This window comes from Paenibacillus pini JCM 16418 (genome assembly GCF_000576305.1).
Classification (GTDB): domain Bacteria; phylum Bacillota; class Bacilli; order Paenibacillales; family Paenibacillaceae; genus Paenibacillus_AQ; species Paenibacillus_AQ pini.
The window spans coordinates 1-50,579 of the sequence record NZ_BAVZ01000023.1 but is presented as its reverse complement, the minus strand read 5'-3'; the positions used below and the strand labels follow the sequence as shown (position 1 = coordinate 50,579).

Sequence of the window (50,579 nt, the reverse complement as noted above, 5' to 3'; positions counted from 1 at the left end):
ATGTCTCCACACCTTTTATTTATAATAAGCATCTTTATGGTTAGGTCAGTAATTTCTCAGGACATATTCATTTTGCTAATTGATCTACAATTTTCTCTGCTGTCTTCTCGCCACTAGCGATGCAGTCTGGTATACCTACACCATAATACGAACAACCGGCAAGTAACACATTCGGATAATGAACAGCCATGTTCTGCTCAAGTGACTCGACAATCTGGTGATGTGTTTTATGATAATTCGGCATCGTTTCATGCCACTTCGTCACATCGTATGTTAGAGGCTTCCCTGTTATTCCAAGGCTCTTTTCTACGTCCTGAAGCGCAACTTCAAGCAGTTCTTCCTCAGAAAGTTTAATCAGCTTATTATAATGTGAACCTGAACTTTTATAGAAAAGTCTTACGAGAAGACGCTTATGTTCCGAAGTATGCTCCCATTTACGGCTTGTCCAAGTACAGGCGTTACACATCAAGTCACTATTGTCAGCTGTAATATAACCCGTTCCATCAGCAGGTAGTTCATGATCTGGAGTATCGAATCCAAGATAGACACTGATAAGTGAGCTATTTCTAAGTTTACTAAAGTCTTCATCCAGCTCCTGATCCTTTAGTAGTGACTGTGCAACAGAGTGCATCGTCCCCAGCACAACGAAGCTCGTTTCAAGCATTCGACCGTTTGCAAGAGTTACATGATACAGTTCTCCATGCTTATCAATCTTCTCTGCTTGCACACCCTTAATAATCTCAGTTTCTTGAAGATGCTCCTCTAAGCTATCAATTAGAGCAGAAACACCCGTTTGGAACGACATAAATTTCTTATCTCCACTCCCTTGAAACTTCGCTTTATTCTCAGATAGCCCTTTGATAATGCTGCCATATTCATTTTTATAATCAATCAGGTAAGGAAGCGTCGATGCAATCGTAAGATCACTTAATTTACCTGAGTATACACCGGACAGAACGGGTGAAATCTGCTTCTCAACAAGCTCTTTTCCAAGAAAGGTCTCAAGAAACGCTCCAACCGAATCATTTTTAGTAAAAGTCTCATTGGGTGTGTAAAGATCCTTCAAAGCCTCGACCTTTCCTTCAGCAGAAATAAGTTCTGTCTTAGCAAGTGATTCAATACTCAGCGGTATGCCGAATACGGCATCCTTTGGAATTTGCTTGAGCTCACCTTCCGTATATATAAAGGAAACACCCGTACCGTTGTATACAACCTGATCCTGCAAGCTAAGCTCTTCGATCAGGGGAGCAACGTTGGTTTTACGTGTCACAATAGAGTCTGCCCCTGTCTCCATAATAAACTCTCCAGCGCTTACGGTTCTAATCTTACCGCCCAACATATCATTCGCTTCAACGAGTACAATATTTGCTTCTAGGTTGCGATTCTTTAATTTTTTCTCTAAATAGTATGCAGTGGATAATCCGGTAATCCCTCCACCTATAACCACAATTGTCTCCAAATTAGCCACACCTGCCTTCACCATTGGTATCTGCTCTAATGCTTGTAATCAGTAAATTATAACATACTGATTTACTTGAATTTACAGTTCTAACGTGACATTAATCTGACAAAAAAACCGTGATATCATCACGGTCTACTTCTGCTTTCTTTTTCTAAAACGTGATTGTAAGCTCGACTCAGTCTCTTCCTCTTTCTCATTGCTCTTAATAATTGCATAAGCAATATAGCCCATGAGACCAAGGAAAAGACCCGTGCCTACAATAATGTAGACCATCGTGAAGATTTTCCCGAGATTGGTTTGTGGTTCAAAACTTGGATGTCCTACCGTGCTTAGCGTTGCTATACAGAAATATAAAGCATCAATGATGGACAATCCTTCTTCCTTCGTATAGAAGAGGACACCAGAAACAAGCATCAATATGATCAGGACAAATAAGACCTGAAAATTCTTCAATTTAAAAGCGTGAAATAATCCGGAGAGCAGACGTTTTAGTGTAAGTAGAAACGAAATCAACTATGTACACTCCATTCTATGTAAGTAATTTAATCATGTCTATGTGATTGGAATGTAGTTCGATATTTATGAAAGGGCAAACGTGAGATAACCATAGGCTTTCTCTAGCTCAGTGAAAGATATATCCAAAATATCTGCTTGTTGCGCATACGAAAGATTCGGCTGTTTTTTGATTAAATAAGCTAGATCGTATAGAACAAATATAGGAGTATGAGACAAATCCGTACTTCTTAATGTGTAGACATCAAGATCCTTTATTCGCTCAATACAACCCAATTCAATTAAATTTTTAATAATGTTTGAAATCTCTGCTTGTGACACATCTATATGAGAAGCCATCTGTTTATGAGTCGATCTGCATATTCCATCTTCATCCAAATGAGAATTCATCCATTCGAGTATCGCCTGATACTGCTGAATAAGGTATTTCATATTGTTTAGAACTTTGTCATTATTGTCTTCCATAATCCATCACCCTAATCCAATCCTCGTGAAATGATAAACATACAATATATAAATCATAACATAATGTCTGAGTAAACATATAATTTGAATGCATTACAATCGACGCCTCAAGAAGTAAAAATCGTCATCAAGCGTTCACGACGCTTCTTCATAACAATAAGTTTTGCTCCTTTAGCAACAACATACATGCCGAGGCCTATTTTCTTATACAAAACGCCTTCGTTGACCAATAAAGCAATCCCTTTTACAGCGGTAGCCGGATTAATCTGAAATGTAATGGCAAATTGCGTTGTAGATATGACTTCTTCCTCTTCGTTATATACACCTGTTAGAATATCATCTTCAAACATTTCGGCAATTTGCTGAAATATCGGCAATCCGTCATCAAAGTTTGTTCTCATCACCATCACCTTAAAGGTTAATTAGTTATCTAATCAACATTATGGTGTTTATATGTATTTGTCAATCTTCTTAAGCGAATTTATGTCATAGATATTCGTTCTCACATAGCACTTGAATAATACTCATAAAGAAATTATGATACTCTCATACCCTATAAGGAGTGAAATCAAATGAGTAAAACTAAACTTCATCAAATTCAGAGCCACAATAAAGATATTCAACATCAAAGTAAACCAGTGCACGGAGGACGGATCGCTTGGAGCCGCAAACCGATGACGCAAATTGTAAGTAATCAGAAAGCTAAACAAAGCCGAACGTGGTGCCGCAAAGGCAATAACGACGGCTTTTTTTTATTGCGATATTCCTATTTTTTATCCTTTTATGAAGTGAAGCAGCTTACTTAGCCTACATACTCCATCCTCAATCTCCGATTCATTACTTGATGCATAGGATAACCTCAGCTTCCCATCTCCGTCCCCATAGATACTACTAGGATAAAATACAATTCCATGCTTAATAGCTTGTTCCATTAATAATTTATCAGGAATTTGATGTTTAAGCTTCAACCAAAGATAGTATCCACCCGCCGGAGCTTCCGGAGCTAATATATGGGCTAGTCCCTTCAGTTCTTGCTCTACACAAGACAACATCCGCCTTCTGCGGCTACATAATGAATGCTTAACTTGCAGTAGATGATCTGAAAAGTCTGAAGAATTCAGTAAATCACCGGCGATACGCTCGCCTAAATGACTGGTGCTATAACCTGTGCGCACTTTTGACATAGCTAACTTCTCTATAACTTGCTCAGGTGCAATGATCCATCCGAAGCGCATACCCGGCGTAGCAATCTTGGACATGGTACCCGTATAAATAACAAATCGTTCTCCACCACTCAGCGATTTCAAACTGGGAATTGCTTGAGTATCACCCAATGTAAGTAAACTATACGGATCATCCTCAACAATGGGCAAGCTTAACTGCTCACATATATCAAGTAATTGTTTGCGCCTCGTTAAGGATAAGCTAGTGCCCGTTGGATTTTGAAAGGTAGGATTCGTAAATACCATTCGTATACGAAATCTACGTACAAGCTCTGGCAGAGCGCTCGGAATGAGTCCATGTTCATCCATGGGTAATTTAACCATGCGTATCCCCGCTTCTGCAAATACCTGCATTGCATAAAGATACGAAGGACCTTCTACAGCCACCGCTTCTCCCGGCGCAAGTAAGGTCCTAGCAATTAGGGAAAGAGAGTGTTTAACCCCTGAGGTAATGAGTATATTCTCTGGGTCAGATTGAATCTGATTGGCTTCAGATAGGAATTCTGAAACTTGAATACGGGTCTGTATATCTCTACCAGATCCAGCAAAATAACTGAAGGGATCGTCGAAATCTAATTGATGTGCTGACTGCTTTAACAGACGCAGTGGCATTAGATCTGCTGACAATTCGCCGCGAGTGAAATTAATCATATGAGGACGATGAAATGAATTTAGAATCGTAGAATGTAATTTTGACGTGGGATCATAGACGCCCTGTGGATTATAATGCTGCCAATTGGGTCGACGGGAATTCGCATTCTCCCACATATTATCGCTGACCCTGGTACCGCTCCCCTGCTGCGATTCAATGAGACCCATGGATCGCAGTTCATCGTAAGCCGTAGAAACGGTGCTTCGATTAACAGATAAATGTTTGGCCAAATCACGTTCCGTAGGCATTTTCGATCCTGATGGAAGCTCGCCACTGCGTATTTTCTCCTCAAAGTAATAATAAATCTGCTTATAGATCGAAATTGAATGCTCCGTTTGTGGTTTCCAGTTCATACCATCCCTCCATACATTCATTATATATGGCTTATCAATTGGCTGGGGTATAATTCCTCCAATTGGCTGGATAAATTTAACTTTTATACATTTATACTGGCGGTTATAGAGATATCAGCATAAAGGAGGTCTACCGTCATTCTATTTCAAGAAAGAAAATATGCATGGTTCTTGCTATCGTTTCTGTGGTGTTTCGGATTTGCTGGTTCATTGGGAAGGTTCGTTATCGCTTTCTACCAATCGGAAATAACCACAAGCCTAGGAGTGGGTAGGGATTTTTTGGGTATAACGTGGTCAACCACCATGTTTATCAGTGCGATCTGCGCTCCAATAGGAGGATTTCTAGTCGATCGTTATGGGGTCAAAAAAGTGATGTTATTCGTAAGCTTAAGTAACTTCTTGTCCATTTTGACCGTATTAATATTGCATAATCCGTTGGGATACTTTATTGGAAATGGTCTACTGGGGGGCTTAGTTGGCCTTGGAGCATCCACAACCTACGTACTTATATCCGACTGGTTTAAGCATCATCGGGCTAAAGCAATGGCTATTAATGGAAGCTCAGCCTCGCTTGGACTTGCTGTCCTGACACCGATTCTAGTCAGTCTTACTTGGCTGAATTGGATCAAAGTGTATGTGATTCTGCTGATTATAAACGTGTTGTTTATCCCACTGATTGCTTGGTTCATCCGATCCAATAAAGTGGATGACCTTTCAATCATTACAGAAGAAGTCTTCATTGATTCCAGAAGCATGCTATCCAAATGGACCGATGGACTTCGTTTCTTGTCTCAAATCATCCGGCGTCCCATCTTTATCGTAGTGATTTTCGCCATCTTAACATGTGGAATAAGCATGGGAACCGTAGAAATGAATCTGGTAGCCATCCATCAACAAGCGCAAGTTCCAGGCATGATGATTGCTTCATCCCTTAGTATTCTCGGATTGCTTGAGGTGTTTGGCGGGATCATTTTTTCTATTCTGCTTGACCATAAATCCCGTACAAAAGCGTTAGCTGTCCTCTACTTACTACGAACCGCTGCATTTACATTACTGATATTTCATTTCCCAGTAACTCCCATTCTGTTCTCCCTTATTTTCGGAGCAACTTATGTTGGCGCTGTACCTGGGGCCATTCTAGTTGCAAATGAGGCACTTGGAAGCGGAAGTGGACAAAAGAAACTTGGTATGCAGACAGGTATGCTACTGTTTGTACATCATATTGGCGGGGTGTTAGCCTCACTTAGCAGCGGTTTTATTTTTGATTATACACATCATTATCAAGCTTTGATCGCAGTTAATCTAATTTTATGCCTCATGGTCACCGCGGGTTACGCTTGGATAAGCAAGTCTCGTCCTGCTTCAACCAAAGTTACACATTCTGACGCTTTGACAAGCAATATAGAGTGACAAGATACAAAAAAAGAGCAGCCATTTGTCAATGGGATGCTCTTTTATATTCTTTTTGAAAATAGTTGAAGGGATTATCCTTTTTATATCGTCTAACTTAATAGTAGGAATAAAAAGCACCCCCGACTTTAGTCTAGTACCAAACAGGTCTTCGGTCTGTTTTATGCCTTACAGGGCTAGCATACACTATAATTAAGAGTAAACATTTCTATACATAGCCAATGTTCAACACCCATTTATCCTGTACTTAATAGAACCATCCTATATAAGTTTCAAATGAATATGGTTAACCCTGGCATGAACAGTCAGGTGTAAAAAATAGTTAAGAGGTGCTTCTTATGCAAAAGAAGAGAGTATTAATATTGTCTGAAGGTTTTGGCAGCGGACATACCCAAGCTGGATATGCCCTTGCTGAAGGTATGAAGAAAATTAATCCACAAATTCACACAAAAGTAATCGAACTTGGTACCTTTCTAAATCCTACAGTAGCACCGATGATATTGTCAGCTTATCGTTTAACACTGAGCACACAACCCGGTCTTGTTGGAATGATCTACCGTAAACAGCATGCTAAACCTTTAAATCGATTGACTGGGCTAGCATTGCATCGTATCTTTTACCATCATGCGGCTGAAGTAATCCGGCACTTGAAACCGGATATGATTGTCTGTACACATCCAATTCCAAATACGATTATTTCACGTTTAAAAGCTGCTGGTCTCAATATACCACTATATACAGTGATCACAGATTACGATGCTCATGGAGCATGGATAAATCCGGCTGTAGATCGTTATCTTGTGTCTACTCAATCCGTACGTAATTTACTACTTGAACATGGTGTGCGGACTCCCAAAATTCAGGTTACAGGTATTCCTGTTCATCCCAAATTTTGGACTATAGAAGATAAAGCAGCATGCCGAGAAGAAATGAACTTAAAGCCTCTCCCTACAGTTCTTATTATGGGCGGTGGTTGGGGACTCATGTCGAATAAGTCATTATTTCAACATCTACATAGATGGAAAGATCGGGTTCAACTCGTATTCTGTACGGGAAATAATCAGAAACTTATGTCCAAGCTAGCAAATGATCCTGCCTATGATCATCCTAACATTACCATTGTAGGACAAACGAAAGAAATAAATCGCTGGATGGATGCGGCAGACCTTCTCATCACGAAACCCGGTGGAATGACATGTACCGAAGGTCTTTCTAAAGGCTTGCCTATGCTGTTCTGTAAATCCATACCTGGCCAAGAAGAGAAAAACTGCGAATATTTCGTAAATCATGGATATGCTGAGGAGCTAACCTCTTCTCTAATTCTTGATAAATGGTTAACGAAAATCGTAGCTAAAGATGCAATGGATACATCTGAGTTAAAAAGACATATATCCGATGCTTCAATTCGGAACCTGTTTACAGAATCGTACAGTCCCAACCGCTGTGCTAAAGAGCTTGTTGAGCTTCTGGTATCCGATCAGAAACGAGATGTCGCTTTTTCAGCGGAGTACATACCCGTCAGTTTATAACTTAAAAAGAAGCCAATCCGATTGCGACGGATTGGCTTCTTTTTAATGAATTGCTATTGTGTTGCGCAATTCAGGTTGCTTCTCTAAGATAGCATTCTCTAATATGGAGACGGCCTGATCAAGTTCACTAGCGTGAATCAGCGGCTCCTTACGAAGCTCATCACCATAGGCATTAGAAGTATGTGAGTACCTCGGATCATAATAATATTCAAGCAGCAGTTCAACGGCTCGATCATAAACCCCTGCCTTCAGGCTACTCTCGATCTCAGCAGCTATAGGCGTATGCAATCGTGATTTAATTTGTTGAAAAGCATGCATACTTGCTTCAGCATGCTTCCAAGGACGGTAATCATTTAAAATATTCTGCACTCGAAGTTTCATCGGTACTTCAATCATAAAATGCACACCCTGCTGTTTCTTATTCATCAGAAATTCAGGTACAATGACTTTACCGATCCGCTTACTCTCTGCTTCAATTAACACGAATGGAGCATCCTTGTAGTGAATCAGCTCTTCGAGCAGCAAAGCATCAAATGTCTTCTGATTATGACTCCGAAGTCCAATCTCCCCAAAGATAGAACCTCTATGGCCTGCTAGACCTTCCAGATCAAGCACAGGATACCCTCGATCTTTAAGCGTTTTGAGTATGTCTGTTTTACCTGTTCCCGTATTTCCATGAAGAACGTAAATATCAGGCGTAAAATCCATTTGTTCTAAGGAATCTAGAACCCACTTACGATAAGCCCGATACCCTCCTTCTAAGCGATAAACATGGACATCCATGAGAGACAGAACCGTCGCCGTAGTCCGGCTACGCATTCCACCACGCCAGCAGAATACGACTTTACGTCCAGGTATGGCCGCGAAGCTCTTCACAAAAGAAGGCAACTTTGCAGACATGATTTCAAGTCCCCGTTCTTTTGCTGCTTGTGCACTCACTTGTTTATATAAGGTACCAATTTCCGCACGTTCCGCATCATCAAAGAATGGAATATTCAAGCTACCTGGTATAGACGAATCTTCAAACTCTGACGGGGATCTAACATCAATTAAAGTAATTTCTTTATTTTGTCGTTGCTCTATAAGTTGTTCTATTGAGATGTCTTGAAACATGGTTGTTCGTTCTCCTTAATCAATCACAATTTGTCCACTATGGCTGCCTCTGACTTCACCAATAATGCTAGCCTCTACACCAGCATCGACGAGCTCTTGATGAAGCTTCTCTGCATGCTCACCTGGAACGGAGATCAGCAAACCGCCTGATGTGACCGCGTCACATAAAATCCAACGGTCAATTTGATCCATGTTTTCTGGAAAAACAATATCATCCTGAACATGAGTAAAGTTGTTTTTTGTTCCACCAGGAACGAATCCTTGTTCAGCCAGCTCACGAACTCTTGGTAGAACAGGTACGTCTTGCTTATGGATGAGAATTTCAACACCACTTCCCTTAGCCATTTCTAAGGAATGGCCCATTAGACCAAAACCCGTTACATCTGTACAAGCATGTACATCGTATGGTTCCATAACTTCTGCTGCTGTTTTATTTAAAGTTGACATTACTTTAGTTACCCGTTCAACTTCTTCCGCACTGAGTTTGCCGTTCTTAATCGATGTTGTCATAATACCTACACCTATTGGCTTGGTAAGTATTATTTTATCTCCAGGCTTAGCTCCTGCATTACTGCGTACTTTATCAGGATGGACAATGCCCGTAACGGATAAACCAAATTTAGGTTCCTTATCATCAATGGAATGCCCACCTACAAGTGTAGCTCCTGCTTCTTTTACCTTATCGGCTGCTCCGCGCAAAATATCAGATAATATGCTCTTGTCCAACGTAGAGATAGGAAAAGCTACAATATTTAGTACTGTTAATGGTTTAGCACCCATAGCATATATATCACTAATCGCATTTGCTGCTGCAATTTGACCAAATGCATATGGATCATCAACAATTGGTGTGAAGAAATCTAAGGTCTGAACGATAGCAAGTTCGTCATTAAGCTTATATACACCCGCATCATCGCTGGTATCAAGTCCAACCAATAAGTTAGGGTTAGGTTCAACTGGTGGCAAATTACGAAGCACCTGCATTAAATCAGCCGGACCGATTTTACAGCCGCACCCTCCTTTGCTCGATAAAGATGTTAATTTAACCGTTGTTTCTGATCCCATGAATCGCACGACCTTTCTGTCTTAATACTTTTAGCGTACACGAATGATGTAAACAAACGCAAATCATGAGGCTTATCGGCTAACTTCTACCGTATTTCCAAAATACTGCTCGAGTGTAATTTGTTTGGTTGTAACAGTTTTAGCAATTTCATTACCAACATAGCGTAAATGCCATGGTTCATATTTATATCCCGTAATGGCATCCTTGCCACTTGGATAACGGATGATAAAACCATATTCATGAGCATGCTTACTCAGCCATTTGGCTTCTTTAGTACCAGCAAAACAACTCTCTGCTGCACATTTACCATTACTACCCGCTACATCAATTGTGAGACCAGTCTGGTGTTCGCTATGGCCTGGACGTGCACTGTAGGTATCGGCTGCCTTAACGCCGTCACGCTTAACGTAATTATTATATAGAGTTGTCTGCCGAGATTCTGAACGGTAGCCAGACACCCCAGCAAGCATAACTCCGTCTCGCTTTGCGCCTGCAAATAGCTTCTCTAATGCTCCTGCTGCAACTTTACGCATTTTACGTTTGTCCACTTTTTCTACGAACGTAAAAGGGACATTCGGATACACAAGATCTGGTGGTACATAACCCTCAGGTAATCGATATGTCTTATTGACAAGAACCGTATGACTTTTCGGCTCCGCTACAACATGTTCTACCTTATATGAGTTCACAAATGATGTTGTTTTACCAGGACTTGCAGGTGTAGTGACTTTATTATTCGACGTGTCTTTACTCTTTGAAGGGTTATTACTCTTCGATGTGTCCTTACTCTTAGATGTGTCTTTATTATTCGATGTGTCTTTATTATTCGATGTATCATTAGTATTTGAGGGTTTTGTGGTCTGGCTTGATTGATTCTGATTCACAGGTGTTCCCTGCTTATCCTCCGGCTTTGATAATGCGGATTTGTTCTTAATCAGCGTTTGCTGCTCCTGCTGCTCAGCCTGATGGTTACCTTGATTTCCAGCGTAGAGAGCACCGCCTATCAATAAAATAGCTACAAAACTAATGATATATTTACGTTTATGCATCAACGTCTCACATCTCCCTAATCTCTTAATCTATCATTCTCTAAAACTATTATAACGCATATTGGGACAAAAAAAGACCTCATCCGACATTGGATGAGATTCTACATTTTGACAAGTGCATTCTTCTTGTTATACATTTGACAATTCAAGTGATGAGGAAGTTATTCGGACTTCAAACGTGTTTGCATAAAAACAAGCTCATGAGCCAATTTTTCGATTCTTTCCAGTACGTCCGGGTCTCTAAGTTCTTTCAAATCATTGAAATGATCGTCATGAACGTATACATAGCTCGGTGCTACGAAAGATCTGAAAAAACCAGCGATAGGTTTCAATTGATTTTCCACAACTAGATAATGCTGATAGGTACCTCCAGTAGCGATAAAACCGACCACTTTTTGCTGAAAGGCAGTTATAGGTACTAGATCAAATAAATTCTTAAGTACTCCACTCATGGAAGCTTGATAAATAGGTGTTCCAATGAGAAGAAAGTCAGCTGATTCCACAATATCAATTACTTTTCTCGTATCATCTGTGTATGCTGAAGGATCACGTCCATCGCAGAACTGAACATTATAATCTTTCATATCCAGTAATTCTGTTTCGACTTCCGGGTGATTGCGTTTAACTTCTTCCAATACTTTGTCTACTACAATTTTCGTTTTTGTTCCAATAATAGCACCCGATATACCAACCAGTTTCATGAAGGTAAACTCCTTTTCCAGTGTAATTTATGGGGTCTTCGCATTGTCGGTAATTTGAGTCAATACCTTCATGATGCTTAGATCCTGGCTGTTAATTCCTTGAACCGATTATTCAATGGTTACCTGGTGACTTTCTCTCATGAATAATGCCGTGTATTTGAGTATCGTTAGGCATCTTTATTCACAACCGTTTCCACCATTTTCACACCTCATCATTTATTACTTGTCTACGCAACTACTTCACTAAAAAATATATGATCTAAACCACTTTCGACTTATATCGAAGCGATTTACTGAAGTTATATGACCTAGACTTAATTAATAAACATAAATGTATACTAATTATATAATAACTTTTTGCGAAATTGTCAACCTTTTGTCAAAAGAATATGAGTACTTTATATACCTATATGTTGACTATATCTAAGACGTGTTCTACAATTACCCTGATATATTTTATTTTTCAGATCCTTTTTGACCATACTGTAATTATGGAGAAACAGAAATGATGGTGATTAAAAAACATGACTAAAGAAGATCTCATTGAAGCCATCAAGCACATTAAGGATGACGAGCATGGACTTCCGCTTACGGATCTTGGATTAATCCGGGATATTACGGCACGTCCAGAACATGTTGCCCTAACCGTATTGTTAAGTCCAGAGTTGGTTCAAAAACGTGATTGGATCGAAGCTCAAATTATTGAATCCATCACTAAAATTGGAGCTTCTAATGTTCACGTGAGGCTTAAAGAAATTTCGACAGATGAGAAGAATGATATTATAGCGATTAAGCTAAACAAATCCGTGAGGCGTGCACCAGCACTTATGAACTCTCCTCTCGTTACGCCTGAATCAGGTGTTACCTTTATTGCTATTGCCAGTGGCAAAGGTGGAGTTGGTAAATCTACGGTTACGGTCAATCTCGCTGCCGCTCTTTCTCATCTTGGGAAACGTGTAGGTATTATGGATGCAGATATTTACGGATACAGCATTCCAGAGATGATGGGCATAACGGAGTTGCCACAAAAGCATAATAACCGCATTGTTCCAGTAGAACGTTATGGAATTAAAGTGATCTCGACTGGTTTTTTTGTACAAGGTAATAAACCCGTCGTGTGGCGAGGCCCTATGCTCGGCAAAATGTTTACTACCTTTTTAAACGAAGTCGAATGGGGCTCACTGGATTACATTATCATTGACCTTCCACCTGGCACGGGAGACATTGCTCTTGATGTGCATAATAAGATTCCGCAGTGCTCAGAGATTCTGGTTACGACACCGCATCCTACTGCCAACCATGTAGCTGCTAGAGCAGGTGAAATGGCGATCCAAACCAATCACCCTATTTTAGGTGTCATTGAGAATATGTCGTACTTTACAGACCCTTCAGGAGCGCGTCATGATCTTTTTGGTCGCGGTGGCGGCGCTAAGCTCGCTGAACAACTACAAACCGAACTGCTCGCTGAGATTCCAATTCATCCTTCAGATACAGGTGAGCATACGAATCAAACATCTGCCTCAACCTTTGGTGAGAACAGCGAGCAATGGCATATTTTCAAACAACTTGCAGAAAAAATTATTGATCAAAATGGTTAAATAGAATGAAAAAAAAGTCTAATAAGCTTTTGTTTCAATCTATGGAAATAGAATGAAAAAAAGTCTGTAATGCTTTTGGTTCATTTTATATATTTGAAAGGTGGAAAAATAGAATGTCTTATATTATTGCCTCAGCTTGTATTGATGAAAAAGCAGCCGACTGCGTTGACGTATGTCCAGTTGATTGTATTGCCGAAGGTCCAGATCAATATTTTATTGATACAGATATCTGTATTGAATGCGGAGCTTGCGAAGTCGCTTGCCCTGTTGGCGCTGTTTACTATGATACTGACCTGCCAGAAGATGAGAAACCATATATCGCTAAGGCTGAGAATTTCTACAAATCTCGTTAAGACAGTTAACAACGTACTCATGGCCTGTTGATCTCAACATCGACAGGCTATATTTTTTTCCGATGATCAATGATTTCGGATCTATGAACAGGTGGTGTTATCCATGGAACAACAGCTCGATATCTCTACGAGAGACAAGATATTACAAATGTTAAAAACCAAAGGTGAGCTCAGCGCTAAAGATATTACGGAGCAAATTGGAATCACCAGCATGGCCATACGCCGTCATATTAATACACTTGAAAAAGAAGGACTTATTGAATCGAAAACAATTAGACAGCCTATGGGGCGCCCTACTGCTATTTACCGTTTAACGGAGCAGGCCGAAGGCTTCTTTCCTAATAAATATTTTGCGCTTACCCTTGATCTACTTGGTGAATTAGAAGAAGATGCAGGTAAGGAAATGGTACATCATCTTTTTGATCGTCGTGGACAATCTCTACTTCGTAAACATGGCGATAAAATGCATGGTAAACCTTTTGCTGAAAAGGTTGAGATGCTTGCCGAGATCCAAAATGAAAGTGGCTACATGGTTCATCTAGAGAAGAAGACCGAAGATGAATATACCTTATTAGAACATAATTGTCCTATTTCGCAGATTGCTAAGAAATATAATCATGCATGCGCATGTGAAATGAAGTTGTTTGAGTCTCTGCTTGGAGCGGAAGTCAGTCGATCCGAATGCCTAGCTAAAGGTGATAATAAATGTGTCTATACCATTCGCAAACAACATAATACCCTTCATTAATGAGCTCAAATGAGCTCAGCCCACTTTTGCAGCAACCTTCACTTGGACTGTGGATTGACCGAGAGTGTTATCCAAATACGATATTAGAAATATTCTCGGCTATCCTCCTCACCTTATATTGATCCTTTTATCTTGTTTCTCTAGCTCCCCTTCCTTCGAGCATCATTTATTTTTTGAAAAATAATACGAGCTATTCTAAATTTGTCAGTGTTCTCATACTAAATTACACATTATTATCATACGATTTGTAGGAGCATTTGTTTTTAGAAGAAGTCAGTTTATCCGCCGATCTCATGCTATTCAACGTCAAGGAGGTGAAATCATTCCTCTTATCGTCAGAGCTACTATTAATGCGACGGGAGCCATTACTTTTACAGGTAATACCTTAGGTCTAAGTCGTTCCGATGTCGCGGGAGTTCCAGGGATTTTAGATAGTATAGGTGCCTTTACAAGTACGAGCGCTACACAATATGGTACTTATCCAGTAGGGACAACAAATTCCTATGCAAGTAACAGCTCTTCCGCAAATCTTGTGCTTCCTTCAGGAAGTACGGTTCTGTATGCTGAATTAATTTGGGGAGGATCTTATATTGTTGCTGGCAGTATCGACTTAAGTGCTTTTATTAACAATCCGATAACCTTCGTAACACCTGCAGGTACCAACAGCATTACACCTGATTCATCGACAAGCAATTCGATTAATTTTGGCAACGGTATTACTGCCTATGTTCGTTCAGCTAATGTAACAACATTAGTTCAGGCGGGAGGCGCTGGAAGCTATGTTGCTGGCAATATCGTAGGAACTATCGTTATTCCAGGTGATTCGACAGGTAACCATGCAGGATGGACACTTGGCGTTATTTATCAGAATCCATCCCTCCCCTTTAGAAATATGTCCATACGTGCTGGTGCCATACTTGTTCAAGCGGACTCAGGACCTGTCTCTACGACTTTAACCGGTTTTGCTACTCCAATATCGGGTGCATTAGGAGGTAGAGCTTTATTTAGCGCACAGGAGGGCGATGCAAACCGAAATGGAGATCAAGCATTGTTTGGGGCGACGGCAGCTACAGCGACGGCTTTGTCAGGCCCTAATAATTTTGCGACTAACTTCTTCGCCTCTCAAATTAATAATGATGCTGGTCTAGTAGATACTTCAGGAACCTTTGGATCGAGAAATCAGACGAATGGATCCCCTGGTGTAAATATTGTTGGTGGACGACAGGGATGGGATATTACGAATGTTGATATTTCTTCAAAGTTAGTTAATAACCAATCCTCTGCCGTTCTTACGCTTACGACTTCGGGAGATGCCTATGCGGTTAATGCCAATGCAATTCAAGTCGATATTAATGCCCCTAAAATTAATGTCGTCAAATCTGCAAATGTAACTGGAGCCATTACTGGTGACACTATAACGTATACGGTTACCGTAACGAATACTGGAACGGCCAATGCAGCCAGTGTCGTGCTTTCTGATGCCCTTCCGAGTGGATCAACACTTGTATCTGGAAGTGTGACAGTCGCAGGGACTGCAAAGACTACGTTTGATATCGTGGCGGGAGTTCCACTAGGTTCGTTGAATATTAACAGTTCAATAGTCGTGACTTACCGAGTAACGATAACGACTTACCCGGTTTCAGGTCAGCTAGCAAATACGGCTAAAGCCGCTTTTACTTTCCAGAGTGTTGCTGGCGGCTCTACGATTACTGGGGTTATTCCATCCAATACGCTGACTGTTCCCGTTTATGCCCCCATACTAACGATCACGAAAACGGCTAATCGTAATAACGCCACAGTTGGTAGTTCAATACTTTATACCTTACTTGTTACAAACACTGGTAATATTGGAGCTACTGTAACTTTGACTGATAACATTCCTGCAGGTAGTAGCTATCTTTCTGGAACTTTCAAAGTGAATGGAAATGTCATTTCCGGCGCTAATCCCGCAAATGGTGTTGCTATCGGAATTGTCGCTGCAGGAGCCACCTCCACCGTTACTTTTCAAGTTCAAATTAATTCGCTTCCTACACCACCACAACTGGTAGATCAAGCAACCACCACTTACAACTTTCAACCCCCTGATGGCAGAACAATCTCGGGCAATGCATCTTCTAATTCACTCACCATACCAGTGACTCTTCCTAACATTTCAATAACTAAAACTTCAAGCGCCTCGGTTTCTGCCGTTGGAGATACACTTACATACACTTCTAACATCTCTAATAATGGAGCTGAATTAATCTCAAATGCCATTCTAACGGATATTCTACCAACAGGAATTACATTTGTTGCTGGAAGTGTGGCATTGGTGGAGTGTCTATTCCAACTGCCAATCCAACAAGTGGAATATCCATTGGAACGATTGCAGCAGGTGGAACGGCTACAGTTAGCTTTCAGGGATTAATTACTTCTTTACCAGCTTCAGGACAAATTTTCAATCAAGCATCGGTTTCATACAGCTCAGGAATATACTCTGGTAACTTACTTTCCAACATCACAAATACCTTAGTTTATCAATCGATTGTGGGATTGGTTAAAAGCGCGAATATTTCTTCGGTTACAGTCGGAAATGTCATAACGTATAATGTCGCTGTGCAAAATACGGGCAATATCGCCGCCCAGGTAACACTGATGGACAACGTGCCATCAGGAACGTCTTTTGTTCCAAACAGTGTAACCGTAGCAGGAATATCGGTAACGGGTCAAAGTCCTATTACTGGCATTGCAGTGGGTTCAATTCCTGCTGGTGGATTAGTGAACGTCACTTTTCAATTTCTACTTAACACGCTCCCCTCCCCTGCTTCTGTTGTCAATCAGGCTACTGCAAGTTATACGTATTTGCTATCTACGGGACGAACCATTTCGAGCTCATCCACTTCAAATACACTCAGTATTCCTGCATCCTTGCCGAGTGTTACGGTAACTAAAAGTGTAAATTCATTGGAAGCTACCATTAATGATGTTTTAACCTACACTTTAATTGTAAAAAATAACGGCACCTCCTCAGTAACCAACGTAATCGTTTCCGATCTGATTCCTTCAGCAGCCAGCTTTGTCACTGGCAGTGTCATCTTAAATGGTAGTGTCTTGGTCAATGCAGTTCCCGCTAACGGGATCACCATTGGTACATTAACTTCTCAAGCCTCTGCTACATTGACATTTCAAGTAAAAGTTGTCTCTATTCCTGATGCCTCCACACTAAATAATAGAGCAAGTGTAGCATTTACTTCCGGATCATTTACCGGCTCAGCAATCTCAAACAACGTAACAACGAATGTCTATCAAGCGATTATAGGCATTGTGAAAAGTGCAAGTACTATACAAGCAACGCTCGGAGATACATTTACGTACATGTTTCAAATGAGTAATACAGGTAATACATCAGCTTTAGTTACTTTAACGGATCAAATACCTGCAGGTTGTACTTTCGTTGCAAATAGCGTTCTTGTCGCTGGGTCTCCAAATCCTGGTGTTAGCCCTATAACAGGCATAAACTTAGGCACATTGAATGCTGGAAGTAGCATTTCTGTAAGCTATGTAGTTACTATAACTTCATTTCCGCTCTCCAAACAGTTAGTTAATCAAGCGTCTACATCGTATACGTACAGTTTGCCTTCGGGTAGACAGGTATCTGGTACTTCTGCTTCTAATACCGTTACCATACCTGTAGCCATCCCATCTGTTGGTATAGTGAAAAGCACGACTCGGTCAGTAGTGGTTACGGGTGATGTAATCACCTACGCATTTGTAGTGACAAACAGTGGTATTACAGCCGTCAATAACGTTATTGTGCAAGATTCATTGGCAAGTAATACGGCCTTTATACTTGGCAGCGTTATCGTCAATGGGGCATCAAAGCCTGGGGCAAATCCATCTGACGGCATTCCAGTAGGTACCTTAGCCCCCGGTACTGCTGCTACCCTAACATTTGAGGTGAGGATAACAATGCCCATTCCTTCACAGATCACTAATCAATCTACTGCAAGTTTTACATCCGGAGTATTCTCTGGTTCTGCATCATCTAACATCATTACCACCCCCGTTGTACAGCCACAAATATCTTTGGTAAAAAGTGCTAATACTGTAAACGCAACGATTGGTGATGCCATTATATATACGATAACCGTAAACAATACTGGCAATCTTCCAGCAAATGTGACATTGACTGACATTATTCCACAGGGAACGACATTTACGGTAAACAGCGTCATCGTAGATGGATTTCCACAACCAGGTATATCTCCGGCTACAGGGATTAATCTTGGAAGCATTTCGCCATCCGGAGCGGTCATCGTTACTTTTGGAGTCGTGGCGACGCTGCTGCCAACGCCTCAATTTTATAGTAACCAAGCTACAGTGAGCTACACCTATACGCCACCTGATGGTAGAACCCTTACTGGAAATTCATCTTCTAATATCGTTACATTTCCTGTATCTGCTCCGAATGTGAACGTAACGAAGACCACGGTCTCTTCAGCTGCTACTGTTGGTGACACACTTATTTACGCTATCGCCATTACAAACAATGGTATTGAAACAGTTAATAGCGTGCAGTTTAGCGATCCACCACCAGCTGGAACATCCTTTGTAGCCGGAAGTGTGTCGATTAATGGAGTAACGGTCCCCTCAGCGAACCCTACATCTGGTTTTAATGTTGGGAGTATTGCCCCGGGCGTAACAACATCTGTTGTATTTAATGCCATAGTCAATTCGGTTCCATCCCCTGCAACACTGGATAACCGAGCAACGGTTACATTTACGTCAGGTGCATTCTCGGGCTCGACTTATTCCAATACAGTTACGACGCCGGTATATCAACCACTAGTCACAGTCTCGAAAAGCGCAAATACAGCAAACGCAACGGTTGGAGATACCGTGAGTTATACCTTTATCATTAATAATTCAGGTAACTATGGTTCTTTGGTTACTTTGACGGACAATATTCCTTCAGGAACATCATTTGTAGTTAATAGCGTACTTATCAATGGAGTACTACTACCGGGTGCAGATCCGATCGCCGGTATTAATGCTGGAATTATCGGAGCTGGTCAGACAACAACAGTCGTGTTATCCGTTCTAATTGATTCGCTCCCCTCTCCACAGCAATTGGTGAATCAGGGCACTGTATCTTCTGCATTTACACTACCTGATGGACGCACGTTAACCCGAACAGCAAAATCAAATACCGTCACGATACCTGTTTCAGCACCTAACGTTACAGTTGTGAAAAGTACGGCTTCAACATCTGTTACAGCCGGAGACGTAGTAACTTACGTAACGACAATCACAAATAAAGGTATTGCTTCGGTAAACAATGTGCTTTTTACAGATACAATCCCTGTTGGAGCGGCTCTTGTACCAGGCTCTGTTAGTGTAGATGGAACGATAAGACCAACAGCCAATCCTTCTACGGGCATCATTCTTGGTTCTATTGCTCCCAGCGCATCCGTTGCAGTTGCCTTTAATATCATTGTGAATTCCTTGCCTGCATCCGCATTGTTAACAAATCAATCTTCAGTTAGTTTCACATCAGGTGTTTTCTCAGGAGTAACGTTCTCAAATACCGTAACAACTCCCGTATACCTTCCTCTCTTCAAGGCTTTAAAATCAGCTAATACGACAAATGCTACAGTGGGAGATACGGTTGTATACACCATAAATGTTAATAATACGGGAAATTTCGGTGCGCAGGTAATTCTAACGGATTCCATACCGGCCGGTACAACTTTTTCTCCTAATAGCGTTATCGTAAATGGTCAGTCACTTGCAGGCGCAGATCCGTCAACGGGTATTCCGCTAGGAATCATAGCCACAAATGCAATCATTACGTTCTCAGTCATTGTCAATGCAGTACCCACAGGACAGCAGCTAATCAATCAAGCTTCAGCAACCTATTCGTTTGCACTCCCGGATGGACGTATTGTTAATAATTCATTTACTTCAAATACTGTAACTATTCCAGTTTCCTCTCCTAATGTCACGGTCTCCAAAACAACAACATCCCCCGATGCATCTTTTGGGGATACGGTAACTTATACCGTCACCATTACAAATAACGGAATAGAGAATGTTAACAATGTTGTATTTACAGATGCCATACCTTCATCAACCACTTTTATTCCAGGTAGTGTAACGGTCAATGGAGTCTCTCGGCCATCCGCTAGTCCAACGGCTAGTATTTCACTCGGAACCATAGCCCCAGGCGCAACAGACACAGTCACTTTCAGTGTAACAGTTGTCTCCATTCCTCCATCCGGACAGCTTGCAAATCAATCGGCTGTAAGCTTTACTTCAGGAGCATTTTCAGGATCAGCAGTATCTAATACAAATGTAATCCCAATCTATCAGGCTATCGTTAAGGCTGCAAAAACTGCAAATACGATTAATGCGACTGTAGGCGACACGGTTAACTATTCCGTAGCTCTAACCAACATAGGTAACTTACCTGCACAAGCTACTCTTACCGATCCTATACCTACTGGTGCTGTATTCGTTCCCAATAGTATTTTAGTTAACGGTGTTCCTCAGCCAGGCGCGGATCCTAATTTAGGAGTCAATGTCGGAACCATAGCACCGGGTGCAACGGTCAATGTAACGGTAACTTTAGAAGTAACTATTGATACACTTCCACAACAATCGCAGTTGTCGAATCAGGCGTTTATAGATTATGTATTTACGCATCCTGATGGACGCGTTCTGACTGGATCTGCCGCAAGTAATATTCTGATCATTCCAGTCTCTTCTCCAAATTTATCGGTAGTAAAAAGCACCACAGCCATTGATGCTGTCGTTGGAGATGTTATTACCTATACTATTGTGGTAACAAATAATGGTATTGAAGCAGTAAACAATGTGGTACTGGTTGACCCGATACCAACAGGAACTACCTTCGTCGTAGGCAGTGTTACGGTAGATGGCATTCCAAAAGCAACAGCAAATCCAAGCACCGGTATTCCAATTGGCATCATTGCACCAGCAAGTTCATCCGTCGTTGCATTTAGAGTTCAAGTAGTCACATTATGATTAACGAACCCTTATCCAATTTTATGCTTCGAAATCAGACACGTGTGCTATTCAATTCAGGAGAAGTGAGTGCAGTCGCTTACTCAAATACTGTAAATACACCGCTTGTAGGTCCTTCTATAAAACTAATAAAACAATCGAGTGAATTAACAGCCTCCCTCCATCAGACATTAACGTTTGAGATATCTGTTTTCAACGAAGGTAACAAGGACGCAAATGTCATATTCTACGACAATCTACCAGAGGGTATGTCCTTTATTATGAATAGCGTGTTACGTGACGGCTCCCCCTTCCGGGTGCAAATCCAAACCTAGGCATTGATATTGGAACGGTTCATATGGGAACCGTAGTTAAAGTCTTTTTCCAAACCATTATTACTAGCATTCCAGATGATTTGAAATATACAAATCAAGGATCTGCCGTCTATTCTTTTAAGACCACAGAGGGAAGGACGATAACGGGTTCAGTGGAAAGCAATCCCGTCGATATTCGTGTGATCCCTTTCCAATTATCCATGATTGCAACGATAAGCACAGATCAAACCTTCACTGGCGATGTAATCACGTATCAGGTGACCATTACCAATCAAGGAAATATTCCCTTACAGTTGCTCATCTTATCTATTCCTTTGCCAGCAGGTGTTGTCTTTGTACCTGGAAGTGTCACCATCAACGATATGTATATTCCTGCAGTAAATCCCGATGATGGGATACCATTAGGTTCACTTTTACCTGGAGCTTCAGTTCAATTAAGGGTGTCCCTTAGAATTGCAGGCGTACCGGAGACCAATCCATTCTTCATTCAAAGCGTTCTATATTACACCGCTAACGATACCGAATATTCGGCTTTGGCGAACTTATTACAAATTACCTATGTTCAACCCCTTATTACGATCACCAACGATTTGAATATAACAAAAGCTTTAGTAGGAGAAATACTGACATACACAACGATCATTTCAAACGAAGGGAATTTTGCAGTCGAAGCTAATCTTAAAAATACCGTTCCTCAAGGACTTTTATTTGTCCCTAATAGTCTAGAAATCGACGATTCCATGATTACTGGGTCCTCGCTTCCAGATAGCGTGCCTCTAGGAACGCTTAGACCCGGCCAATTCATTACCATTCGATATCAGGAAATCACTACGCAACCTTCCCTTCAAATCAATGATGGTAAGATTAGTCAGCGAAGTACCCTTTTGTGTAATTTTCGATTATCGGACGGTAGAGTTGTACAAAATACGTTTTATTCCAATTACGTAAACGTAGATGTTTTTGCATCTATTATCGAAATATCAGCTTCTCCTAAAACACAAATATGGGATGTAGGAGAGACAATTTCCTTTCAGCTTCTGATTACCAATCTGGGTAACTTGACCGCTAATGTAACCCTCTTAAAATGGATTCAAAGTAGGACTGCTTTAATCCATGGAATCGTATTAAAAAATGGAGAACCCTTACCATGGAGGATGGGTTTTATATAGGGGCGGTTCTACCTGGTAACTCACAAGCATTGACATATATAGGGCATATCCAATCAGATTTAGAAGAGGATATTGAAGAAATTCAAGTATACTTCAAATGCAAATATGAATATCATTTAGACGAGAATACAAATACAGGCGAGGCAAAATCGAATATATGTAGTGTGATTATTGAAACGAATAGTGAATAAAAATAGCAACATGAAAGGCTCAGCCGCTAAATGGCCGGGCCTTTTCCTATTACACCTTCATATTTCACTTTGAAGAAAAAGGAATTTAAAAATGCCAAATAGCGAATGCTGATAAAGAACGAATAAAATATTGCATTCGAAAGGGACAACCATAGCCATGTCGATATTTAGTTGGCTAAAAAAAAGGAATCACAATACGAATATCCGTCACTCGATGAAAGCCCTACCCACAGTAAACGTCAAGAAGTCTCTGCCTATTGATCACAGCAATGATTCACCTAACTCCAACAGCAGTATTGATGAACGATTACAATGGTTTAATCATCACCTAGGCAATTGCACCGATTTGGTGACACATATATTTAATCCCAATCCAAGTCAGACATGTGCGTTGCTTTATTTCCGCGGCATGATCGATCAAAGCACGATTCAGGAGGAAGTACTGAAAGATATACTGTCCTTAGGTAAAACGAATGCATCTGATTTCAAAGAATGTCTTTTTGATCTGAAACAACTATCCGTCTCAGACCTTAAAGAGATTACGGACATGCAAAAAGGATTATCCGCAATCTTAGGTGGTCATATTGTGCTACTTGTTGACGGAGATCAGAGAATGATTGAATTCCCTTTCTCATCATATGAGACAAGAGCCATCCAAGAAGCGCCAAATGAATCGGTCATTCGGGGACCGCGGGAAGCTTTTATTGAAAATTTAGATATCAACTTAACCTTAATTCGTAGAAGAATGAAAACCGCTGCTTTTAAGACAGAGATGATGCAGATCGGTAAAGAGACTCAAACCAATGTAGTTATTGCGTATGTACAAGGAAATTGTAAGCCTGAGCTATTGGACGAAGTGAAAAAAAGATTATCCCAAATCAAGATTGATGGCATTCTCGGAAGTGGTTATTTAGAGGAATTTATTGAGGATAATCCTTATTCACCATTTCCTCAGTTGCAATATACGGAACGTCCGGATGTGGTTACCGCATCGATATTGGAGGGACGTGTAGCTATATTTATGGATGGTACGCCAATGGTCCTCATTGCACCCGTTACATTATTTATGTTGCTGCAATCGGCGGAAGATTACTACCAGCGTTTTATCGCTGCTACGTGGATACGCTGGATAAGATACATCTTTCTCGTTGTATCTTTATTATTACCATCCACATATATTGCGATCACTACGTTTCATCCCGAGATGATACCCAGTCAACTACTGATTTCGATAGCATCTTCGCGGGAAGTGATTCCCTTTCCTGCCCTCATTGAAGCCTTCTTGATGGAAATTGCTTTCGAGGCTTTACGAGAAGCGGCAGTACGGATACCTAAAGCAATTGGTCAGGCAGTTTCGATTATTGGTGCGTTAATTATTGGTACCGCTGCTGTTCAAGCCGGAGTTGTATCTGCGTTTATGGTTATTATCGTTTCTCTGACAGGTATAGCATCCTTTATTAGTCCCCACTTTGATCTTGGATTATCTTTTCGAATATTGAGATTCCCCATTATGATTCTGGCGGGAGGATTCGGCTTATTCGGAATTGCTTGTGGTTTAATCGTAATATATCTACATCTTCTAAATTTAAGATCCTTTGGAACCCCTTATCTAACCCCACTCGCTCCGCTGGTATTTAATGAACTGAAGGATACCCTTTTTAGAGCTCCATGGTGGTTAATGAATAAGCGCCCTTCCTTATCGGGATCAAATAAATCGAGACAACCAAAGCATTACCGAAATTGGACACAGACGCAGGAGGACGAGGAAGATTGAAAACTTTCGACACATTATACAAAGCTCTACTTCTCTTGCTAAGTATAAGCATCATACTTCCTCTCTCTGGCTGCTGGTCGTCTGTTGAATTAAATGAACGTGCTTTCGTGAAAATGATCATTATAGATAAAACAAAAGATGGAATTGAACTTTCATTTGCATTCCCTTTACCTAACCGAACAATTCCCGGAACCGCAGGAGGCTCAGGTACATCATCTGGAGCACCGTACACCTTCATTACACAGCAGGAGAAAAATATCGGCAAAGCTTATCGTAAAATCCAATCCGATCTATCAAGAGAAATCACCTTTGGACAAACTCGTGTAGTAGTAATCGGTAAAGAAATGGCAGAATCCGGGGTTGGACCACTCCTCGATTTTCTAGGACGTGAACCAAAATTCCACATTAATGCCACCCTATTTGTTACATCTGGTAAAGCAAATGTCATTACAACAATACCTAGTGTATTCGAAAGGTTCCCCTCAGATATATTAGTCGCATATGGACAGCACAACGTGATTTTTAATACGACAATAAAGGATTTTCTTGTGGAAAACCACAGTGGAGGGGATATTATTGCCCCAATGTTGGCCTTCAGCCAGAAAAATCTTATAAGTGAAAAGAATAAGGAACAGACCTGGCTTGGCACTGAGGGAGCAGCAATATTCTCTAAAGGTAAAATGGTAGGTAAGTTGGATACCAAAGAAATGAGAGGTGGATTATGGATTTCCGGGAAATTAATAGATGCCGAAATATCCATTCCATCCCCTACAGACGGTAAAAACATAAGTTTTATGATTCATCATAAACGCACTAGAATTAGACCACAAGTTCACGATGAACAAATTAAATTACAAATAAACAGCGAAGCCAATGTGGATGTACTAAATTCCACTTCGAATATTGATTTAAATAATTTAGACCAACTAAATAACCTTGAACAAGCGCTGGGAAAAGAGATCAGCAGACGAATGATTACATCCATTGATAGAACGAGGAAAGTAAAATCAGACGCTTTTCACTTTGGTAATTTTATTGATTGGCACTACCCTAAAAAGTGGAAGGAAATCCGTTCCAATTGGCGAGATCTCTATGTAAATCATGTGGATTTCGACATCAAATTAAAGATCACTATTAATCGCTTGGGCACGATACAGGAGACGGAAAAAGTCAACAATTATAAGGAGATAAGAGAATGATTGTCATTGCACTCCTGTTCGGATGTATCCTCTGGTTAGAATGGAGATATATGCATCTTAGACAACGCAAGAAACGTACTTTTGTAATCGTCATAGCTATGGGTATTGCTGTCTGTATTTGTTTGGAAGCATTACACTATTTCAATGGACAGTGGGCAATGGCTCAAGTCATAGAAATGGTATTCGATCCCGTTGAAAAATTCATGCACATCGGAAATTAATGAAAATGAGGTTACTTGTATGGCGAAAATCAACCAACTCCAGATTTATATGCTCTATAGTCTATATTTATTTACATCAACTATCGGCTTTTTAATTGGGCCTATTATTAAAAAGAGTCATTATTCCTCTTGGGTTTCGATCTTCATAGGGGCGATATTAGGACTTATACTGACATATGGATCCTTTCTTTTAGCGATGAGAAGACCCACCCAATTTTTCTCTTCTTACGGTAAAAAGATTATGGGGAGATGGATTCATTACCCGCTAATGGTATTTATGATTTTCGCAATATTATGCATTGCTGCCTTTATACTAAGAGAATTACAGGATCTTGTTATTCAGGTCTATCTTCCCGATACGCCGCAGTGGGCTGTTTCTAGTCTCTTTGGTATTTGTATTGCCTATGCTGTCCGTTCCGGAATTGAAAGTATTTTTAGAGCTGCTCAAGGTATTTTCTTTTTTACCATCGCAGGAATATTGTTTATTCCCTTCATCGTAAGTAAAGAAATTAATTATGACATGGCCATAGCATTTTTAAATCATATGGAACTTGCCGGGATTACAAACGGTAGTTTTCTTATCGCTTCACTCTTTGGTGAGATGGCTTTTATAGTATTTGTAATGCCCTATATTATTAGTAACGAAAAAACAATGAAATCTCTGACCTGGGCAACAATTACGTCCATTTTCATTATCTTAGCTAACCTTCTTCCAGTAATTTTGGTTTTTGGCCCCGAGCTGCCTTCTAACCTTACATATCCGGAGTTTGAGCTCCTACGTTTCGCGAAGACATCTACGTTCCTAGAAAACTTAGATCCTCTACTCATTGCCATCTGGCTATCAAGTTTGTTTATCAAAATCAGCTTACTTATATTTGCAGCCACAGCAGGGTTAACTCATATCTTTTCTTTAAAAGATCACAAGCCCTTTTCATTCGTCATAACAGCTCTAGTGGTAGGCTTGTCTCTAACCATTGTCAGAACACAGACAGAACTCAATCATTTATTAGAGCATGGATGGATTCCTTTTGTCCTTATATCCGAAACGATCCCTCTATTCTATTTATTAGTCGATTGGCTCCGCTCATTACTTGTGAAAAGAAGTTAACAACTGATCACAAAAAAGCAGCGGCTACTCCCCGTTAAAGCAACAGGAACAACCGCCACTATATTGTATGTTGAATGAATATATTTATACTCTATACTGCTTCAAGAACTGAACCGCCTTAGAAATATCTGCAGCTGGATCATCTCCAACTTCACGCTCAATCGTCAAGTACCCTTGGTAGCCTATATCTGTCAGCGCTTTCAGATAGTTCTGCCAATTCACGCTTCCTTCACCTAGTGGTACTTCGCTGAAATATTGACCTTCACCTGGAACAAATGTATTGTTCTCATTCGATGGTGCTTCGTAACCTAGGGATTCATAAATATAATGTGCAGGAACTTCTTGCAGACGAATACCGTCCTTCGCATGTGTGTGTACGATATAATCTCTAAGATTGTATACACCTTCAACTGGATCATCACCAGTCACCATGACCATATTCGCAGGGTCAAAATTCACGGACACACCTTTGGAGCTAAGTCCATCAAGGAACTGCTTTAATCTCGCAGAAGGTTCTGGACCTGTCTCAATCGCAAAATATGCATTCATGCTTGTTGCATATGCAGCGAGTTCTTCGCAGGCTGTATGCATGTTGTGATAGATTTCGCTATTTGTATCTTCAGGAACGATTCCAATATGTGTAGTTACGACAGATGTACCCATCTCAACTGCTAAATCTAGAATGCGCTTGGATTTCTCGATTTTCTCAGCATTGACTTGTTTATCTTGGAATCCGTAACCTCCAAGATCTCCAACCAATGCAGAAATTTCTAAACCTAGAGATGCAATATATGACTTAAGTTCTGTACGTTGTGCTGTAGACAGATTAGCAGGGTCCATCTCGCCGCTTACGGCATAGATTTGAACGCCATCTGCCCCTACACTCTTCGCTTTCTGCAAGCCTTCTCTAACGCCTACACAGAAGCTATCTACGATTACGCCAATCTTGTTATTCATCCTCAAGCACCTCTTCTCATATACTAAATTTCATTCCAAAGTCTTCTTACATTATCTAGACCGATTTGAGTGCCTACATAGGAATCTTCCATTCCTTCAAATTCGATAGATAGATACCCGTCAAAACCAGATTCCTTCACTATACGCAGAGATTCTCGCAGGTTAAGATCACCTTGTCCTGAGATTGCACCTCTGAGATAGTTACCACTTGCAGTCTTAAACCATCCCTCGCCTGGATACTGTGCTGCTGGGCGCAAATAGAAATCTTTGATATGAACGATTGAAGCATAAGATATATTGTTTTTCACTGCGGCAACTGGATCTTCATCTACGCACATAAAGTTACCCACATCGAGCGTAGTTTTAAAATTAGAACGATCAACTTCTTGAATCAATGTTTGAACACGATCACTTGCCTGAATATAGTACCCATGATTCTCAACACTAGTCGTGATATCATATTGAGCTGCATAATCAGCAATTTGGCGACAAGCCTCTGCTAAACGCTTCACTTCACTGTTAAATTGCTTAATCGATGTATCCTTACGTCCTGCTACATCATGACGCATGAGCTTAACCCCTAGACGCGCCGCAATGTCGACCTCTTTCTTCACACGCTCAATTTCCTGCTCATACTCTTCCTCTGTGTCTACACCAAAATTAGCATAGATCGCATAGTTAGAAATATCGAGTTTAAGTTCAGCCGCTTTAGCTACGATTTGATCGATAAGTTCAGGATTGTCTGTCAAACTATAACCAACGGGAACGATCTCTACATGCTCGCCACCTATAGCTGCGATCTTCTCAATAGCTTCGATTACCGTGATTTCACCCGAATGAATGGGACGAAATAGGCTGTATGTGCTTACTCCGATTTTCATAGTATAATTTCGACTCCCTTCTCAGCAGATTCATAAATGGCATTCAGCATTCTCATCATTTCTACACCATCTTCTACAGGACTGTTAGGTTCTTTACCCTGCTGAATATTCTCAATGAAATTGTTGATTTCATTCTGGAATGCGGCTACAAATTGGAAGCTTTATGGTCTGTCTGAGGTTGAATGTTGAGGATCGTGTCATGCTTCTCAGTTACGATAAAGAGTGCAGGATCAATTTCAAAGCCGCCCTTTTCCCCGAATATCTTCACAGTTGATTCATCTTCCTTAGCGTGAAGCGAGAAGCTGACATCTACCATAAGCGATGCACCATTCTCAAAACGGATTAACGCATTAGCCATATCTTCTACTGTATTCTTACTTGAATCGTAATCTGCTGCTTTATAGAAAGAAAAATTGCGGATATGCGCTCGATTTCCGAGCTTTTGATAGACGTTACCAGTAACAGATTTCACCTTAGGCTTGCCCATCATGAACCAGCAGAGGTCGATGACGTGAACACCAATATCAATCAGTGGTCCGCCGCCTGAGCGTTCTTTATCCGCGAACCATCCACCTGGATTACCTAAACGGCGTAGAATGGATGCTTTGGCATAATATAAGTTACCGAACTCATCATTATTGATGAAGTTTTGAAGTAGTTCAACGTTAGGATCGTGACGACGTACATAGCCAACTTGAAGAATGGCTTTACTCTCGCGAACTGCCTGCTGAATTTGATGAGCTTCTTCAACTGTGCGGCAAAGTGGCTTTTCAACCAATACATGTTTGCCGGCGCGAACCGCAGCGATACTTGTTTCGGCATGTAGATTGTTCCATGTACATATGCTGACAGCATCTACATCCGGGTCAGCCAATAATGCTTGATAATCTGTATATGTTTTCTGAGCTCCGTATTTCTGGGCTACCGTTTTGGCTCTTTCCTCATTCAAATCACAGATCGCAACGATTTCTGCATTAGGATTGTTCTGGTAGGCATTTAAATGAGATTCCGAAATCGATCCAGCTCCAATAATAGCTACTCTTACTTTGTTCATTTCAATTCAACTCTCCTTTTGTGTCTCGCTTTTGTCTTCTTAATTGAATTATAATAGTTCTATATAAGACTGCCATGAAGAGCAGTGCTGAACATTTAGACAAATGTGCTATTTTGAGGTGAATGAAATGCAGCGACCCCTTGATTTAAGGGAACCCATGGATATGCCCAATCCCTTTTTTCCTGTAAAAGTAAATGATTGCTCAGCTAACGAATATGGTATGACTCTCTTTCCACATCATTGGCATAATCATATTGAATTTTTATATTTCTCTAAGGGCTCGGCCATTATTGAAATAAACTCGATTCCCCATGAAGTGCATGCTGGTGAGATTGTTGTTATTAATAGTAATGATTTACACTACGGCACCAGTTTATCGGAAGATTTAGTCTATTATGCGATGATCGTTGATATGAAACTTTTGCAAAGCCAATCACTCGATGCCGTTGAGACGAAATTTATAACACCGATTACCCAAAACCGTATTTTATTTGCGAGTAAAATAACGGATGATGACGAGATGGTAAACTGCGTAACCTCACTAATAAAGGAACTAAAAGAACGTCCGTTTAGCTATGAACTGTCGGTTAAATCCTATTTATACCGGATTCTAACACTGCTGCTTCGCAATTACGTTGTCGATTATTCATCAAATGAAAATGAGCAGCTGCGTATTAAGAATTTGGAACGATTCACTCCCATTTTTGAATATATTGATGAACATTATTCAGAGGAGCTGTCGGTAGAATTACTGGCTAATTTGGCAGGTTTGAGCCGATTTCATTTCAGCCGATTATTCAAAGAGCTAACCGCGCGCACGGTGACTGAATATATTAATACGCTGCGCATTAATAAATCGGAATATTTATTACGAAATTCACGATTGAATATATCGGAGATTGCTCTATCGACTGGCTTTAAAGACATTTATTATTTCAGCCGTGCATTTAAAAAATATAAAGATATCTCTCCTTCAGAATTAAGAAAGAATTTCAGCATATAATTCTACAAAGTGTATTAAACATAGAATTGTAGAATATTGACGTTTTACGTAGCCATATTGGAGAATACTGGGTATAATAAAAGGTGACATGTGCATATTAGGAAATTTAAACAATTCATTTAGGGGGATTTTATCGTTGGAACCGTACACAGATAATGAGTATAATCAATACCAGCAACAACCGCCTTACCCACCTTATCCACCTGCAGTAACAAACGGAAAAGCCATAGCAGCTCTCATTCTCGGTATTCTAGCATTTACGCCGTATGTAGGGATTATTCTAGGTATATTAGCAATTATATTTGGTGCGTTAGCTTTAAAGGAAATTAAAGTTAAGAATGAGCAAGGACGTGGATTAGCTATAGCTGGTCTAGTATGCGGTATTGTGGGAACGATCTTATATCTCATCATTATTATCTTCTTAATCATCATTTTTGTCATTGCAGTAAATGAGCCAACGACATATGATGCGATGAGCATTCTTTCTTCAAGATTTATTGGATAAAAAAACGAATCCAAGTACATATAAACAGGGTTGAGCAGCATAATAGCTACTCAACCCTTTTTATTATAATTACATTCATTCATATTTCAGCAGTCACTATTCTGTAATGATACCGTGTACCAGTACCGGTGCTTCTGCATGGTCAGCAATACGAATGTTTTCGTAGAGACAGTTCATTACATCATCCACATTCTCACGATTCGCGTGGATCGTAACGAGGGACTCGCCCTTCTTAACAGCATCCCCAATCTTCTTATTCAGCATAAGTCCTACAGCCAAATCGATTTCCGATTCTTTCGTTGCACGACCTGCTCCTAGCCACATCGCTGCGGTTCCAATTTCGTCAGCTATGATCTCAGACACAACTCCATCTTCTTTGGCAGGAACTTCTATCAAGTATTTAGCCTGAGGTAATTTCTCAGGGTTATCAATAACATCTGGGTTACCACCTTGGTTTACGATAAATTCCTTGAACTTCTCAAGAGCTTTACCGTTCCGGATAACCTCTCTCAGCATCTCTTCGGCTTCTTCTAATGAGTTTGCTTTATTTGCAAGGAATACCATTTGACGTCCAAGTGCAAGACATAGCTCTTCCAAATCTTTAGGACCATGACCCTTCAATGTATCAATAGCTTCCTTAACTTCAAGCGCATTACCAATTGCAAGACCTAACGGTTGGCTCATGTCCGAAATAACTGCCATCGTCTTACGTCCAACATTGTTACCAATGCTTACCATCGCATGAGCTAGTTCCTTCGCATCATCAACAGTTTTCATGAATGCGCCTGCGCCTGTTTTCACATCCAGTACGATCGCATCAGAACCTGCAGCAATTTTCTTACTCATGATGGAACTTGCGATCATAGGAATGGAATCAACAGTCGCTGTCACGTCACGTAAAGCATACAGTTTCTTATCGGCAGGTGTGAGATTTCCTGTTTGGCCGATGACTGCAATTTTGTATTCATTGACGAGTCTTACGAACTCTTCGCGCTCGATTTCTACATGGAAGCCTTCGATAGATTCAAGCTTATCGATTGTGCCACCTGTATGACCAAGTCCGCGACCTGACATTTTAGCTACAGGAATATCCAAAGCAGCAACTAATGGTGCCAACACAAGTGTAGTTGTATCACCCACACCGCCAAAAGACATAACAGATAGTTTTTGATTTTCAACGCTAGTTGTTGTTCTTTTAAAACTATCCATATTTATTTTATAATAAAAAGTAGTGTTACCAGACTTATCGATATCGATTCTTTCCAATATACCATCTAACAAGCGTTTTTTAGATAAAATGGTGCTGTATCAATCATAGTAGAGAATTCTTTAAAATTATCGATCATTGATTCAGTAGCATCTTTTTTCTGAGACTGCATTAACATTTTATCTTCTGCTATTGATTTGCGAATTTTAGTTTCATTTATTTTTTTTAATATTTCGGCTTGATCTTCCTGATAATTGTCTCTTAGAAGAGTATAATTGTTATCTTCCTCATCCAAATCTAAGAGCAATCTTCGAATAGATGTATAGTCTTTATTATATCTAGATATTTTTTTTTCAATTTCTTTTAATTCATTTACTAATACATTGTCAGATTCAATCAAACCATTTTGTATCCTATTAGTTAGATTTGAATAGTCTATGTCAGATATATCTTCTTTAATCTTTTGTAGAACATACTCTTCTAATATCTCTTTTTTAAAAATTGAGCTAGAGCAATTTTCGTATTTATGTGAATGCTTACTTGAACAAACATAATATAAATATTGAGCACCATTACCTTTTGTTGTGTTGCGGGTATTATATTTATTTCCACATTCTGCACAATAAATAATTCCAGATAGAAGAAAACTAGTTGTATAAAAACGGGGTGATCTTACTGAGTTTTTCTTATTATCTCTAATTCTGTTGATTTCCTGCTGTCTTTTTGATGTTCGGCATACTTCTTGAGTTCCAATTGCGCGAATTACTTTTTCGTCTACATCATCTGGTTTAAGTAGTCTCCTATCCCCTTCTGTACTGTAAAGAACCATGCCCGAATAGAAGGGATTATACAAGATTGTTTTAACTACGTCATTAGTCCACTTTTCGCTACTACGTTTGTATTGTTTTCTTCTAAAAGCGGCTCCTTGCGCGCGCGCGCCTAGATTAGAGATTTTTTCACCACTTAGCCATTTAACTATTGAATGTATACCATATCCACCTAAATACAATTCTTCAATTTCCTTAATTATTTCAACATCTTCTGGTATCAATAATATTTGCTCATCTTTTCTATAATATCCAAACGGTAAATTTCCACCGCTATTTTCTCCTCTCTTCGCTTTGTCTCTCATTACATCCGAAACCCTCATTGATATTTGAGCTGATTCTATTTCATCTAAAGAAGCTCTAATATTCTCCATCATTTTTCCATAAGGGTCATTATTTGAAGATTGCATTTCACCAGTTGCAGAATATATTAACTCACAGTTAGCTTGTTCTAAAGCACTTCTTATTGCTAAAGAATCTTCTATCTTTCTTGCGATTCTGTCTCTTCGATAGACTATCAGCTTATTAAACAATCCTGCCTTAGCATCGCCAAGACACTCAAGCAGGATTGTTCTATCCTTTAATTTTGTTTTAGAAGCGGATACTGCTGGTTCAATGTAAACCTTGAAAAGGATTCCATTATTTTTCTCAATAATACCTACTCCTAGATTTTCTTGCATGGGTATAGAGTCTCCGCTATCAGCCTGTTTATCGGAGGAAACCCTGATATAAATAGCATATACATCTTGTTCTTTACTCTTAGAGAGTGTCATTAAGACTGCCTCCATTTTTATGTTCTTTGGTTGTACTAGTTATGTATTATATATTATTACTATTTACTTATTCTATCAAGATAATTTGTTGTTTTAATATAATTCACAAAAATATCTACCATAGTGCTCTCGAAATTATCAATTAATAATCTATTAGCCTCTTCATAATCCAATACTTGAACCTTGTAATTAATTTTTGGAATATTCTTAGCTTTCATATTTTAGTAAAGCCTCCTTTACAAATTCTTTAATATTATACTTATAATTCACCCTCATTTTAGTACTTTTTATCTCTATACCAATCTCCTCACATATACTAATTGGAATTGAACTTTTATTTATTTTTGCTCTATATTTATGATTTGTTATTTTTCTTTGAGCAGCCATTTGATAATCTATAAAATCTCTTATATGTATAAAAAACAATCTGTTTTCAGGTTCTCTAAAGTTAAATAAGAATCCTGATATTACTCCATTGTGTGTTGATGCTTCTAACAAATTATCAATTTGATGTTGCTTAATTATACTTTCACTGAAACTAATACTTTTTTCTTTTGTCGATTTGAGTTCAAGAGTAAACAAATGTCCACTAGTAAACATTAAACAGTCATAATCATTGCGGACTAACTTCACCCTGTTCCTCAAATCTGGTGGAACATTTACATCTTTTATTCGAAAGAAAAATATTTTCTCTTCACAATTTAATACACTGCTCTTAAAGCTTTCTTCAAATATTTTTCCGAAATTTTTATTAGTAGTCAATTAAACACCCCTAAGCAAATTCATGACCAAAACTGCATCCTTGAGATCTTCCGCGAATTAGAATACAAATGTTTAACGTTCATTAAATTTTTTATTTCTTTCGGATCAATTTCACTCTTTTTTATCAAAAAATATGAAGGGAATTCTTTTTTAAACTTTGTTAACTCTTTTTCACTTCTACATGAAATAGGAATTTTATCTCCATTTGGTAGTAAGAACTCAGTGTAAATACGCTTATTTTTCAATGTTTATTATCCTCCTGATAAATTCCAATTAGACTTTCTTTCGTTCTGGTATAACTCTAACGTCACCATTCTCTAATACTTCAGTTATCATCATTGTTGTGTGTTGATAGTTAGTATCTTTATATCTCTTAGGTTTAAACTGAGAATTCCTTCGATATCCAACTACTACAATTTTATTACCTCTTGTAAACCAGCTCTTCTCAACAATCTCTTTTGATCCATCTGCTTTTAACTTTGAGACTTGTTTATTATAATGAGCGAAAGCACCATCATAGTATTTAATTGTTATTACACCATCAGTTGTAAGTAGAGTTACTGTATGCTTATTTTTGTCTTTATCTAGTACAGTTCCAACAATACAATCAATTTTAAATTTTGGAATTTTTCTTCCTTTAAATTCAAAAGTATCTACTATAACAGGATCTTCAGGCAGATCATTAAAATTTGACACACCATATTTATTAATATTCATGTTAATTAACTCATGTTCTGTGTAGTAAAAAGATAGTGATTCCATTTCCCATTTACTAACAGTTCCGTTAGCGTTACTATTCCATTCAAAATCAAAAAGATTGTCATTTACAAGATCAAGAGTTTTATGATCATTGAGCCAATTTTTGATTCCGTCCATCTTCTTATCATATTCTTTCTTGAAAACTTTATCAGATATAACAGGATAGTTATTCATAAATGTAGCAATGGATTCGTTACTGAAATTTTCATAGAAATAATCAAGCGTTTTGGAGTCTAATAAGAAATGTTTATCCTTAGAGTTAATATCTATAACTTTAATAGTTTTCTTCATAATATATTTTCTGAATTTATATAAAGTCTCATATGAAGAGTATTCCTTAGGTAATAAGTTCTTTTCAATAATCATACTGAAGTTCTGCATGGTTAATTTATCTTTAGGGTTGTAAATATTGTTAATGAATCTTTTCATTATCTTGATGCGTTCACCAAAGGAATCGAAACAACCTGCTTTTATGAGTTGAACTAACTGAGATTTTTTAATGATTCCTGTTTCATGCATTCTAGTGTAAAAATCCTCAAATGATGAATATGGTCGATTAGAAACTATGGATTGAACAGTGTCATCACCAATTCCTACTAATCCCTTTAATCCAAATACAATTTGATTTTCTTCAAAATCAGGTTTAAATCCAAAATGAGCTTTATTAATATCAGGTAAACCAATTTTAATTCCATGTGATTTCATCATGCCTATAGCAGATGCAACTTTACCATAATTTGTAGACTTATTCTTTTTCTCTTCATCTTCATCTAAGTCAGAACCATCATCATTACTTGCAGCATTTACAGACAAAACTGCTGTGTTCCAAAATAATGGATTGTAGTGATAATTCAGATTCAATTCTTGAAGAGCAATAATAGAATAAGCCATAGTGTGGAGGATACTAAATGCGTAACCTCTCTGACGTTCAATTTGTTTCCACACATAATTTAATAAGTTTCCACTTGTACCTCTTTTTCTTCCGCCCTCGTAGAATTCCTTTTTTCGTTCCTCAAACTCTTCTCTTGCTTGTTTTTTTGCGATTGTTTTTCTAAGTTTATTAGCATCCTTAACACTAAATCCTGCAATTCTTTCATCCATAGACAATAGCATTACTGATTCCTGAGTATCAGCTACACCATTCAATTTCAACAAATATTCTTCCATTATCTTTATCTCATCGTCTGTGAGATCAAATGATCTCATTTCTTCATACCATTGACCCAAGTCATTTTTAAATCTAACAAAAGTATCCATTGGCTGTTCTCCACCACCCTCACTCATTAGGCGCATAAGTGAATTAGCAGAAGCTACTTCTAGTAAATTTTTAGGTTTTACTTTGATAGCTGATTGATATCCAATGTCTGTAGAGAATTGAAATAGATCTGGTACAGTTCCCTCACCAAGCATTTTGTATATCCTTACGTCTTCTTTTTCTATAACGTTTGGATGTAGGTATGTCTCAAATGTTTTTCGTAGTGTCCCTTGCCAAGAAATTTCTTTGTGCTCTATAAGTAAATCTAAGGTAGTTCGTATTTTGTCCAATGCTTCAATAGTTAATAGATCAAATTTAATATTGCCGACCGCTTGACTATCATCAAGATTGAACTGTGTTATCGAAACCCCATTAGGTGCTTTCATCATTGCGTTAGACTTGTAATAGGGTTCATTAAATACCACAACCCCACCAGCATGAATACTCCTTTTATTAATTTTCCCTTCTATTTTTAATGCAGTCTGTTTTAGATTTTCATATTTTTCAATTTCATTAATGAATTCTTTAATAGGATCTCTTTGTTTCTCTACATTACCAAAAAGACAATCTGATATTGACCAATTCTCTCCTCTTTCAAAAGGTATGAGACTGCTTATGTATAAGCCAATATCGGAATCTAATTCTAATCCTCTACAAGCAGTTTGAATTGCTGACTTTGACCCTTCTGTGCCAAATGTACATACTTGAAGTACTTTTTCTTCTCCAAAGTAATTCTTCAGGGCTTGGATAATTCGTGGACGCTTACTTCCTTCTGTGTCTAAATCGATGTCTAAAGCCCCAATGTCTGGTCTACTACGATGTATATGTCTCCAATGTGGCATTTCAATTCCATAGTCCAACGGATTAATTTGTGTGATACCAAGTAAGAAGCATATTAAGAATCCACCTGAACTCCCTCTACCTGACCCAACCAAACTATTTCCACCACATTCATCATCCTGCCAGATGATATCAACTATTTTAGCAGTAGTTATATAGTAAGATGGCATTGACTGTTTTAACTGTTGACTGATTTCCCAAAGTTCACCAAGTTCAATATTGATTCTGTCAACGTGTTCAAACAATCTAATTTTCGTTAAAGCATTATAAGGGATAAATTTTTTAAATCCATCCTCAATTAATTTCATGATATAGCGATCTTGTTCATTTTCAGAATGCACCATGTTATTTATGTATTCATATTTATCATAAGTACTTTTAAAGAAATGTGTTAATTCAAAGTTAGGCAACTTTATTTTGGGGATTTCTGTATCGTGCTCGATAGTATAGTCTTCAACCATCTCACCAATTAACATTGTATTTCTCAACGCAGTACTGATAATTGACTCATCAAGATAATCCAGTCGCTCATAGATTTCCTCTGGTGTCTGGAGAAAAGTAGCTTCATAGAAACTATCAATCTCCCTATCTCCATCCTTAGCATTTAAAAATGCCTTGTGAATTACTCTATCCTCTGGACGCAAATAATGAGTGTCTGTTGAAACTATATATTTTAGTCCATATTGCTTAGCGAGTTCAAGGAGTTCCTTATTACAATAAATCTGTTCTTCAGAGTAAGCTGGTTGTAATTCAATAAAGAAGTTTTCTTTTTTAAAAATCCTAATACACCATTCAATAAACTCGTGTAATTTTTCTGTGTGATAGCTTAACTTAATCCTATCATTCTCATGGATTGCTGCCTGAATCGCTAATAAGTGTATACATACTTCTGAACCAAGACATGCAGTTGTTGCAATTAAATGATCAGGTTCATTCTTAACAACGCGTTCTAATTCCTTTTTGTCGGTTGGAACACGCAACATGTTTCCAGTATAGAATGACCCTTCCCAAGCACGTCCGCTTAAATATCTCATTTGTTCATGACCAATTTTATCCTTACTCATGATGAGAAAATGTGGAAATTTAGTAACCCCTGATTTATAATTTTCTCTGATCTCGTTAACATCATCTACTAAATAAATTTCATTTCCCAAAATCAGTTTAAAGTTCTTTGGTATTTTACCTTTTTCTTTAAGTTCTCTTGTTTTTTTAATTGCTTGTACATGTGCTGATACTGACTCATGGTCTGTAATTGCTAATCCTTTGTAATTTAAGTCTGATGCTGTCTGTAATAACTCTTCTACCGAGTTTATGCAGTCCAATAATCTTAAATTCGATATTTCTGTATGATTATGAGTACCTATCATTTCACACATCAAATCTCTCCTTTATTTAAAATATTTAGTATTATTTACTCCTATGTATTTGTTCAGAAAAAATTTCTAATAAAAATTTATTACCTCCATATGTATATATGGGACTCCATCTATTTGTATTTGTGTCACCCTGCCATTCAAAGTAATAAACCAGTTCATGGCCTTTAGGTTTAATTGCATAACATCTTATCTTAGTTTGGGAATCATACGAGTTATCTATTAAGATTCGACCCACTCTTATAAGTGGTTTATCTTTGATTACAGAAGAACATTTTAAAGCATCTACCGGTTTAAGAAAAGCACTTCCACATTGTTTACACTTGAACATATTAAATTCCCCCTATGATATATTCATAAATATTTAACTTGAAATTGTCATTTCAATTACTTCTAATTAAGTCCAATCGAAAACACTCTCATGATCATCTTCTCCTTCATTTACCCATTGCTTCCATTCAGTTTTTGGAACCTCTCTTATCACAGTGCATGACTTAAGATAGATATGTTCTGAACTTTTATCTATAAAGTCTACTGGTTTTGTTGATACTTCAATAAGAACTCCTTTGTTCCAATATGTCGAGTAAGTAATATTTTGTTTCTCATTAAAGAACAGTTTATCTCCTAATGCAGTGGAGACTCGTCCGTCTTCATATTTAAAATCTCCGTCATAGTGACTACGATATTTTCCATAACCATCTTTCTCAACCCACTTATAAAATCTTTTATTCTCAAAATATTTATCTGCGTCAATATCTTTAGAGAATGCAGCCTTAGTTGATATTGATTTTAACTGGTTGTCATTTGTTACACGAAAATATTTATCTCTCAGGGTTAAAATATGTATTGGTCTCTTTTTAACTGTATCAATGATATCATCCAAGTCTTCATATTTAACACTTATAGGTTCTTTAAAATAATCCTCATCTAGTGCAATATCAGCAATTTTATCTATTACCTTATCAAGTGAAAACTCTTCCCCTTCTTCAAAGTCGATAATCTTGTCATAATTAATCCCATACATCCCACCTAAATGATCTTTTAAATCCTCGACTGTTTTAATATCTAGCTCCATACATTTTAAAGCAATTCGTATAAACTCAGGCTTGGAGATTGTGTAACCTTTACCATTGTATTTTTGTACTCGCAAAAGAGACACAATTGGAAAGGCTGTATTCTTATTAAATTTCAAAATGCGTTGTGAATTGTGTTTAAGAAATTGTTGATGAAGTACAAATTGCTCAGTTGAAAAATCATAAGCTCCCATGCAAGCCGTGAAATCAAAGGTCTCAAAGATTTCATCTGGAGTATTAAAGTACTTAAAATGTATTAACTGAACATTTCTAATTTTTGGCTCTTTGCCACTGATCATAAGAACAGATTTCTTAGTTAAACCAGTAACATATGAGTTATCATCTTTCCAATGCTCTTTTAAGAAATCTATCAATGACTCTTCATTGCGGAAGTATATGTCTAAATCATTGATATCAGATCCGTTTAGAAGACTAGTGATTGTCCCACCTGCTATAAACGCTTTATGCTTGATGAGAGAGTCTTTAATTTCCTCAAGGTAGGCATATAATTTATTCTTCTCAAATTGGAACATTTCTTTAATTTTGTTGTCCTCAAATGTTTTAATCGTTTGTTTGACTGTTTCTTCTAAACTATTCATTAATACACTCCTCCAATTTTACTATTTGTATAATTTAATTAAACTATAATATATAATATTTTTATGTCCTATTACTAAGAGAAGGGAGCATACGCCTCACTTGTCTCCTATTATATCAGTTTTAAATGACTCAGATCTTCCAGCCATATTATTATAAACTTGGCTCTTACGACTCTTATGTCCCCAAGTCGTTCCTTCCTTATAAACAGGAAGTTTGGAAGCTTTAGTTTTAACAGTTTCAATTAGCAATGGTCTATACCAAAGTAACTTCAAGCGTTCTCTAATATAAATATCGTTGCATTTAGATTTCCATTTCTCTCCGTAGCATATTTCTCCAAGAGTCTCTATAGTTGGATCTTTTATATTGCGATGATCTAATGAATGCTTAAGAGCTTCGTAAAACAGTTTATAATCTTTGGCATCTGGTCTAAGTACCATCATTCCTTTTACAAGAGTTCTTACATGAAAAATGGACTCTTGCTCCTTGATAAAGTTATTTATAATTAAACTTCCTGATTCAGCATCAACATTTCCCTTTATGATTCCAAAGCGAACAATGCAGCGAGAACCAACAATTAAGTCATGTCCAGTTAGAGGATTACTAATAATGAAATTTATCTTAAGGTGCGGATTACCACAAAGTTGACATACATTAGAAAATCCTTCAGATTCTTCTGAAACTATAGCCTTTAGTTCCCATTCTGCTTTTGCCTCATCATAGATTTTAGACATACTATTACGAATAATCATGTTTGTGGTCATAAACTTTGGTTCACTAAGTACAATATTAGATTCAATTCTGATTTTTCTTGATTTTTGTCTACTTGTGTTATTTAATATATTAGCCACTACCCCTCTCAGTTTCGAACATTAGTTCCCTATGTTCAATGACTAATATACCATAATATTCTTTGTTATACAACATGTAGACATTATGATAATTAAATTATCTATATGTGGTATTATAACTACGTCATGTCTATGATGAAATTATTGTTTTATGTATTACACAAGAACCTTTTGCATTTTATTGAAATATTCAGTCTTTTTATAACTGCTGATCATAAAACATTTTTTAGTCTTTTGAATATTAACAATAACACTATCTATGATTTGAAATTGATTATTGTAGTACTGGACTAATGTAACATCACCCTTAGTTCTTATAAGTCCTAAGTCAATACATCGCTGAATTTTATAATCCAGCTCCTTAAATGAGGAACATTTATAAGTGCTGCGCGGACAATTTTTAGCGTACAGTTCTCTTGTTCTTTCGTTAATTCTAATTTTCAATGTTCACACTCCTTTTCTTTGGAATGATAGCTTATCAAAATAGGAAACTAATTTTGGATAGATGCACTTTGTTTAAAATTAAAATGCCGCTAACTACTCCATTAATTCTAACGTCATATACATATTGATTTTCATAGTCACATATATGATTCAATTCCATTTTCATATATAAATACATTGTATTTTCCTTTCAATTATAACTGTTCAATCATAACTACGTTTATCTGGAAGTGAAGTGTAATTCCAATAAACTTTTTGATTATTTTGATCTACTGCCACAAAAATTTGATGTCTGTTTACTTGGCTAAAATAGTCATCAGTATAAACAATTCTATATTTGTTCAGGTAGAAAGTTTTATTAGTATATTTATATTTTCTTCTGTATGTAATACCTAATATCTTGTTTTCCTCAATTAGCTCTTTAATACTTGAGTCCACTTTTGTAATTGTTCCACCTACTTGGATTCGCTTATATTTTGGAAAGTCTCGCCTAATTACCTTCTTCATATATTTGTGTATTGCTGCTCAACTCCTTTCCATTAGCTTAATTCATTTCTCGGGTAATCGCAGGAAAACTATGTATTCGACATTTATCCACCAAACCATGTGTCGTCATCAAAATGAACGCGATCGTTATTTTGAACTAAGTCCTCGTATGTAAGTTTATTATCTGGATATTTCCCCTTAGCTTCTATATTGTCGCAGATCCATAATTCCAAAAATCCTGACACCATCCACAATCTTGACATGCATGATCTTTGATAGAAGTTACCCTCCTTTCTCGTAAAAACCAATCTTTTATCTAACCCCACTGATCGAGTCTATCAAATTTCCGCTCAACTAGGTTTCCGTCATAGTCAATTGAAATTTGATAGTGTGGATCGCCATTAACACCAAACCACTTTCCATTTAATTTATCAACTTCTTCTACGGTAAGATTTCTACAGTCTACTTTTTTGTATTTAACGTCAATAAATCCAAACCCTTCAGTAAAGTTACCTATAAAATACTCTTCATCTTCTCTAAAGACTCTAATGAAGTCATCTTCTTTTCTGCCGATATCGCCCAATTTATGTTTTGCAGGTCTACCGCCCAATAAAACCATATACTTATTCAACTCAGTCATAATGATCTCTCCTATTCATTTTTTTCAAAATGAAATGTATATTTTATGTATTTTTATTCTTATATTTATTTATCCTTGTCACATTTTTATTTGCTTTTCTTATCGCTTCTTCTTCACCCTCGTTATCCCAAGTTGTATAAGAAATGAGCCCACCAGTACATGTATTAATATCCGAATATTTATTGCTAGTATCTTCTTTAGCAAACTTAACAAAGCCAGAGCATATTTTCTTTTCGTTACTATGACAAGCCCAATTATGACCACTTTTTCTTTTCATTTGAATAATATCCCATGGTGTTGGTAAGCAACCGTAATTTTGTACTTCTTCTGATTCATCGGTAAATGCAAATGGACAGTGTTTACAGGCCATCTTTTGTCCTCCTAGATTTTATTAAGAAAAGAGTCTATCACAATACAAGTTGCCAATAGTATTAAATATATGATTAAAAATATCTTCCAGTCACTCTTAGTCTTAGGGTATTGGTTTAGGTGTATATTCAATAAAAATCTAATTAGTTTCATCAAGGCTCCTCTCTGCATAAAACAAGTGTTTTATGTGTTCCCTCTTTTCAATTCTATGTGCTTTTTCATTTCTTCTCTTAGTCGGTTTAATTCTGGAGTGATTGTTTTTGTGCAAGATGCAGCGTATTGGATAAATTCCAGAACTTCATCCTCTTTTTCCAATATAATTATCGTTGGACTTATTGGTGAAACTGTAGTTATTTTATTGTTAATTCGTCATCATACCTTTCTTGAAAAAACATAGATTTCATATGCTAATCGTGGTCAAGATAGCCCTTCCATGAATTTAATCATGGTATAATATAGAAATATTTTGTGAAAAAAGTGAGGTGAAAACTATATGGAACTTCTTAAAATAACGTATAATCGGAAACCATTTGCTAATGGTGTTGCATCGAGAATGCGACTTGAAAATCTCTTTGAGATTCTGAATGGTCAAGGTCAGTTGACGGTGAATGATGATTATAATTACACATTCAATACTGATCTCGATACTTACATGGTTGTTCAATATGTAAGGCAAGTTCTTGAGCCAGATTGCTCTTTTAAAGTTGTTGGCAGTCTAGATTCCAACGAGTTGCGCTCAGGATCATATTTATAGTAATGTTCATAACCCACTGCTTCTTTAGAATGGGCTTTGTTAATGTAAGACTAATATAAAGATGAAACTAGATTTTCATTTATATATAATTCATTTTGACTCAGGATTTTCTGCTAACCACTTATAGATCATCTTTAGTGCCTTTCCATTTCCATCTCCATCATTTCGCCAAGAAAGATACTCTGTAGCCTCACGGACAGTAAGCATGAAATCATTAAGTCGTTCATTAAGACCGTCAGCGCGTTCTTTTTCCTCTCTGTACGCTTTTGTCGTGGTCGTGTGCTTATCGAGTAATGATTCATACTCGCCCCTGCTTACACATTCTTGTTCAAGGCCTACATATGCTATCTCTGCAATGTCTGCACGGGCTTTCTCTGTTACAGCCTTATCGTTCCATTGAATAGCCATTTGTTTAGCATAGGCGTGTTCTTGAGTTAATTCTGCGTATTGTTGGAGCCAGTATGGAAGCATCCTTGAAAAATCAGTCTCATTGTATGGCATTCCTTCGTTCCAACCTCCGTATCTTTCTGCCTCGACAGTAATGTATCCCTGTGTTTCCGCAAGCAGGACAGCTTTGTTTAGGCTTCTCTTCCTGTTTAATGGTGGGTAAGGGGATGGGATCAGGAAGGTACTTATCAGATTTCAGCCTTTCTATGAAGTTTTCTAGGGCATTTATTACAGGGGCTACGTCATAGTCACTAGAAGGTGAAAACTCAATCAGCTCAATCATGCGTCGTTCCATATCCGCAATTACTTTTTCAGGGCTTATCAGGCGCTCTGGTTGTTTATTCATGAGATACCTCCAATAGGTGAGGATGCTCGTATATGTTGCCGATGACCTCTCCATAACTTTCACGAATGTTCCAGTTGCTACAGGTAAACTGTCCGCCTATGAAGACGACCACATCATTCACATATCGCTCCTGTGCACTAAATCTCCCGAGAGATAAGTTTGTAAGCCTGTAAATATCACCTTCATAGATATCCTTACCGTTCTGATCTTGGAGTCCGGTAGACCACATGATTTCAAAGTCAGACATTCGCAATCTGTGGTAACCTCTTCCGTCCATCTTCATGTAAACGCCCAGTACTTTAGTATCAAAGTTTATGCTTTCAATTTGCTCTGTTTCCACCATGAGGTTTAAAGGTTTATAAAAAGCTCGGCATTTCTCTCTCATTTACTCTCTACCTCCCTAACTCTAAATTTCAATTTCATAATCTTCATCTATTCGCACAACATCGTCTAACGCGTGACACTGTAATGTTTCGTAATCAACTGTTAGCCCGTAGTTAACATGCAAATAATCCTTTATTAACTCTTCATCAGTTGGATTATTGGATCGATTGACAGTTGCTGATATTTCAAAAATTAACCCGACTTCGCTTTCATCCGTAGTTTTAAAGTTGACTGTATATCGATTCATATCTTGTATCACTCCCCTGTATGGATAGGCTAAGCCTTAAAGTAAAATCAAAAGTTCCTCAATTTTATCCTCATAAATTCCAACTTCCATTTCTTCGCCACCTACGCTAAATGCAATCTCATAATGATGCCTGAATCCATCTGAACTACTCCAACCCATTGATGCGATATGCCCCTTGGTTCCTTGTTTTATGATTAATGTATTACGAGTTCTCCATCATCATCATGCTCGTATACCTCGAAGTCTTGCTTCGCTTCAACACTTTCCACACTTTCGTATTTGTAAGACATGTTCTTATCGCTCCTTTATAAATCTATTTACGGCTCGCGCAGGCTGTGTTTATTCGGTCGATTCGTAGCCCTTCGGACTATGAGTTACGTTTTATCTTCGAACTACGCAATATCATTCATTTCATCGTTCTTCCGTATATTTTATTATGGAGTCGGCGTATCTTCTCCCTATCTTCGTCTGAAATCCAATCGCCATCGCTAGCTTCATCTGCATTTACGTACATTCCCCACACCATGCTGAATGCATCCTTATCGTCCTGTGTAACGGTTATTCTACGGTTTTTTGGTTTGTTCCGTTTTAAGATATCGGTAGCAATCCTAGTTGCTTCCTCGACTTCTTCATGCGTCATACGCTTTTCCATATTATTCTCCTTTCTTAATGCGTATAATGTGTCTATTAAGCAGAAAACCTTGCTTCGTCCTGACCGAATCCCCTTAACGTAGTGGCGGCCGTATCTGGTCTAGCCTGTATGCTATATCACCGTAATGTGAAACAGGACTTATCTATCTTCTCGATAACTTCAAAGTCACTTTTGTCGAAATGTAATGCAGCCGATGACTCGTACTCTCCACTTTCCCAATCAGTGTCAAATTCTTCTCGGCTATCGGGATAACTTCCAAACATTTCATCTTGCTCAATCGAATAAATAAGCTCCTTGAACTTCTCATCATCAACATCAGACCATCCATAAAGACTGTAGCTATGAGGGCTGTAATCCCATGCCCCACCAACAACCTCTGTGCCATTTAAGTTGCGGAATGCTTCAGCCATCTTTTCTAATAATTCTGTCGATGGAGGTACTGAATCGTAATTAGATTTAATTTCATCTGCACTTTTACTTGCTGTTTTAAAACGTAATTTATATAGTTCCATTTTCAATTCTCCTTCGCTTAATGTGTCTACTGCACTTCAGGTATAGCCTGTATGCTATTCATGGGATTGTCCTTTAAGGGGATACAGCAGCGTTTCAAGCTTCTCAGCGGCTTCCTTGATCGTGCTTTGCGGCATGAGTTTAAAGTCACGTTGCTCCATTTCCATGACCGATACAGCGTCCAGCATGTCGGTGTGCGCTTCTTCCAGTGCCTTACGAAGGCTGACTCTTTCGTCATGAGCCGCGAGAAACATCCCTCTTGCCTTCTCCGTTTCGTGGAGCCAGTACATCGAATCTTCTTCAAATTTCTTCATTGCTGCGTCCTTCTCAGTAAGTTGTGATGCAATAGAGCGAATCATTTTAATTAATTCATACCGCGATAATTGAGCTAATTTAATTGGCTCTAGTCTCTCTGTCATGACTGGGACACCGCCTCTACAAGTTCAGATTTCAATTCATTTGCAACTGCTTCACAGAACTTCGGAAATAAAATGTCTGCAAATGCTCGTTCTGAAACGGTATAGTCAAAGACCATATGTTCATGTGCATCAATGAATTCTGTTCCTTGATACCACTCATGGAAACCTTCTCTGTATTCAAGATCTACTTCGTTTAGTAAATCCCATTCCTTACGGGCGTCTTCCTCTGTGAAGGTGTCTTCTCTTCGCATTCTGAGGATAGTTTTGCGAAGCTCCTCTTCAGTCCGTTCGCCTTGATATTCCTGCCCATTAGATGGTGCACATTTACCGAGAACATAATAGGCGTCACGATGTTTGAAGAACTCTCTGAAATCATCACAACCAGTGTGTTTAATAGGCCACATATAAGCAAAGTTGCCGTAATCCGTAACAGCCGCAAACATCCCAGTCGAATCAAGTAAGAACACTCCCCAGCCCTCTACACCGTCCACAGATGGTATGTAGTAACGCCAGAACTTCACTACTTCTTTCATATCCGTTATCTCTCCCTTAAGTGGTTATAAATTTGAAGGGGCTTTTTCTGTATCCCCTCCTGTGCTTATATAGGCTATATATGGGTTGATTTCTTGATAATTCTCATGATGCGTTGATCTCCGACAAAATCACTGTCCACCAGTTCTTCTTCAATTGCTGCTAAAGCTTTACTCTGTGTCTCTACTAGCTGTAATAGGTAGGTGATGTATTCAGGGGCGTGGGCGATGAAATAAGCGTCATTCTGATTATTTTCGTTTTTGAATATCTCCCCTGTAAGGGACTGTGTTAGAGCAATTTGGCGGTATGTCCCTTTTAGTGGACACCCTTCCTTCCAAGCTACAAATGTTCCATCTGTATCCCATTCGTGCTCCGTTGAAGCTGCTGCATGCAGCTCTTTAATCTCTTTTAACTTATCCATGGGATGCCTCCTTGGCTGAAATTTTAATTACAATCGTTCCATTTCCGTAGGTGCTTTCTGAATTAATCACTAGGTTAGATGCCCCATGTTCATCTCGCAGTTCATTCATGTAATCAAAAAGTTTATCGTCTAGCAATTCAGTGAACTTATCGGGTGTCATTGTTATCTTCCTTTCTAAATATGTGATAGATAAGTAGTGTATATTAGTATTTTTAATTCTTTTGAGTTATAATGAACATTTTATTCATCGTCTTGTAATTGTTATGTTTCTTGATTTTATCACTTCATCAACTTCATAATTATTAATTAACTCTTTCATTGTGTCGAAACTTTTAATTACTCTAGCTTGTCGTTCACCACTCAGCTTTATTACCTGCAAAGGCTTATGACTCAATCTATTGTAGATGACCATATGTGGATTTCCTTTAGTAGTAATAAAAACATCTCCTACATTCGATAATGTGTTAGATTTTGTTTGCTTTACAAAATTACATTTCATTGTCTCTCCTCCATAATAGTGCATGAAATAATACTTTTATGTTATCCAATCAGTCTTACTTCATTTAATAAAATGTTCACACATTTCTTATGCAATTGTTGTACTGCTTGTCTACTTATACCTAAGTTCAGCCCAATTTCCTCAAACAGTAAACCATCAATAAAACGACTCCTCAAAATATTACATTCTCTAACATTAAATCTATCAAGAATTAAACTCTCGAAATAAATAATATCGTCAGATTTCAGGTAAATATCTTGTTCGTTATTGTGTACTGTCTCATGTAAAGAAAGGGAACTATATTCATAGAGATGATCATTTAATTTAGTATCCAGACTTGTTGTCGTATATTTACTCCTGCAAATCATCTTATTTGATCTTGATATTTTTTTGAATTCCATCCAGACCACTTTTCCAAGATAAGAGACAAACTTTACATTCTTATCTTGTTTATATGTATTAAAGGCAACTGTGAGCGATAACCGATAGCATACAATTCCTCTTTTTGTTCTAAGGAAGCCCCTATCATCCATCTGTTTGCTAATTTTCGTATTAATGGTATGTTGTTTAGGAATATATCCTCTTTTGACTTCTCGCAACCTACCCTTGCTCTCATAATTGCTTCTTCATTATTAAAGTTTTTATCATTTTTAACATTATATAATTTCATTTAATAACCTCAATTTAAGTATTTTTAACTCCTCTTGAATTGTTGTTTATAATACGAATCTTCATTTCACAAGATTTACAATTTCTCTTTATTTTAGTCTTAGATTTATACCGCGGATATTCTGACGCTTGCTTAAATTCTTTGCATGATGGACACTTTAACATAATGCTTGATCTGTACCTGATAACCATTTTTGTCTCATGTCTATCTCTATTGTCCTTAATATCTACTAACTTACTTAAATCTTTAATATTTCTTTTTCCTGATGTAGATTGACGACTTAATTTATGAGCATCCTTATTAAGATTTCTTGGAATCCATAGAATTTTGATGCTTGGATTTAAGTTCAACCTATATAAAATATCTTGAATAAATTCGTTTTTGATATTTTTACATTGGTTATCTTTATTTAAATAATCGACCAAGTTTTTACTATCTGTATATATTATAATATTTTTAATCCCCAATATTTTAATATCCTTCAATAGTTCCAGAACAGCTATGTATTCTAAATCATTCGAATTTTTTAGGATTTGTTTCATCCTACATTTACGAATAGGAATATTATCTTTATAAATTACATATCCAATTCCAGATTTTTTTATGCCAGATGCTTCTCTTAAAGACGCGTCTGTCTTTGCTGTAAACATTTTGGTTTTCATCCTCTCTATATTTATATTAAAAAAGCCTACCGAAGTAATTGGTTAGAATTACCTTCGATAGACTTAATAATATCACGTTTACTTTTTTTGTCAATACATAAATAGTATTTTTTATTTCTTAATATATATAGTATATTTTATACT

At 38.0% G+C, this 50,579-nt stretch carries 55 protein-coding genes and 1 pseudogene; 18 read left to right on the top strand and 38 right to left on the bottom strand.

What is annotated here, in order from left to right; genetic code table 11:
- Positions 1 to 67: 67 nt before the first annotated feature.
- The 4 genes from JCM16418_RS20815 to JCM16418_RS20800 form a co-directional block, all read right to left on the bottom strand.
- The gene (locus JCM16418_RS20815; RefSeq protein ID WP_036652836.1) at positions 68 to 1,459 is read right to left on the bottom strand and encodes a protoporphyrinogen oxidase; all 1,392 of its coding nucleotides are present in this window, start codon (positions 1,457 to 1,459) and stop codon (positions 68 to 70) included.
- Positions 1,460 to 1,594: 135 nt separating this feature from the next.
- Positions 1,595 to 1,975, bottom strand: a complete 381-nt coding sequence (locus JCM16418_RS20810; RefSeq protein WP_052020633.1) for a potassium channel family protein — start codon at positions 1,973 to 1,975, stop codon at positions 1,595 to 1,597.
- Positions 1,976 to 2,041: 66 nt separating this feature from the next.
- On the bottom strand, positions 2,042 to 2,440 hold the full coding sequence (locus JCM16418_RS20805; protein WP_036652808.1) for a MarR family transcriptional regulator: 399 nt from the start codon (positions 2,438 to 2,440) through the stop codon (positions 2,042 to 2,044).
- Between the two features lie 107 nt (positions 2,441 to 2,547).
- Entirely contained in the window at positions 2,548 to 2,841 is a 294-nt protein-coding gene (locus JCM16418_RS20800; RefSeq protein ID WP_081765529.1) for a GntR family transcriptional regulator, read from the bottom strand.
- A gap of 171 nt (positions 2,842 to 3,012) precedes the next feature.
- On the opposite strand from JCM16418_RS20800, the gene JCM16418_RS20795 reads away from it, so the two are divergent.
- Positions 3,013 to 3,246: a hypothetical protein gene (locus tag JCM16418_RS20795; protein ID WP_036652807.1), complete on the top strand. Its 234-nt coding sequence runs from the start codon at positions 3,013 to 3,015 to the stop codon at positions 3,244 to 3,246.
- Here the strand turns inward: JCM16418_RS20795 and JCM16418_RS20790 are convergent.
- On the bottom strand, positions 3,214 to 4,668 hold the full coding sequence (locus JCM16418_RS20790) for an aminotransferase-like domain-containing protein (protein ID WP_036652804.1): 1,455 nt from the start codon (positions 4,666 to 4,668) through the stop codon (positions 3,214 to 3,216). The two genes, JCM16418_RS20795 and JCM16418_RS20790, sit on opposite strands and share 33 nt — an antisense overlap.
- Before the next feature lie 171 nt (positions 4,669 to 4,839).
- On the opposite strand from JCM16418_RS20790, the gene JCM16418_RS20785 reads away from it, so the two are divergent.
- Entirely contained in the window at positions 4,840 to 6,078 is a 1,239-nt protein-coding gene (locus JCM16418_RS20785) for an MFS transporter (RefSeq protein WP_158442451.1), read from the top strand.
- Positions 6,079 to 6,416: 338 nt separating this feature from the next.
- Positions 6,417 to 7,607 carry an MGDG synthase family glycosyltransferase gene (locus tag JCM16418_RS20780; protein WP_052020628.1) on the top strand — a complete coding sequence of 397 codons (1,191 nt, stop codon included), beginning with the start codon at positions 6,417 to 6,419 and terminating at the stop codon, positions 7,605 to 7,607.
- A 42-nt stretch (positions 7,608 to 7,649) separates the two neighbouring features.
- Here JCM16418_RS20780 and mnmH read toward each other — a convergent pair whose 3' ends face one another.
- The 4 genes from mnmH to JCM16418_RS20760 form a co-directional block, all read right to left on the bottom strand.
- Positions 7,650 to 8,720 carry a tRNA 2-selenouridine(34) synthase MnmH gene (gene mnmH / locus JCM16418_RS20775; protein ID WP_036652801.1) on the bottom strand — a complete coding sequence of 357 codons (1,071 nt, stop codon included), beginning with the start codon at positions 8,718 to 8,720 and terminating at the stop codon, positions 7,650 to 7,652.
- A 15-nt stretch (positions 8,721 to 8,735) separates the two neighbouring features.
- A complete protein-coding gene (selD, locus tag JCM16418_RS20770) occupies positions 8,736 to 9,785 on the bottom strand; it encodes a selenide, water dikinase SelD (RefSeq protein WP_036652797.1) in 1,050 nt (349 codons plus the stop codon).
- Positions 9,786 to 9,857: 72 nt separating this feature from the next.
- Positions 9,858 to 10,835, bottom strand: a complete 978-nt coding sequence (locus tag JCM16418_RS20765) for a D-alanyl-D-alanine carboxypeptidase family protein (protein WP_052020626.1) — start codon at positions 10,833 to 10,835, stop codon at positions 9,858 to 9,860.
- A gap of 161 nt (positions 10,836 to 10,996) precedes the next feature.
- On the bottom strand, positions 10,997 to 11,536 hold the full coding sequence (locus tag JCM16418_RS20760) for an NADPH-dependent FMN reductase (RefSeq protein WP_036652796.1): 540 nt from the start codon (positions 11,534 to 11,536) through the stop codon (positions 10,997 to 10,999).
- Between the two features lie 524 nt (positions 11,537 to 12,060).
- Between JCM16418_RS20760 and JCM16418_RS20755 the strand changes: the two genes are divergently transcribed.
- From JCM16418_RS20755 to JCM16418_RS20705, 12 genes are all read left to right on the top strand, one after another.
- The gene (locus JCM16418_RS20755; RefSeq protein ID WP_036652794.1) at positions 12,061 to 13,134 is read left to right on the top strand and encodes an Mrp/NBP35 family ATP-binding protein; all 1,074 of its coding nucleotides are present in this window, start codon (positions 12,061 to 12,063) and stop codon (positions 13,132 to 13,134) included.
- A 113-nt stretch (positions 13,135 to 13,247) separates the two neighbouring features.
- Positions 13,248 to 13,487 (top strand): ferredoxin family protein, encoded by a 240-nt coding sequence (locus JCM16418_RS20750; RefSeq protein WP_036652791.1) that lies wholly within the window; start codon positions 13,248 to 13,250, stop codon positions 13,485 to 13,487.
- A 103-nt stretch (positions 13,488 to 13,590) separates the two neighbouring features.
- Positions 13,591 to 14,235, top strand: coding sequence for a helix-turn-helix transcriptional regulator (locus JCM16418_RS20745; protein WP_036652789.1), 645 nt, complete (start codon positions 13,591 to 13,593; stop codon positions 14,233 to 14,235).
- A 532-nt stretch (positions 14,236 to 14,767) separates the two neighbouring features.
- Positions 14,768 to 16,642: a CLIPPER-2 domain-containing protein gene (locus JCM16418_RS26120; protein WP_242403929.1), complete on the top strand. Its 1,875-nt coding sequence runs from the start codon at positions 14,768 to 14,770 to the stop codon at positions 16,640 to 16,642.
- Positions 16,552 to 21,261, top strand: coding sequence for a beta strand repeat-containing protein (locus tag JCM16418_RS20740; protein ID WP_242403928.1), 4,710 nt, complete (start codon positions 16,552 to 16,554; stop codon positions 21,259 to 21,261). Before JCM16418_RS26120 ends, JCM16418_RS20740 begins: the two co-directional genes overlap by 91 nt.
- Positions 21,258 to 21,575, top strand: coding sequence for a DUF11 domain-containing protein (locus tag JCM16418_RS20735; protein ID WP_036652787.1), 318 nt, complete (start codon positions 21,258 to 21,260; stop codon positions 21,573 to 21,575). Before JCM16418_RS20740 ends, JCM16418_RS20735 begins: the two co-directional genes overlap by 4 nt.
- Before the next feature lie 23 nt (positions 21,576 to 21,598).
- Complete coding sequence (locus tag JCM16418_RS20730; RefSeq protein ID WP_036652784.1) at positions 21,599 to 22,744, top strand: DUF11 domain-containing protein; 1,146 nt, start codon at positions 21,599 to 21,601, stop codon at positions 22,742 to 22,744.
- Positions 22,723 to 22,935 carry a hypothetical protein gene (locus JCM16418_RS20725; protein WP_036652783.1) on the top strand — a complete coding sequence of 71 codons (213 nt, stop codon included), beginning with the start codon at positions 22,723 to 22,725 and terminating at the stop codon, positions 22,933 to 22,935. The genes JCM16418_RS20730 and JCM16418_RS20725 overlap by 22 nt, the downstream gene beginning before the upstream one ends.
- A gap of 130 nt (positions 22,936 to 23,065) precedes the next feature.
- Positions 23,066 to 24,709, top strand: coding sequence for a spore germination protein (locus JCM16418_RS20720; RefSeq protein ID WP_242403927.1), 1,644 nt, complete (start codon positions 23,066 to 23,068; stop codon positions 24,707 to 24,709).
- Entirely contained in the window at positions 24,706 to 25,908 is a 1,203-nt protein-coding gene (locus tag JCM16418_RS20715; RefSeq protein ID WP_052020625.1) for a Ger(x)C family spore germination protein, read from the top strand. The genes JCM16418_RS20720 and JCM16418_RS20715 overlap by 4 nt, the downstream gene beginning before the upstream one ends.
- The gene (locus tag JCM16418_RS20710; protein ID WP_036652778.1) at positions 25,905 to 26,129 is read left to right on the top strand and encodes a hypothetical protein; all 225 of its coding nucleotides are present in this window, start codon (positions 25,905 to 25,907) and stop codon (positions 26,127 to 26,129) included. The genes JCM16418_RS20715 and JCM16418_RS20710 overlap by 4 nt, the downstream gene beginning before the upstream one ends.
- 19 nt (positions 26,130 to 26,148) lie before the next feature.
- On the top strand, positions 26,149 to 27,237 hold the full coding sequence (locus JCM16418_RS20705) for a GerAB/ArcD/ProY family transporter (protein ID WP_036652777.1): 1,089 nt from the start codon (positions 26,149 to 26,151) through the stop codon (positions 27,235 to 27,237).
- Positions 27,238 to 27,321: 84 nt separating this feature from the next.
- Here the strand turns inward: JCM16418_RS20705 and JCM16418_RS20700 are convergent, their stop codons facing one another.
- The 3 genes and pseudogenes from JCM16418_RS20700 to JCM16418_RS20690 form a co-directional block, all read right to left on the bottom strand.
- Entirely contained in the window at positions 27,322 to 28,194 is an 873-nt protein-coding gene (locus JCM16418_RS20700) for a sugar phosphate isomerase/epimerase family protein (RefSeq protein WP_036652775.1), read from the bottom strand.
- 23 nt (positions 28,195 to 28,217) lie between these two features.
- Positions 28,218 to 29,075: a sugar phosphate isomerase/epimerase family protein gene (locus tag JCM16418_RS20695; protein WP_036652773.1), complete on the bottom strand. Its 858-nt coding sequence runs from the start codon at positions 29,073 to 29,075 to the stop codon at positions 28,218 to 28,220.
- A pseudogene (locus tag JCM16418_RS20690) lies at positions 29,072 to 30,129 on the bottom strand (Gfo/Idh/MocA family protein). Before JCM16418_RS20690 ends, JCM16418_RS20695 begins: the two are co-directional and overlap by 4 nt.
- Positions 30,130 to 30,256: 127 nt before the next feature.
- Here JCM16418_RS20690 and JCM16418_RS20685 point away from each other — a divergent pair.
- Entirely contained in the window at positions 30,257 to 31,132 is an 876-nt protein-coding gene (locus JCM16418_RS20685) for an AraC family transcriptional regulator (protein WP_036652771.1), read from the top strand.
- Positions 31,133 to 31,268: 136 nt separating this feature from the next.
- Positions 31,269 to 31,637 (top strand): DUF4190 domain-containing protein, encoded by a 369-nt coding sequence (locus JCM16418_RS20680; protein ID WP_052020623.1) that lies wholly within the window; start codon positions 31,269 to 31,271, stop codon positions 31,635 to 31,637.
- 96 nt (positions 31,638 to 31,733) lie between these two features.
- On the opposite strand, the gene JCM16418_RS20675 is transcribed toward JCM16418_RS20680, so the two are convergent.
- The 12 genes from JCM16418_RS20675 to JCM16418_RS20620 all read right to left on the bottom strand — a co-directional run bounded on the left by JCM16418_RS20675 (position 31,734) and on the right by JCM16418_RS20620 (position 43,894).
- Positions 31,734 to 32,846, bottom strand: coding sequence for a pyrimidine-nucleoside phosphorylase (locus JCM16418_RS20675; RefSeq protein WP_256203075.1), 1,113 nt, complete (start codon positions 32,844 to 32,846; stop codon positions 31,734 to 31,736).
- 65 nt (positions 32,847 to 32,911) lie between these two features.
- Positions 32,912 to 34,444: a recombinase family protein gene (locus JCM16418_RS20670; protein WP_036652769.1), complete on the bottom strand. Its 1,533-nt coding sequence runs from the start codon at positions 34,442 to 34,444 to the stop codon at positions 32,912 to 32,914.
- 59 nt (positions 34,445 to 34,503) lie between these two features.
- The gene (locus tag JCM16418_RS25105) at positions 34,504 to 34,662 is read right to left on the bottom strand and encodes a hypothetical protein (protein ID WP_156327240.1); all 159 of its coding nucleotides are present in this window, start codon (positions 34,660 to 34,662) and stop codon (positions 34,504 to 34,506) included.
- Positions 34,652 to 35,206 carry a Holliday junction resolvase RecU gene (locus tag JCM16418_RS20665; protein WP_036652767.1) on the bottom strand — a complete coding sequence of 185 codons (555 nt, stop codon included), beginning with the start codon at positions 35,204 to 35,206 and terminating at the stop codon, positions 34,652 to 34,654. Before JCM16418_RS20665 ends, JCM16418_RS25105 begins: the two co-directional genes overlap by 11 nt.
- Before the next feature lie 20 nt (positions 35,207 to 35,226).
- Positions 35,227 to 35,451: a hypothetical protein gene (locus JCM16418_RS20660; protein ID WP_036652765.1), complete on the bottom strand. Its 225-nt coding sequence runs from the start codon at positions 35,449 to 35,451 to the stop codon at positions 35,227 to 35,229.
- 28 nt (positions 35,452 to 35,479) lie between these two features.
- A complete protein-coding gene (locus tag JCM16418_RS20655; protein WP_148298880.1) occupies positions 35,480 to 39,436 on the bottom strand; it encodes a PHP domain-containing protein in 3,957 nt (1,318 codons plus the stop codon).
- Between the two features lie 394 nt (positions 39,437 to 39,830).
- Positions 39,831 to 41,105, bottom strand: a complete 1,275-nt coding sequence (locus JCM16418_RS20645) for a Gabija anti-defense Gad2 family protein (RefSeq protein ID WP_242403926.1) — start codon at positions 41,103 to 41,105, stop codon at positions 39,831 to 39,833.
- Between the two features lie 96 nt (positions 41,106 to 41,201).
- The gene (locus JCM16418_RS20640) at positions 41,202 to 41,954 is read right to left on the bottom strand and encodes a hypothetical protein (protein WP_036652762.1); all 753 of its coding nucleotides are present in this window, start codon (positions 41,952 to 41,954) and stop codon (positions 41,202 to 41,204) included.
- A 648-nt stretch (positions 41,955 to 42,602) separates the two neighbouring features.
- The gene (locus JCM16418_RS20630; RefSeq protein ID WP_036652759.1) at positions 42,603 to 42,905 is read right to left on the bottom strand and encodes a hypothetical protein; all 303 of its coding nucleotides are present in this window, start codon (positions 42,903 to 42,905) and stop codon (positions 42,603 to 42,605) included.
- A gap of 83 nt (positions 42,906 to 42,988) precedes the next feature.
- Positions 42,989 to 43,147 (bottom strand): hypothetical protein, encoded by a 159-nt coding sequence (locus tag JCM16418_RS25100; protein ID WP_156327239.1) that lies wholly within the window; start codon positions 43,145 to 43,147, stop codon positions 42,989 to 42,991.
- A gap of 53 nt (positions 43,148 to 43,200) precedes the next feature.
- A complete protein-coding gene (locus JCM16418_RS20625; RefSeq protein WP_036652757.1) occupies positions 43,201 to 43,524 on the bottom strand; it encodes a hypothetical protein in 324 nt (107 codons plus the stop codon).
- Between the two features lie 43 nt (positions 43,525 to 43,567).
- Positions 43,568 to 43,894, bottom strand: coding sequence for a hypothetical protein (locus tag JCM16418_RS20620; protein WP_036652756.1), 327 nt, complete (start codon positions 43,892 to 43,894; stop codon positions 43,568 to 43,570).
- A gap of 552 nt (positions 43,895 to 44,446) precedes the next feature.
- Between JCM16418_RS20620 and JCM16418_RS20615 the strand changes: the two genes are divergently transcribed.
- Entirely contained in the window at positions 44,447 to 44,647 is a 201-nt protein-coding gene (locus tag JCM16418_RS20615) for a hypothetical protein (protein WP_148298879.1), read from the top strand.
- Positions 44,648 to 44,737: 90 nt separating this feature from the next.
- On the opposite strand, the gene JCM16418_RS20610 is transcribed toward JCM16418_RS20615, so the two are convergent.
- The 14 genes from JCM16418_RS20610 to JCM16418_RS20545 form a co-directional block, all read right to left on the bottom strand.
- Positions 44,738 to 45,118, bottom strand: a complete 381-nt coding sequence (locus JCM16418_RS20610; protein ID WP_148298878.1) for a hypothetical protein — start codon at positions 45,116 to 45,118, stop codon at positions 44,738 to 44,740.
- Between the two features lie 16 nt (positions 45,119 to 45,134).
- Positions 45,135 to 45,440, bottom strand: a complete 306-nt coding sequence (locus tag JCM16418_RS20605) for a hypothetical protein (RefSeq protein WP_036652753.1) — start codon at positions 45,438 to 45,440, stop codon at positions 45,135 to 45,137.
- A complete protein-coding gene (locus tag JCM16418_RS23985) occupies positions 45,433 to 45,825 on the bottom strand; it encodes a YopX family protein (RefSeq protein WP_052020620.1) in 393 nt (130 codons plus the stop codon). The genes JCM16418_RS20605 and JCM16418_RS23985 overlap by 8 nt, the downstream gene beginning before the upstream one ends.
- Before the next feature lie 21 nt (positions 45,826 to 45,846).
- Complete coding sequence (locus JCM16418_RS20590) at positions 45,847 to 46,071, bottom strand: hypothetical protein (RefSeq protein ID WP_036652752.1); 225 nt, start codon at positions 46,069 to 46,071, stop codon at positions 45,847 to 45,849.
- A 36-nt stretch (positions 46,072 to 46,107) separates the two neighbouring features.
- A complete protein-coding gene (locus tag JCM16418_RS26465; RefSeq protein WP_256203074.1) occupies positions 46,108 to 46,230 on the bottom strand; it encodes a hypothetical protein in 123 nt (40 codons plus the stop codon).
- Positions 46,231 to 46,477: 247 nt separating this feature from the next.
- Positions 46,478 to 46,723 carry a hypothetical protein gene (locus tag JCM16418_RS20585; RefSeq protein ID WP_036652749.1) on the bottom strand — a complete coding sequence of 82 codons (246 nt, stop codon included), beginning with the start codon at positions 46,721 to 46,723 and terminating at the stop codon, positions 46,478 to 46,480.
- A 116-nt stretch (positions 46,724 to 46,839) separates the two neighbouring features.
- Complete coding sequence (locus JCM16418_RS23980; RefSeq protein WP_052020618.1) at positions 46,840 to 47,235, bottom strand: hypothetical protein; 396 nt, start codon at positions 47,233 to 47,235, stop codon at positions 46,840 to 46,842.
- A gap of 54 nt (positions 47,236 to 47,289) precedes the next feature.
- Positions 47,290 to 47,652 carry a hypothetical protein gene (locus JCM16418_RS20575; protein WP_036652747.1) on the bottom strand — a complete coding sequence of 121 codons (363 nt, stop codon included), beginning with the start codon at positions 47,650 to 47,652 and terminating at the stop codon, positions 47,290 to 47,292.
- A complete protein-coding gene (locus JCM16418_RS20570; RefSeq protein WP_036652746.1) occupies positions 47,649 to 48,185 on the bottom strand; it encodes a phiTE_072 family protein in 537 nt (178 codons plus the stop codon). Before JCM16418_RS20570 ends, JCM16418_RS20575 begins: the two co-directional genes overlap by 4 nt.
- 74 nt (positions 48,186 to 48,259) lie before the next feature.
- The gene (locus JCM16418_RS20565) at positions 48,260 to 48,604 is read right to left on the bottom strand and encodes a hypothetical protein (RefSeq protein WP_036652744.1); all 345 of its coding nucleotides are present in this window, start codon (positions 48,602 to 48,604) and stop codon (positions 48,260 to 48,262) included.
- Entirely contained in the window at positions 48,597 to 48,764 is a 168-nt protein-coding gene (locus JCM16418_RS25095) for a hypothetical protein (protein WP_156327238.1), read from the bottom strand. Before JCM16418_RS25095 ends, JCM16418_RS20565 begins: the two co-directional genes overlap by 8 nt.
- Positions 48,765 to 48,848: 84 nt before the next feature.
- Entirely contained in the window at positions 48,849 to 49,103 is a 255-nt protein-coding gene (locus tag JCM16418_RS20560) for a hypothetical protein (protein ID WP_036652742.1), read from the bottom strand.
- 41 nt (positions 49,104 to 49,144) lie between these two features.
- A complete protein-coding gene (locus tag JCM16418_RS24435; protein ID WP_081765523.1) occupies positions 49,145 to 49,702 on the bottom strand; it encodes a sigma factor-like helix-turn-helix DNA-binding protein in 558 nt (185 codons plus the stop codon).
- Between the two features lie 85 nt (positions 49,703 to 49,787).
- Positions 49,788 to 50,423, bottom strand: a complete 636-nt coding sequence (locus tag JCM16418_RS20545) for a ribonuclease H family protein (RefSeq protein WP_036652734.1) — start codon at positions 50,421 to 50,423, stop codon at positions 49,788 to 49,790.
- Between the last annotated feature and the right edge of the window lie 156 nt (positions 50,424 to 50,579).

What these genes read in the sequence shown, in the direction of transcription:
- JCM16418_RS20695 (WP_036652773.1), bottom strand. Translation starts at nt 29,075, where the DNA reads ATGAAAATCGGAGTAAGCACATACAGCCTATTTCGTCCCATTCATTCG.
- JCM16418_RS26465 (WP_256203074.1), bottom strand. Translation starts at nt 46,230, where the DNA reads ATGGGTTGGAGTAGTTCAGATGGATTCAGGCATCATTATGAGATTGCA.
- JCM16418_RS25095 (WP_156327238.1), bottom strand. Translation starts at nt 48,764, where the DNA reads ATGACACCCGATAAGTTCACTGAATTGCTAGACGATAAACTTTTTGAT.
- JCM16418_RS20575 (WP_036652747.1), bottom strand. Translation starts at nt 47,652, where the DNA reads ATGACAGAGAGACTAGAGCCAATTAAATTAGCTCAATTATCGCGGTAT.
- JCM16418_RS20610 (WP_148298878.1), bottom strand. Translation starts at nt 45,118, where the DNA reads ATGCTTCCATACTGGCTCCAACAATACGCAGAATTAACTCAAGAACAC.
- JCM16418_RS20645 (WP_242403926.1), bottom strand. Translation starts at nt 41,105, where the DNA reads ATGAATAGTTTAGAAGAAACAGTCAAACAAACGATTAAAACATTTGAG.
- JCM16418_RS20605 (WP_036652753.1), bottom strand. Translation starts at nt 45,440, where the DNA reads ATGAATAAACAACCAGAGCGCCTGATAAGCCCTGAAAAAGTAATTGCG.
- selD (WP_036652797.1), bottom strand. Translation starts at nt 9,785, where the DNA reads ATGGGATCAGAAACAACGGTTAAATTAACATCTTTATCGAGCAAAGGA.
- JCM16418_RS20735 (WP_036652787.1), top strand. Translation starts at nt 21,258, where the DNA reads ATGATTAACGAACCCTTATCCAATTTTATGCTTCGAAATCAGACACGT.
- JCM16418_RS20630 (WP_036652759.1), bottom strand. Translation starts at nt 42,905, where the DNA reads ATGAAGAAGGTAATTAGGCGAGACTTTCCAAAATATAAGCGAATCCAA.
- JCM16418_RS20725 (WP_036652783.1), top strand. Translation starts at nt 22,723, where the DNA reads ATGGAGGATGGGTTTTATATAGGGGCGGTTCTACCTGGTAACTCACAA.
- JCM16418_RS20800 (WP_081765529.1), bottom strand. Translation starts at nt 2,841, where the DNA reads ATGAGAACAAACTTTGATGACGGATTGCCGATATTTCAGCAAATTGCC.
- JCM16418_RS20795 (WP_036652807.1), top strand. Translation starts at nt 3,013, where the DNA reads ATGAGTAAAACTAAACTTCATCAAATTCAGAGCCACAATAAAGATATT.
- JCM16418_RS20755 (WP_036652794.1), top strand. Translation starts at nt 12,061, where the DNA reads ATGACTAAAGAAGATCTCATTGAAGCCATCAAGCACATTAAGGATGAC.
- JCM16418_RS20655 (WP_148298880.1), bottom strand. Translation starts at nt 39,436, where the DNA reads ATGTGTGAAATGATAGGTACTCATAATCATACAGAAATATCGAATTTA.
- JCM16418_RS20570 (WP_036652746.1), bottom strand. Translation starts at nt 48,185, where the DNA reads ATGAAAGAAGTAGTGAAGTTCTGGCGTTACTACATACCATCTGTGGAC.
- JCM16418_RS20790 (WP_036652804.1), bottom strand. Translation starts at nt 4,668, where the DNA reads ATGAACTGGAAACCACAAACGGAGCATTCAATTTCGATCTATAAGCAG.
- JCM16418_RS20545 (WP_036652734.1), bottom strand. Translation starts at nt 50,423, where the DNA reads ATGTTTACAGCAAAGACAGACGCGTCTTTAAGAGAAGCATCTGGCATA.
- JCM16418_RS20765 (WP_052020626.1), bottom strand. Translation starts at nt 10,835, where the DNA reads ATGCATAAACGTAAATATATCATTAGTTTTGTAGCTATTTTATTGATA.
- JCM16418_RS20805 (WP_036652808.1), bottom strand. Translation starts at nt 2,440, where the DNA reads ATGGAAGACAATAATGACAAAGTTCTAAACAATATGAAATACCTTATT.
- JCM16418_RS20700 (WP_036652775.1), bottom strand. Translation starts at nt 28,194, where the DNA reads ATGAATAACAAGATTGGCGTAATCGTAGATAGCTTCTGTGTAGGCGTT.
- JCM16418_RS20730 (WP_036652784.1), top strand. Translation starts at nt 21,599, where the DNA reads ATGGGAACCGTAGTTAAAGTCTTTTTCCAAACCATTATTACTAGCATT.
- JCM16418_RS20705 (WP_036652777.1), top strand. Translation starts at nt 26,149, where the DNA reads ATGGCGAAAATCAACCAACTCCAGATTTATATGCTCTATAGTCTATAT.
- JCM16418_RS20590 (WP_036652752.1), bottom strand. Translation starts at nt 46,071, where the DNA reads ATGAATCGATATACAGTCAACTTTAAAACTACGGATGAAAGCGAAGTC.
- mnmH (WP_036652801.1), bottom strand. Translation starts at nt 8,720, where the DNA reads ATGTTTCAAGACATCTCAATAGAACAACTTATAGAGCAACGACAAAAT.
- JCM16418_RS20745 (WP_036652789.1), top strand. Translation starts at nt 13,591, where the DNA reads ATGGAACAACAGCTCGATATCTCTACGAGAGACAAGATATTACAAATG.
- JCM16418_RS20565 (WP_036652744.1), bottom strand. Translation starts at nt 48,604, where the DNA reads ATGGATAAGTTAAAAGAGATTAAAGAGCTGCATGCAGCAGCTTCAACG.
- JCM16418_RS20585 (WP_036652749.1), bottom strand. Translation starts at nt 46,723, where the DNA reads ATGGAAAAGCGTATGACGCATGAAGAAGTCGAGGAAGCAACTAGGATT.
- JCM16418_RS20615 (WP_148298879.1), top strand. Translation starts at nt 44,447, where the DNA reads ATGCGACTTGAAAATCTCTTTGAGATTCTGAATGGTCAAGGTCAGTTG.
- JCM16418_RS23985 (WP_052020620.1), bottom strand. Translation starts at nt 45,825, where the DNA reads ATGAGAGAGAAATGCCGAGCTTTTTATAAACCTTTAAACCTCATGGTG.
- JCM16418_RS20675 (WP_256203075.1), bottom strand. Translation starts at nt 32,846, where the DNA reads ATGGATAGTTTTAAAAGAACAACAACTAGCGTTGAAAATCAAAAACTA.
- JCM16418_RS20760 (WP_036652796.1), bottom strand. Translation starts at nt 11,536, where the DNA reads ATGAAACTGGTTGGTATATCGGGTGCTATTATTGGAACAAAAACGAAA.
- JCM16418_RS20710 (WP_036652778.1), top strand. Translation starts at nt 25,905, where the DNA reads ATGATTGTCATTGCACTCCTGTTCGGATGTATCCTCTGGTTAGAATGG.
- JCM16418_RS20750 (WP_036652791.1), top strand. Translation starts at nt 13,248, where the DNA reads ATGTCTTATATTATTGCCTCAGCTTGTATTGATGAAAAAGCAGCCGAC.
- JCM16418_RS20780 (WP_052020628.1), top strand. Translation starts at nt 6,417, where the DNA reads ATGCAAAAGAAGAGAGTATTAATATTGTCTGAAGGTTTTGGCAGCGGA.
- JCM16418_RS20560 (WP_036652742.1), bottom strand. Translation starts at nt 49,103, where the DNA reads ATGAAATGTAATTTTGTAAAGCAAACAAAATCTAACACATTATCGAAT.
- JCM16418_RS20670 (WP_036652769.1), bottom strand. Translation starts at nt 34,444, where the DNA reads ATGACACTCTCTAAGAGTAAAGAACAAGATGTATATGCTATTTATATC.
- JCM16418_RS25105 (WP_156327240.1), bottom strand. Translation starts at nt 34,662, where the DNA reads ATGAAAGCTAAGAATATTCCAAAAATTAATTACAAGGTTCAAGTATTG.
- JCM16418_RS20620 (WP_036652756.1), bottom strand. Translation starts at nt 43,894, where the DNA reads ATGGCCTGTAAACACTGTCCATTTGCATTTACCGATGAATCAGAAGAA.
- JCM16418_RS25100 (WP_156327239.1), bottom strand. Translation starts at nt 43,147, where the DNA reads ATGTCAAGATTGTGGATGGTGTCAGGATTTTTGGAATTATGGATCTGC.
- JCM16418_RS23980 (WP_052020618.1), bottom strand. Translation starts at nt 47,235, where the DNA reads ATGGAACTATATAAATTACGTTTTAAAACAGCAAGTAAAAGTGCAGAT.
- JCM16418_RS20685 (WP_036652771.1), top strand. Translation starts at nt 30,257, where the DNA reads ATGCAGCGACCCCTTGATTTAAGGGAACCCATGGATATGCCCAATCCC.
- JCM16418_RS20625 (WP_036652757.1), bottom strand. Translation starts at nt 43,524, where the DNA reads ATGACTGAGTTGAATAAGTATATGGTTTTATTGGGCGGTAGACCTGCA.